This window comes from Mycobacterium sp. NGS69 (assembly GCF_059812165.1).
Genome location: NZ_JCALCD010000009.1, coordinates 53,841 through 109,694, shown reverse-complemented (window position 1 = coordinate 109,694; position 55,854 = coordinate 53,841). Strand labels below are relative to the sequence as shown.

Sequence of the window (55,854 nt, the reverse complement as noted above, 5' to 3'; positions counted from 1 at the left end):
TTCAGCGGTGATGCGCCGGCCGTGGGCGTCGGCGGTGGCCGCGGCGGTGGTGCTCCTCGTCATGGCCGTGCCGACCGCGTCGATGGTGCTGGGCAACAGCCTGCTGCGGCAGTTCGACTCCGCCCATGAGATTCGCGCCGGCGTCGGCGCCGCCGCCCAGGCGCTCGGGCCCGGCGCGCTCGGCCCGATCCGGGTGCTGGTCACGTTTCCCGACGGCGGCGCGGCGTCGCCCGAGCACAGCCAGACGGTCACCGCGATCCGTCAGCGAATGACGCAGGCCCCCAACATCGTTTCGGTGTCGCCGCCGCAGTTCGCCGAGGACAACGGCAGCGCGCTGCTGTCGGCGGTGCTGTCGGTCGATCCCGAGGACATGAAGGCCCGCGAGACCGTCGGCTGGATGCGCGCGCAGCTACCCAAGATCCCCGACGCGGGGACCGCGCGTGTGGACGTGGGCGGCCCGACCGCGCTGATCAAGGACTTCGACGACCGGGTATCGCAGACCGAGCCGCTGGTGCTGGCATTCGTCGCGCTGATCGCGTTCGTGATGCTGTTGATCTCGATCCACTCGATCTTCCTTGCGCTCAAGGGCGTGCTGATGACACTGCTGTCGGTCGCCGCCGCCTACGGCAGCCTCGTCGTGGTCTTCCAGTGGGGCTGGTTGAGCGACCTCGGCTTCACCCAGATCAGCTCGATCGACAGCACGGTGCCCCCGCTCGTGCTGGCGATGACCTTCGGGCTGTCGATGGACTACGAAATCTTCCTGCTCACCCGGATCCGGGAACGCTTCCTGCACTCCGGGAACACCCGCGACGCGGTCGCCTACGGCGTGAGCACCAGCGCCCGCACGATCACCAGCGCCGCCCTGATCATGATCGCCGTGTTCATCGGGTTCGCGTTCGCCGGCATGCCGCTGGTCGCCGAGATCGGGGTGGCGTGCGCCGTCGCGATCGCGGTCGACGCCACCGTGGTGCGCCTGGTCCTCGTCCCGGCGCTGATGGCGATGTTCGCGCAGTGGAACTGGTGGATGCCCCGGCTGCTGCGCCGCGTGCTGCCGTCGGTCGACTTCGACCGGCCGCTGCCCCAGGTCGACCTCGGTGACGTGGTCGTCATCCCCGACGACATCTCCGCGCTGGCCGCGCCCAGCGCCGACCTGCGGATGGTGCTCAAGTCGGCGGCCAAGCTCAAGCACCTGGCACCCGACGCCATCTGTGTGGCCGACCCGCTCGCGTTCACCGGTTGCGGGCGCAACGGCAAGGCGACGCCGTCGGTCGCCGCCGACAGCCGCGGCCTCGGGCCCGGACAGATCCCCCACCAGGTCGACATCGACGACGGCGGCGCGGGGGTCGGGGCGAGCCCGGCCACGAACGGCAGCAACGGTCACTCGCCCACCAAGAAGCTGGTCGGCGGCCTGGCGTCGCGCAACGGCATCGCCCGCGCGATCGCCGGGGACCGGCCCGTTCACCCGGTCACGCTGTGGCGCGGCCGGCTGTCCGTCGCGATCGACGCGCTTCAGACCGACGCCTCGAACGCCGCGGCCTATGAACGGCGCAGCCCGGTGGAGACCACCCACGTGCAGCTGCCCACGGGCGATCGCCTGCTCGTCCCGACCGGCGCGGAGGCGCTGCGCCTCAAGGGCTTCCTGATCATGTGCCGTAACAGCAGCCGCGATTACGCCGACTTTGCAGACATGGTTGACAACGTGGAACCGGAGACCGCCGCGGTGGTGCTGGCCGGGATGGACAGGTATTACTGTTGTCAAACACCCAGGCGGGAATGGATGGCCACCCAGTTGGTCCGCCGGCTCGCGGACCCACATCCCTCCGATATCAGCGACGAATGGTCGGATTCCGGCGCGAAAGCGGACTGGGACGACGTCAGGCAGCGCTGCCTGTCGGTGGCCGTCGCGATGTTAGAGGAGGCGAGGTGACGTTGGCATCCGAACGGCGCCCGGCACCGCCGCCCGAGCGGCCCGGCGGCGAACAGCGCACGGCCAATGGCCCTTTCGACTCCGATCAGCCCGTCGAGTTCTGGCCGACGTCCGCCGTCCGTTCGGCGCTGCAGGGCGGCGACATCACCACCTGGAAGCGCATCGCCGCGGCGCTGAAACGCGACCCGTACGGACGGACCGCTCGCCAGGTCGAAGAGGTGCTCGAGGGCACGCGGCCGTACGGCATCGCCAAGGCCCTGTGGGAGGTGCTGGAGCGGGCCCGCACCCACCTGGAGGCCAACGAGCGCGCCGAGGTCGCCCGGCACATCCGGCTGCTGATTGACCGGTCGGGCCTGGGCGAACAGGAATTCGCGTCGCGCATCGGGGTGTCCCCCGAGGACCTGGGCAGCTACCTCGACGGCAGCGTCAGCCCCACGTCCGCGCTGATGATCCGGATGCGCCGGCTGTCGGATCGGTTCGTCAAGGTGAAGTCCGGCCGGTCGGCCGAATCCAACTGACGCGTCAGCGGCCGTTCATCGGCGTCACGTTCGACACCAGCCAGGTGTCGCCCTTCTTGGCCAGCGTGACCCGCAGCGCGGGCGCGGCCTGACTGGGCGGCTGGCCCGGGGCGTTCTGGGTGACCCGCAGGATCACCGCCACGCTGGCCGCCGACGGCCCCAGCGCCTCGACCCCCGCCGACAGCGTCGCGGCCTGCGCCGTCACGTTGTGCTGGGCCAGTTCCGCGCTCGACTTCCGGTACTGCTCCCGAAACGCGTCCGCCTGGTCCGGCACCATCATCGCCGCGGCCCGGTCGATGGAACTGGTTGGGGCGCTCGGGGTGAACGAGGCCATCGCCTCGGCCATGCCCGTGGCGACCTGAACCACCTCGCGGGTGTCCTTCTTGAAGTTGCGGTCCGTCTTGGTCCAGTGCGTGTACCCGGTCAGCACCGCCGCGCACAGGGCGGCCGCGCACAGGAAGACGACGGCCAGCCGCAGCCCCGGGGCATCGTCGTCAGTGCCGACGCTGACCGAATCGCGGCGCAGCAGCCAGAAGTTGACCCCCACCCCCTCGACGATCAGCAGCACCAAGACCGAGCACGCCGACACCCACCACAGCGGCCAGCCGAGGACGAACCCGATCGCCAACAGCGCGGCGATCGCGGCCAGCGGGGCCGCGATGTCGAAGGCCAGCAGCCGCCAGATGTTTCTCATCGGATGGAACTCAGCCCGGAGATCATCAGCTTGCCGTCGACGTCGGCCACCTCGAGCCGCAGGTTCCAGTGCACGACCTGCGGCTTGGCGCCGACATTCTCGCTGACCGACGTCGCGACCAGCATCACCGAGTCCATCCGGCTGGCGAACGGCGGCAGCTTGGTCGTCACTATTTCTCTTGGCGGCCTTGGGCGCTCCGGCTGGGTGTCCAGGTCGCGGTGCACCGTCTCGATCGCCACCGCCTCGATCCGACCGGCGCTCTGCGACTGCAGCTTCTGGACGACCTGCCGATAGGGGTCCACGGCCGCGTCGAAGTCGGTGTTGAGTTCCCCGACCGTTCCGTCGTGCAGCTTTTGCAGGCTGGCGTCGATGTTTCCGCTGTTCATGTTGATCAGCACGCCCGTCCACTCGGCGGCGGTCTGCATGACGCGGGTCAGGTAGACGCGCTCCGCCAGCTCGTCGCGGTGTGCGGACCAGATGACGTAGCCGAGCACGACGGCGGCGACCGCCAGCACGCCGAGGACCGTCGACGCGATGCCGTAGGTGGAGAAGATCCGCCCGCCCGCGGGTTCGGCCTCGTCGTCGGAATCGGCCTCATCTTCCGACTCGACGTCGGCTACGGATTCCACGTCGGCTTCGGATTCCAGGTCGGACATGGGCCGATCGTCGCATCCAAAAGAAGATGGAAGGATGGCGGGGTGACAGTAGAGGCCATTCGATCGGGCGTCGACCTGAGCTTTGTCGACGCGAACGCCCGCCCCCAAGACGACCTTTTCGGCCACGTCAACGGCCGCTGGCTGGACGACTACGACATTCCGCCGGACCGGGCGACCGACGGCGCGTTCCGCGCGCTGTACGACCGCGCCGAAGAGCAGGTGCGCGACCTGATCACCGAGGCGGCCGAGCAGGGCGCCGCGACGGGGACCGACCCGCAACGCATCGGTGACCTCTACGCCAGCTTCCTCGACGAGGACGCCGTCGAGCGCCGGGGCGTGCAGCCGCTGCTCGACGAGTTCGCCGTCATCGACGACTGCGCCGACACCGCTGCCCTGGCCGCCGCGGTCGGCGCCCTGCAGCGCACCGGGGTCGGCGGGGGCGTGGCGATGTACGTCGACACCGACGCCAAGAACTCGGCCCGTTACCTGGTGCACTTCGCCCAGTCCGGCATCGGCCTGCCCGACGAGTCCTATTTCCGCGAGGAGCGGCACGCCGAGGTGCTGGCCGCCTACCCGGGACACATCGCGCGGATGTTCGGGCTCGTCTACGGCGGGGACCCCGGAACGCACGCGGACACCGCGGCCCGGATCGTGGCGCTGGAGGCCAAGCTCGCCGCCGCCCACTGGGACGTGGTCAAGCGCCGCGACGCCGACCTCACGTACAACCTGCGCACGTTCGCCGAGCTGCGGACCGACGCGGCCGGCTTCGACTGGGACGGCTGGGTGACCGCGCTGGGCGGCACGCCCGACGCGCTCGCGGAAGTGGTTGTGCGGCAACCGGATTACCTGGCCGCGTTCGCCGCACTGTGGGACAGCGAAGATTTCGATGATTGGAAGCGCTGGGCGCGTTGGCGTTTGATCCGCGCCCGCGCCGCCTGGCTGACCGATGACCTGGTCGCCGCGGACTTCGACTTCTACGGCCGGCTGCTGACCGGCACCGAGCAGATCCGGGAACGCTGGAAGCGCGCGGTGGCCCTGGTGGAGAGCCTGATGGGTGACGCCGTCGGAAAGCTCTACGTGCAGCGGCATTTCCCGCCGGACGCCAAGGTCCGGATCGACACCCTGGTGGACAACCTGAAGGCGGCGTACCGCCAGTCCATCGGCGAGCTGGACTGGATGACGCCGCAGACCCGCGAGCGGGCGCTGGCCAAGCTGGAGAAGTTCACCGCCAAGGTCGGCTACCCGGAGAAGTGGCGCGACTACTCGAAGCTGGTCATCGACCGCGACGACCTGTACGGCAACTACCGGCGCGGGTACGCGGTCAACCACGACCGCGAGCTGGCCAAGCTCGGCGGCCCGGTGGACCGTGACGAGTGGTTCATGACGCCGCAGACCGTCAACGCCTATTACAACCCGGGGATGAACGAAATCGTCTTCCCCGCAGCCATTTTGCAACCACCGTTCTTCGACGCCGAGGCCGACGACGCCGCCAACTACGGCGGGATCGGCGCGGTGATCGGCCACGAGATCGGGCACGGCTTCGACGACCAGGGCGCCAAGTACGACGGCGACGGCAACCTGGTCGACTGGTGGACCGACGACGACCGCACCGAGTTCGGCGCCCGCACCAACGCGCTGATCGAACAGTACGAGGCGTACGTGCCGCGGGCGCTCGGCGACGGCCACCACGTCAACGGCGCCTTCACGGTCGGCGAGAACATCGGCGACCTGGGCGGGTTGTCCATCGCGCTGCTGGCCTACCAGCTGTCGCTGAACGGCCAGGCCGCCCCGGTCATCAACGGCCTGAGCGGCGTGCAGCGCGTGTTCTACGGCTGGGCGCAGGTGTGGCGCACCAAATCACGTGACGCCGAAGCGATCCGGCGCCTCGCGGTGGATCCGCATTCCCCGCCGGAGTTCCGTTGCAACGGCGTCGTCCGCAACATGGACGCGTTTTACGAAGCCTTCGGCGTGGCCGAGGGAGACGCGCTGTACCTGGCCCCGGCGAGCCGGGTCCGGATCTGGAACTAGGCAACCGCCTCGATGCGCGCCGGCACGTGCTTGTGCCACGGTGTGCCCGCGTAGGGGTCGCGCCATTCGGTGGAGGTGAGCGCGTTCGGGGCGACGCCGGGAACGACGGTGCGCCCGTCCTCGTCGAGGTAGTCGAGACCGAAACCGTTGGGCAGGGCGGCATGCCCGGCGAGCATGGTCTCGGTGACTTCGACGGTCGCCTCGGCGCTGCCGGCCGCGGTGCTGACGCGCGCCCGGCCCCCGTCGACGAGCCCGAGCACCTGGGCGTCCTCGACGCTGACGCGCAGCGCCCCGTCGGCGTCGCGTTTGCGCCAGGACGGGTCGCGGATGATGTCGTTGGCGGTGTAGGCGCGCCGCTCGCCCACCGACAGCACGATGGGGAACTCCGACGTGGTCAGCTCGGTCGACGTCGCGGCCAAAGCCCTTAGGTCGAACAGCATTTCGGGGATTTCCAGCGCGATCTTGTGATCGGAGTGGCCGATCAGCGCGAAGTCATCCTCGTAGTTGTGCGCGGTGAACGTGACCCCGGACGGGTTGTCCAGGATCGCGTCGAACAGCGCGTTGCCGTCGGCATGGCCGGCCCGCCGGACCGCGTCCGGATAGGTCATGGCGGTCTTCTGGGCCAGCCCCCACAGGGCGGCCGCCCCCGCCATGCCCGCCGGCAGCGTGGGCCCCAGCGTCTCGTACAGGACGTAGGGCAGCAGCTTCGCCACGGTCGGGTTGCCGCCGACCGCGGTGAGGAATGCCTCGGTGTAGGCCTGGCGGCCCCGCTGCGCTGCCTCGCGCAGGGGTCGCAGGTCGGCGTCGCCGACCACCCCGAGCGCGCGTACCAGCCGGGCCCAGATCTCCGGTTCGGGCAGGGTGCCCGGCAGCGGCTCGAGAAGCGGGCGGCGCAGCTGAAAACCGTTGTGCGGGAATTCGAAGTTGAAGAACGTGGCTTCCGGCTTCTCGAACTGTGACGCCGCGGGGAGCACGTAGTGGGCCAACCTGGCCGTCTCGGTCATCGCGACGTCGACGACCACCATCAGCTCCAGCGATCCGAACGCCTCCCGGCACGCCGCCGAATTGGCCAGCGAGTGGGCGGGATTCGCGCTTTCGACGATCATCGCCCGGAACCGGTCCGGGTGGTCGGTCAGGATCTCCTCGGGCACGGCGTTGCTGGGGATCAGCCCTGCGATGATCGGCGCACCGGTGACGGGCGTGCGGCCCGTGACCGTGCTGAACAGCGGTGCGAGTGACGAATGCAGATGCTGGCCACCCTTTTTCGCGAAGTTGCCGGTGAGGATCCACAGCAACTTGTTCAGGTAGGAGCACAGCGTGCTGTTCGGCGCCTGCTGGATGCCGAGGTCTTCGAACACGGCGACGCTGGCGGCGCTGCCGATACGCCGCGCGGCCGCGCGCAGCAATTCCTCGTCGACGCCGCAGCGCTGCGCGTAGTCGCCGACCGGGACCGCGCGCAGCTCCGCGCGGACGGCGTCGGCGCCGTGCACGTGCTCGGCGAGAAACGCTTCGTTGCAGAGGTTTTCCTGAACCAGGACGGCGGCCAGCGCCGCCAGGCACCAGGCGTCGGTCCCGGGCCGGACCCGCAGATGGAAGTCGGACATCTTGGCGGTGTCGGTGAGGACGGGATCCATCACGATCATCGACCGGGCCGGATCCTTGGCGATCTCGTTGAGCACCACCCGGGCCCGGGGGAAGCTCTGCGACATCCACGGGTTCTTGCCGACGAACACCGACACCTCGGCGTGCTCGAACTCGCCGCGCGTGTGTCCGCCGTACAGGTGCGCATCCACCCACGCTTCGCCGGTCTTCTCCTGCGCCAACGCATTTGACCGGTAGCGCGCGCCCAGCGCCTTCAGGAACGCCCCGCTGTAGGCCCCGCCCAGGTGATTGCCCTGCCCGCCGCCGCCGTAGTAGAAGATCTTGTCGCCGCCGTAGGTGTCGCGGATGTGTTTGAAGCCCTCGGCGATCTCGACAACGGCGGTGTCCCAGTCGATCTCCTCGAAGGTTCCGTCGGCGCGGCGGCGCATCGGCGACGTCAGGCGGGCGCGGTTGTTCTGGTAGTGGTCCAGCCGCAGCGCCTTGTTGCAGGTGTAGCCCTGCGTTCCCGGATGCGCCTTGTCACCCCGGATGCGGGCCAGTTTGCGATCCTCGACCTGCACCACGATGCCGCAGTTGCATTCACACAGGATGCAGGCGGTGGGCTGCCAATCTGTGGTCGTCATTGCGAATTCCTCTCGGAGAGCTCGGCCGCCAGCAGCCGATGCAGCTGCCGGTGCACGACATCAAGGGGTGTCAGGTCGCGCCGCACCCGGGCCAGCACGATCGCGCCCTCGAGCGCGCTCGTCGCCAGCACCGCGAATTCGCCGGCACGGTCCGGGGCCACGCCGTCGGCGACGACGCGCGCAGCGATCAGGTCCGACCAGCGGTCGAACACCGCCGCCGCGCGCTCGACCACCGGCGCCATCCGGTCGCGGTCGGATTGCTCGCCGGCTTCGACGGAGACGGCGACGACGGGGCAGCCGGCGCGGAAGTCGCTGTCCAGCAGCTGGCGGCGGTACTTCTCGATCAGCGTGTCCAGCAGCTCGAGGCTGCCGCCGGCCTCGGCGATGACGGCGGCCACGTGCTCGCCGGCGTAGTCGACGGCCTCGCAGAGCAGCTGGGTCCGCCCTCCCGGGAAGTAGTGATAGGCCGACCCGCGCGGCGCGCCGCTGTGCTCGAGAACGTCCGAGATGGCGGTGGCGTGCGCCCCGCGCTCCCTGATCAGCAGGGCGGCGGAAACCACCATCCGCTCGCGGGGGCTACGCATATGTATGATGCTATACATAATCCGATGCCGCGCGAAAGTACCCGCGCGAGAAGACACAAAATCGCCCTATTCCGAGCAAGAATGGGCGATTTTGCGTCTGGTGGGGTTTAGTTCATCCAGTCGGCGGAGCCGTCGTTCTTCTTGTAGTCGCCGCCGGTGGAGTTCTTCACGATGATCGGATCGCCGGGCCCGAAGTTGTCGAAGAACCACCGCGCGTTGCTCGGGCTGATGTTGATGCAGCCGTGGCTGACGTCGCGCTTGCCCTGGTCGTCCACCGACCACGGCGCGCTGTGCACGAAGTCGCCGACGTTGTCGAAGCGGACGGCCAGCTCGACCGTCACCTTGTAGCCGTACGTCGAGTTGACCGGGACCCCGTAGGTCGAGGAATCCATCACCACCGAGGGCATCTTCTCCTGCACGTAGTAGGTGCCGTTGGGGGTCTGGTGGTTGCCGGACGTCATGCCCATCGACATCGGGATGGTCTTCTCCACGGTGCCGTTGCGGGTGACGGTCAGTTGGTGCGTGGAGTCGTCCGCCGTGGCCACCAGGGTGTCGCCGGTGTGGAAGCTCATCACGGTGCCGCCGGCGTCGACGGTCACGTCGGTGTGGGCGGGCCAGAAGCTCAGCGGGCGCCAGCGCAGCTGCGTCGGCGTCATCCAGTAGAACTTGCCCGGCACCGGCGGGGTCGACATCACGTGGACCGCGTCGATGGCCGCGCCCGCGTCGTCGACCCGGCCGGGGAAGTTGATGATGATCGGCTGGGCCACGCCCACCGTCGAGCCGTTCTTCGGGACGAACGAGGGCGGCCCGAACGGCGCCGTGCCCGTGAAGGGCGTCGGGTTCTGCCCGGCGGCGGGACCCGCGGCCGCGGGCAGGGCGCCGGGGAACTGGAACGGCGGCGGCGCGAGCGGGTCGGCGGGCGGCGGCGCCGCGACGGGCGGCGGCGCGGGAGCGGCGGGCGGGTCCGCGGGCGCCGCCACGGTCCCCGGGTCGCCCGGGGCCGGGTCGGGATCGGCGAGCGCGGGCACCGCGCTCAGCACCAGGACCCCGCTCAACACGGAAGCCAATCCGGCCGCCTTCAGAGCCGCGAACATATGCATCCCTCCAGTCGACTACTCCGAAATAGTGTGGCATAGCGCGCACCCCGGCTACCCGTTCCGCGACGGGCGGCGCACCGGTGTGCGGCCCGGTCGGCACCGCTGACCTGCGCAGCTATGAATTGCGTGAGCTTGCCGGGGCGGGCGCTGGAGCGGGGTCGAGCATCTGCCGATTGGCCGCCATCCCGGCCAGCGCGGCGCCCATCAGGCCGGCCGAGGCGGTCAGCATCAGCGCGACGCTGCGCTCGTAGAGCAGTCCCCCCGCCAGCGAGCCGGCCATGATGCCCACCTGAAAGGCCGTCACATACAACCCCGAGGCGCCGTCGGGGTCGTCGGCCCCATTGCGCATCGCGGCGGACTGCAGCATCGGCGAGACGGCGGTGGCCATGGCGCCCCACAACACGATCGCCCCGATTCCGACCAGCGCGACCGAATAGGGGGCGCCGGCGCGACCGCCGCCGAACGCGAGCGCGGTCAACACCACGAACGCGGCGGTCAACCCCGCCATGCAGACGAGCACGGCGCCCCGGGGCCGGCGGTCCAGGGGCCGCGCCACCAGACCCACGGCGATCACCCCGGCCGCGCCGTAGGCGGCCAGCACCCAGGCGAGGTTCGGTCCGCGCACGCCGACGACCTCCCGGATGATCACGACGATGTAGGTGTACGACACGAAATGGCCGGTGACGCCGACCATGGTGATGACGCTGACGACGATCAGGGCGCGGTTGCGGTGGTGGCGCGCCCGCGGGCCCACGCACTTGAGCTGGTCGGCGGACAACACCAGCTCGGGCAGCAACAGCCAGGCCGCCAGGGTCACGACGGCCGCGGCGACGGTGACGCACACCGCGGCCAGCCGCCAGCCCCACATCAGGCTCAGGGCGGCCGTGAGCGGGCTGCCGATCACCAGCGCCAGGCTGGTGCCGATGTAGATCGACATCGTGGCGCGTCCCGCATGGCTCGGCGGCACCAGCCGGGTGGCGAGCGGGGCGATGATCGACCACAGCAGCCCGTGGGTGAGCGCGCACAGCACCCGCCCGACGGCCAGCACGGCGAAGTTGGGCGCCAGCGCCGAGATGAGCTGCGAGACCGTCAGGCAGACGAGGCTGGCCACCAGCGCCCGGCGGCGCGGCCAATGCGCCGTCCAGCGCACCAGCGGAAACGTCGACAGGGCCGCCACCAGCGCGTACCAGGTCAGCAGGGTTCCCACCAGGACGACGCTGACCTGCAGGTTCCGCGCGATCGCCGAGAGCGCGCCCACCGGCAGGATCTCCGCCGTGACGTATGTGAAGGCGGCGGCGGCCAGCACCGACAGCTGCGCGGCGACCCGTGGCGTCCACGTTCGCGCGGCAGTGGTGGCGGCTTCGACAGTCATAGGATCGGGTACGCAATCGGCCGGGCAAGGCTGCTTGGCGAGATCACGCTGCACCTACCGTACGCACCGCAACAATAGGTTCCCCGGAGTTAGCGGTTCAACACGCCTACCGAGAGCGATCAGGAACGGACCAGGCGCGCGATGGCGGCCGAGGCTTCGGCCAGCTTGATGTCGGCCTCGTCGCCGCCCTCGGCCACTGCGTTGGTGACGCAGTGGTTCAGGTGCTCGTCGAGCAGGTTCAGCGCCACCGACCGCAATGCGCTGTTGACCGCGCTGATCTGGGTGAGGACGTCGATGCAGTACTTGTCTTCCTCGATCATGCGCGCGATGCCCCGCACCTGGCCCTCGATGCGCCGCAGCCGCTTGGCGTAGTTGTCCTTCTGCTGCGAGTATCCGTGCTCGGTCGTCATGTATCCATGCTACTTGGTACCCCGACGGGGTATGCCCGCAAATATTGGGTTGGTCGCGCCGCGCATACTTGCACGATGGCCCCTGACATCAAACCCCGCAGTCGCGAAGTCACCGACGGTCTGGAGAAGGCCGCCTCTCGTGGCATGCTGCGCGCGGTAGGCATGGGAGACGACGACTTCGCCAAGCCGCAGATCGGGGTGGCCTCGTCGTGGAACGAGATCACACCGTGCAACCTGTCCCTGGACCGGCTCGCCAAGGCGGTCAAGGAGGGGGTGTTCTCGGCCGGCGGCTACCCGCTCGAATTCGGCACGATCTCGGTGTCCGACGGCATCTCGATGGGCCACGAGGGCATGCACTTCTCGCTGGTGTCGCGTGAGGTGATCGCCGACAGCGTCGAGACCGTGATGCAGGCCGAGCGCTTGGATGGGTCCGTGCTATTGGCCGGCTGCGACAAGTCGCTGCCCGGCATGCTGATGGCCGCCGCCCGCCTGGACCTGGCCGCGGTGTTTCTCTACGCGGGCTCAATCTTGCCGGGCGTGGCCAAGCTCTCCGACGGCAGCGAGCGCGAGGTCACCATCATCGACGCGTTCGAGGCCGTCGGGGCGTGCGCGCGCGGGTTGATGCCGCGCGAGGACGTCGACGCGATCGAGCGCGCGATCTGTCCGGGCGAGGGCGCCTGCGGTGGCATGTTCACCGCCAACACCATGGCCAGCGCCGCCGAGGCGCTGGGTATGTCGCTGCCCGGCAGCGCGGCGCCCCCGGCCACCGACCGGCGCCGCGACGGGTTCGCCCGGCGCAGCGGCCAGGCCGTCATCGAGTTGCTGCGCCGCGGCATCACCGCACGCGACATCCTCACCAAGGAGGCGTTCGAGAACGCTATCGCGGTGGTGATGGCGTTCGGCGGCTCCACCAACGCGGTGCTGCACCTGCTGGCCATCGCGCACGAGGCCGACGTGGAGCTGTCGCTCGAGGACTTCAGCCGGATCGGGTCGAAGGTGCCGCACCTGGCCGACGTCAAACCTTTTGGTCGCCATGTGATGTTCGACGTCGACCACATCGGCGGGGTTCCCGTGATCATGAAGGCGCTACTGGACGCGGGCCTGCTGCACGGCGACTGCCTGACCGTCACCGGCCAGACCATGGCCGAAAACCTCTCGGCCATCGCCCCGCCTGATCCGGACGGCAAGGTGCTGCGGGCGCTCGACAACCCGATCCACCCGACCGGGGGGATCACGATCCTGCGCGGCTCCTTGGCGCCCGACGGCGCGGTGGTCAAGTCCGCGGGCTTCGACTCCAACGTGTTCGAAGGCACCGCAAGGGTTTTCGACGGCGAGCGCGCCGCGCTGAACGCCCTCGAGGACGGCACCATCACCAACGGTGACGCCGTGGTGATCCGCTACGAGGGCCCGAAGGGCGGGCCCGGGATGCGCGAAATGCTCGCCATCACCGGTGCGATCAAAGGCGCCGGGCTGGGTAAGGACGTGCTGCTGCTGACCGACGGCCGATTCTCCGGCGGCACCACCGGCCTGTGCGTCGGGCACATCGCCCCGGAGGCGGTCGACGGCGGACCGATCGCCTTCCTGCGCGACGGCGACCGAATCCGCCTCGACGTCGCCAACGCCACACTCGACGTCGTGGGCGATGAAGCCGAATTCGCTTCTCGTCGTGAGGGTTTCACTCCCCCGCCGCCGCGCTACAAGACCGGCGTGCTGGCCAAGTACGTCAAGCTGGTCGGCTCTGCGTCGGGTGGCGCAATCTGCGGCTAGGCCCGCGTGGCCGCCTGGCGGGTGCGCATGCCGAAGTAGGTGGCGTTGAGGCCCAGGAGGGTCAGCAACGCGCCCGCAACGACATTCGACCAGGTCATGCCGCCGGTCGCGGTGAAGCCGGGCAGCACCCACGGCGCGACGACGAGCCACAAGCCCAGCACCGGCAGCGTCCACGTCATGCCGTGGGCGCGATCCAGGGCCGTCGCGAAACCGTAGGCCAGGAACGCCACCGCGATCCCGACGATCAGGTCGGACGTGGCGAGCGATGCCGTTCCGCTGAATCCCACCAGCCACGGTGAGGCGGCCACGTACAGGCCGGTCAGCAGGGCCAGGCCGAAGGTGACATGCGCGCTCGTCGACTCGGCGACGCGCTCGTAATTCGCGCGCAGGGCCAATAAATCGGGGTGGTGATCGATTGATGAATGGACCGTACTCATTTTGTGACCTTTCTGTTATGCAGCAAGCCTTTTGAGCTTGGCTGCACCCATCCATCCGCTGTCAAGATTACGCTCGGACGTCGCGCAATTCGAGAGACCGCGTAGCGTCGGGGTCATGGACATCGCGGACCGGCTGCGGCTCGACGTTCCGGTGGCGCAGGCCGGAATGGGCGGTGGCATAGCTCAGGCGGCGCTGGCCACCGCGGTCGCCAAGGCCGGGGGCCTCGGCACCCTGGGCATCGCCACCGCTCGCCAGCTGCGGGCGTCGATCGATGAGGTGCGCGAGCGGGCACCCGGGCGCGCGGTAGCGGTAAACCTGTTGCTGCCCTTCGTCCATCGCAAGCACGTCGCGGTCTGTGTCGACACCCGCGTGGACGCCGTCGTGCTGGCGTTCGGCGAGAAGCGGGGGCTCGTCGAGCACCTGCGCAAGGCGGGGATCTTCGTGTTCGTGATGGTCGGCACCGAGGCGCAGGCACGCACCGCGATCGCCTGCGGCGCCGACGGTTTGATCGCCCAGGGACGCGAGGCCGGCGGCCACCTCGTCGGAACCATGCCCGCGCTGGATTTTCTGCCCCGGGCCCTGAGGGCGGCCGGGAAGCGTCCGGTGTTCCTGGCCGGCGGCATCGCCACCGCCGCCGACACGCGCGCCGCGCTGGACGCCGGGGCCGGCGGGGTCGTCGCCGGCACCCGGTTCCTGTTGACGCACGAGGCCAACGCGAGCCGCGAATACCAGCGGCGAGTCATCAACGCGGACAAGACCATTGAAACCAACCTGTTCGGCCTGAGCTGGCCGCTGCGCCACCGTGTCGTGCCCAACGCGGCGACCCGCCGCTGGTGCGGGGAGGACGGGAAGGCCAAGGCCCTGCCCACCGCCCTCAACGCGGCCAGCCGCCCGCTGTCGGTGCTCGGTTATTTCGACGCGGGCGCGCTGATGCGGCTGCAGTCGCCGGGCCGCCCGTTCTTCACCCCGCTGGTGCCGGTGGCCGGCACGCCCGATTCCTGGCTGGACGGCGCCGCCCTGTACGCCGGCGAAACCGCCTTGCGCATCGGCGAACTCACCTCCGCGGCACAGGCCGTCGCCGACCTCACCCCGCGGTGACGGGCTGCCGCACCAAGGCCAGCGCGAAGCCGTCCCAGTGCTTGGCCCCGACCGTCTGGATCACCGCGGTGTCCAGCCGCGGGTGCTCGCCCATCAGCTGCAGCGTCCGCCGCGTCGCCCGCACCCGCTCGTCGTCGCAGTCGGGATCGAGGATCCGGCCCTCGCGAATGACGTTGTCCAGCACGATGACCGAACCGGGGCGGGCCAGCCGCACCGCCCACTCGAGATACGCGGCGTAGTTCTCCTTGTCGGCGTCGATGAACACCAGGTCGAAGGGCCCACCGGTCAGCGTCGGCAACGTGTCGAGCGCGGCGCCCACGATCACCTCCACGCGGTCGGCCACTCCGGCGCGCTGCAGGTTGGCCCGCGCGACCTCGGCGTGCTTGGGCTCGTATTCCAGCGTCACCACCCGCCCCTGCGGGCCCGTACCACGCGCCAGCCAAATGGTGCTGAAGCCGCCCAGCGTGCCGATCTCGAGGACGCGGTGCGCCTGGGTGGCACCGGCCAGCAGGCACAGGAACTTGCCCTGCTGAGCCGACACGGCGATCTGGGGTAACCCGGCCACGTCGCTGGCCTCGAGGGCCGCGGCCAGGGCCGGGTCCTCGCCGACCACGGTGTTGTCCAAGAATGCGTCGACGTCTTGCGGGGTCGGTTTTTCGGTCATGACGCCACGCTAGGCGTGGGTATTTACCGGATACCCATAGGGGGTATAAAGTGGCGGTGTCCACGAAACACAGGAGGGCGATCGAAAATGGCCGAGTACGACGCGGGAACGTTGCTGAGCTGTGGTCACGAGGGCTGCGGATGTCGCGTTCGCATCGAGGTTCCCTGCCACTGCTCCGGCGCGGGTGAGCCGTACCGCTGCACCTGCGGCGACGAGCTGAGGCCGGTGGAGTAGCCCGCAGCGCCCGCGATCAGCGCCCGAACGCGCGACCGGCCAGCTCGACCCCGGCCCGCAGCCGAAGGGCGGTGGCCGACGCGCCGACGGCCACCGCGTGGCCCCCGGGTTCGATGCGCCAGGTTTGGGCGCCGCCGTCGTAGCGGGCGAGCAGGCGGGGATCGGCCTCGATGGTGACCCGGCGGCTTTCGCCCGGCTCGAGCTCCAGGCGCGCAAATCCCAGCAGCCGCAGGCATCGCCCGGCGGGCGCCGCGGTCAGGTACAGCTGCGGGACGTCGGCCCCGGCGCGATCACCGACGTTGGCCACGGTGAAACTCGCGGTGACGCTTTCGCCGCCGGCCACCACCAGGTCCCGGTATTCGAAGCTGGTGTAGGACAGGCCATGACCGAACGCGAACATCGGTGTCAGGCCGTTCCCGGCGAACCAGCGGTAGCCGACGTCGGCCCCTTCGAAGTAGTCGATCGTCGTCGGCGTCCCCCACGGGGCATCCGGGTCGGGCAGCTCCGGCCGCGGCGTCTGGCTCAGGTCCACCGGGAAGGTGATCGGCAACCGGCCCGACGGATTCACCCGCCCGGCAAGGACTTCCGCGATCGCCCGGCCGCCGGCCTGGCCCGGATACCAGGCCTGCACGATGGCGTTCACCGAATCTAGCCACGGCATGGCCACCGGGTTGCCGGTCTGAAGTACCACGACGGTATTCGGGCTGGCGGCCGACACCGCGGCGATCAGCGCGTCCTGGCCCCAGGGCAGCGAGAGGTCGGCGCCGTCGAAGCCCTCACCTTCGGCGCGGACGGCGAAGACGATCGCGATGTCGGCCCGCCGCGCGGCCCGCGCGGCCTCCGCGGGGCTGACGCCGGGATCGAAATCGATCTGCGCGCGCGGAAGTCGGCTGCGCAGCTCGTTCAGCGGGCTCGACGGGAGCAGGTAGAGGTTGCGTAACCCGGCCTCCAGGCCCGGGCCCCCGATCGGGATCACGCCGGCGTAGCCGCCCGGCGGCACGACGGCGCTCGAACCGTAGCCAGCCGCGACGCCCAGCTGCGAGTATCCGCCGATGACGGCGATGCGCGCGGTGGACTCGGGCGCGATGGGCAGCACGCCGCCGTTGGCCAGCAGCACGATCCCCTGCCGCGCGATCCGCAACGCGATGTCGTTGTGCGCGTTCATATCCGGCTCCGGCGCGGACCCGCGCCGCTCGATTCCGACCGCGAACATCGACCGCAGGATCCGCCGGACCATGTCCGACAGGCGCTCGGCAGGCAGCCTCCCGTCGGCGTGGGCGGCCCGCAACCCCTCCCCGAACGCCTCCGATTGCCACAGCAGCGCGTCGATCTGCGCGCCGCACTCCTGGTCGAGGCCGGCCAGCGCGCATTCCCAGGTGGGCGTGCCGCCCCAGTCGGACATGACCCAACCGCGGTATCCCCAGGCGCCTTTCAGCACCTGGTTGATCAGAGCGTCGTTGGCGGCGGCGTAGTCGCCGTTGACCTTGTTGTAGGCCGCCATCACGGCCCCGGGCGAGGAGCGCTCGACGGCGATCTCGAAGGCCAGCAGGTCGGATTCGCGGTGCGCGGCGGGATCGATGACCGCGTTCAGCCAGTGCCGGTTGGTCTCGTTGCAGTTCAGCGAGAAGTGCTTGACCGTCGAAATCACGCCCTGCTCCTGGATCCCGTTGACCGACTCGGCCGCGAGCGTCCCCGTCAAAAGTGGGTCCTCGGAAAGGTATTCGAAATTGCGGCCGTTGCGCGGGTCGCGCGCCAGGTTCATCGCGCCCGCCAGCTGCACGTTGAACCCGCGGCTGCGCGCCTCCCGGCCGATCACGGCGCCGGCGGCGCGGGCCTGCGCCGGGTCGAAGCCGGCGGCCAGCGCCAGGCCGGCCGGCAGCGCGGTGGCGGTGTCGCCGGGGCGGTAGCCGGGGTTGGTGACGCCGAGGCCGGCGTCGCTCATCAGCAGCGCGGGGACCCCGAGCCGCGGGACGCCGGGCGCGTACCCGGCGCTCATCGGGACGCCCGGCGGGATACGTTCGTCGCGCAGCGGCCACAGCTCGCCCGCGCCCATCACCCCGACGATCAGCGAGAACCGCTCGTCGTCGGTCATCTGGGCCTCGACCTCGCGCGCGCGAACGTCGGGATCGCTCACCGCACACCCTCTTTCGCGTAGACGACCCGCAGCACGTGCCCCAGCTCGGGTCCCATCACCAGCTCCGCCAACTCGCAGATGGTCGCGACAAATTCCGGGCCGTGCGCCGGCTCGGCCCGGCACAGGTGATGCGCGACCTCGTGCAGCACCACCAGCTCGCGCAGCGCCCAGTCGGCGGTGTCGCGGTCGGGAACCGCGATGGTGCCTGCGCCGTCACGGTTTTCGTAGTGCGCCGCGGTGGCGGCCCGCCGCGAGCGCACCCGCAGCGGCGACGCGTCGGGCCAGCGCCGCCGCACCGACGGCAGCGCGAGCACCTCGTCGACGTAGCGCTGGACGGAGGCGACCGACCCGAATCTCCCCTCGGGCGGCAGCGTCAGCCGGGTGCCGAAGAACTCGACGGAGGGCGACCCGTGCTCGGCGGCGCGGTCGAACAGCGTGCGGACGAAGTCCTCGGCCGCATAAACCTTGGCGCGCTGCGAATCGCGAGCCCCACGAGTCACTGGCGCAATGCGCTCCGGGCGCCGGGCAGTTCGGGGCTGTTGCCGAGCCGCGCCCGCCGGCCGGCCCGGTCCCCCGCCCGGCGCGCCGCCGACGAGTACCCCGCGGTCGCGCGGCTGACCTGATAGGTGCCGCGCGCCTTCGACGCGCCGCGGTAAAAGTCGCGCAGCTCGAGTTCCTTGTCGCGCAAGGCGATCGCGGTGCCGGGCGGCCGGCGGCGGTCCCTGGTGGCCTCGCGCGTGGCCTCCTCGCGGGCCTCGGCCAGGCGCTGGCCGACGCGCGCGCCGAACGCGAGCTGAAAGTTGAGGCGGGCAGTGATCGTCGGCGTGGGGCGGTGCGCGCCGGACGCCAGGTAGGCGTCCGACGCCCGCACCATCTGGACGACCAGGCTGGCGTAGAGGGCGTGGGTCGCGTCGATGTCCTCGGCGAACCCGTACGCGTAGACGAACGTCGAGTTCGACGCCACGTCGCAGCGCACGTCGTTGGCCAGGGCGATCACCACGAAAAGCTGCACATAAGTCCGCAGCCCCCGGGTGCCGGCCGCGCCGATGGTGATGGTCCGCTGCGTCGGGGCCTGCACCGGCGAGCGCTTGGCGGCGTGCGAGCGCGCCACCGCCAGGTCGATGGAGGCCGCCGTCGCCAGCCGTTGCGCGGCGGTCATGAAGGCGTCCGCCTCGTGCGCGTTGTCCGTGCCCTCGGCCTGACGCAGCAGCGCCGCGATGCGGGCCAGCATCTTGTCGTCTGTCATGTGCGCCAAACTAGCGCAGCGAGACGACACGTCGCCTACAGCCGTTTGGTGATCCAGGAGACCACGTCGCCGAGCACCTGGTCGCGCTCCGGCTCGTTGAAGACCTCGTGGTACAGGCCGGGGTAGACCTTCAACTCGACGTCGGTGGAGCCCACGCATTCGACCAGACGGCGGCTGCCGTCGACGGGGATCAGCCGGTCGTCGAAGCCGTGCACCACCAGCAGCGGCGCCGTCAACGCCGGTGCGCGCTGCGGCATGGTCTGACCGACCTCCAGCAGCGCGCGCCCGACGCCGGCCGGCACCTTGCCGTGGTACACCAGCGGGTCGGAGTTGTAGGCCGCCACCACCGCGGGATCCCGCGAAATCGCGTCGACGTCGAGTTCCTGGACGGGAAGGCCGGGCACGACGACGCCGAGCACCTTGGCGGCCAGGATCATCAACGGGGAAACCAGCTCCTGGGCCGCCACCGCCGGGGCCGACAGCACCATCATGTCGTAGTTGTCCGGGCGTTCGACGCCGTAGGCGAACACGATCCCGCCGCCCATGCTGTGACCGAGCACGATGCACTTGAGGCCGGGATGCTCCCGCGTGGCCATGCCGACCAGGGTGTCGAAATCGGTCGTGTACTCGGAAATGTCCCGCACCAGCATCCGCTTGCCGCCGGAGCGGCCGTGGCCCCGGTGGTCCAGGGCGTAGGTGACCAGGCCGGCGGCGCCGAAGCACTGCGCGACGTGGTCGTAGCGGCGGGCGTACTCGCCGAGGCCGTGGGACAGCACCACCACCGCCCGGGGCGCGGCCTCCGGCGTCCAGACGTCGTAGACGATGCGCACGCCGCCGAGGCCGTCGAAGGTCCGTTCAGCGCGAGTTGTCATTACCGGGCAGCGTAGTGGCTCGGGGTCGAGCCGGTGTCGGAGACACTGCGTAGGCTCGTTCAGTGTGAAGCTGCTCACCGAAAATTCTCAGGGCGGCCCCGGGGTCGGCGGGGACTTCTCGACCGACGCCGAGCCGTACCGTCGCGAACTGCTGGCGCACTGCTACCGGATGACCGGGTCGCTGCACGACGCCGAGGATCTGGTGCAGGAGACCCTGCTGCGGGCCTGGAAGGCCTATGACCGTTTCGAGGGCAAGTCGTCGATGCGGACCTGGCTGCATCGCATCGCCACCAACACCTGCCTGACCGCGCTGGAGGGCCGGCAGCGCCGGCCGTTGCCGACGGGGCTGGGGGCGCCCAGCTCGGACCCGACCGCGGAGCTGGTGGAACGCCAGGAGGTGCCGTGGCTGGAGCCGCTGCCGGAGCTGACGGAGGACCCGGCGGACCCGTCGGTCATCGTCGGGTCACGCGAGTCGGTGCGATTGGCGTTCGTCGCTGCGCTGCAACACCTTTCACCCCGGCAGCGCGCGGTGTTGCTGTTGCGCGACGTGCTGCAGTGGAAGGCCGCCGAGGTGGCCGAGGCGATCGGCACCACCACGACCGCCGTCAACAGCCTGCTGCAGCGGGCCCGCACCCAGCTCGAGGCCGTCGCGCCCAGCTCCACCGACCGGTTGACGCCGCCCGATTCGGCCGAGGCCCAGGACCTGCTGGACCGCTACATCGCGGCGTTCGAGGCCTACGACATCGACCGGCTGGTAGAGCTGTTCACCGCCGAGGCGATCTGGGAGATGCCGCCGTACGTCGGCTGGTACCGCGGCCCCCGGGACATCATCACGCTCATCCACCAGCAGTGCCCGGCCGAACATCCCGGCGACATGCGCCTGCTGCCCGTTGTCGCCAACGGCCAACCCGGCGCGGCGATGTACATGCGCGCGGGTGACGTGCACGTGCCGTTTCAACTGCATGTCCTCGACATCAGCGACGGCCGGGTGTCGCGGGTGGTGGCGTTCCTCGACGGCACCCTCTTCGAGAAATTCGGGCTGCCCGCTACCGTGTGACGATGCCGAATCCCCCGCTCGTCACACCCGCGCCCGGGCGGCCGCTGCTGTTGCTGGGCGGTTTCGACATCGCCGCCCTGGGCTACGCCGCCGAGGAATTGTTCGTCTCCGGAGCGGCCACCTCCTACGCGCCCACCACCGCGCTGGGCCCTGACGGCGGGTGGAGCGTAACGCCCAGGGACACCGCGGAATACACCACGCGCATCGTGGCGCTCACCCCAACCGACCCGGCCCGGTTCAACGGGACGGTGCTGGTGGAATGGCTCAACGTGAGCGGCGGCATCGACGCCCCGGCGGTGTGGATGATGGCGCATCGCGAGATCCTTCGCGCGGGCTACGCCTACGTCGCGGTCTCGGCCCAAAAGGTCGGGGTGGACGGCGGCGGCGCCAACCTGCTCGGCTTCGACATGTCGCTGAAGAGCCAGGACCCGGCGCGCTACGCCGCGCTGGGCCACCCGGGCGACGAGTATTCCTACGACATCTTTTCCCAGATGGGGGCACTCGTCCGTGACGGCATACTCGGCGATCTGCCGGTGCGCCACGTGGTCGCCGTGGGCGAGTCGCAGTCGGCGATGTTCCTGACGACCTACGTCAACGCCGTCGATCCGCTCGCCCAAAGCTACGACGGTTTTCTGGTGCATTCCCGGTTCGGGTCGGCCGCGCCGCTGGACGGCGTTTCCATCTTCGACGAATCACAACTCGACGTGCCCGACGCGGTCACGTTCCGCGCCGACCTACGCGTCCCGCTCATCACGATCATCACCGAGACCGACCTGTTCGGCGGCCCGCGGGAAGGCTACTACTTCGCCAGGCAGCCCGACGGCCACCGGCTGCGCGTCTGGGAGATCGCCGGCGCGGCGCACGCCGACAACTACACGATCCAGGTGGCGCCGATCGACGACGGCTCCGCGCCGCTCGATGCCATCGTGGCCGCCTACGCGCCGACGAACACGCTGATGGGCCAGCAGCTGGAGCACTACATCAACTTCGCCCCGCAGCACCACTACGTCGTGCAGGCAGCGCTCGCCGCGCTGCATACCTGGGTCAGCACCGGCGAACCGGCGCCCACCGCCCCACCGATCGAGGTCCACCACGGCGAGCTGCCCCGGCCCGTTCTCGATCACCACGGCCTGGCCCGGGGCGGCGTCCGGACCCCGTGGGTCGACGTGCCGATCGCCCGGACGTCCGGCCTGATCGGCTCGGGAGCCGAAGCCGAAAGCATCATGGCGGCGATCTTCGGCGCCGGCGAACCGTTCGACGCGGCGACCGTGGACCGGCTCTACCCGGGCGGCACCGAGCAGTACCTGGACGGCTTCACCGCGGCGCTCGACGCGGCGATCGCCTCGGGGTTCATCCTGCCCGCCGACCGCGCCGAGATTCTTGAGCTGGCCGCCGCCGTGTACCCCCAAAGCTAAAGGGCGCGTTCAGTTTTCGGCGGCCAGCACGTCGCGCACCGCGGCATCGGCGGCGCTGAGCAGGTCCGGGTCTATGCCGGCGCGGCCGCGTACCAGAACCGTGGCGCAGTTGGCCGGCGGCAGCCCCTCGGCCGGGCATAGGCCGTCGGGGAGCTTGCCGATCATCGGCAGCAACGCCAACCCGAGACCCGAGCGCACCGCCGCGTAAAGGCCCGACAGGTCACCGCATTCGGCGGCGATCTCGTAAGGGACGCCGTGTTTTTCGAGGATCGAGAAGGCCGGCTCGCGCAACGTGCAGGGCTCGGCGAAGATCACCAATGGCAGCGGGTCGCCCCGACGCGCGGCGAACGTCCGCGCCGAAACCCACCTCAGCTGTACGACTCCCGACGCATTGGCGCGATCCAGGCCCGACCCGTCGAGCATGATCGCCAGGTCCAGCAGCCCCCGGTCGAGGGCGTCCGCCAGGGAGACGTTGCGGTCGAGCCGGAACCGTGGCCGCCGGTCGGGAAGCCGCTCGCGCAGGACGCTGGTGAGGGCGGGCAGCATGACGTCCGCGCCGTGTTCGGTGGCCCCGACCGTCAGCAGCCGGTGTTCGGTGGCGCCGAGGTCGTCCAGCGCCGCGTCGTGCGCGGCCAGGATCGCGCGGGCGTGCCCCAGCACCTTCTGTCCGACTTCGGTGAACAAGACACCCCGGCCGGAGCGTTCGACCACCGGCCCGCCCACCACGCTCTCCACCTTGCGCAGATGCTGACTGACGGCGGACTGACTCAGGTGCAGCGCGGCGGCGGCCCGGTGAAATCCGCCACAGTCGGCGACCGCGACGAGGCTGCGCAGCGGTGCGATATCGAGGACCTGCGCCATGCGGCGAATGCTAGTCCGATCAGTAAGAATGATCAATCTATCGCGGTGATCCACCATAAATCGGTATGCCTGAAGGACATCCGATAAGTTTTCGTGATCGATTCCGATCGCTAATAATCGTTGGACGGCATGGGTCGGCGTCGACGACCATGGGGGCATGGACCTGCCGCGCATGCCGTTGACCACCGCCTCGGCGGTCACCCTCACCTACGCGATCGGTTATCCCATTGGAGCGCTCGCGGTCGGCGCGATGACCCCGATGGCCGTGTTGGTGCTGCGATTCGGTTCGGCCGCAATCATTCTGGCGTGCTGGGCCGCGCTGGCCAGGGCGGCATGGCCGCGGGGGGCGCAGTTCGGGCACGTCGTCGTCGCGGGTCTGCTGATCCAGGCCGTGCAGTTCTGCTGCCTGTATGAGGCGCTCCTGCTCGGCGCGCCGGCGGTGCTCTGTGCGGTGGTCGTCGCGATGAATCCGGTCACCACGACGATCCTGGCCGCGATGTTCCTGCGCGAACGGCTCGGCTCGCGGCGGGTGGTCGCCCTGGCGTTCGGGGTCGTCGCGGTGCTCGCCGCGTGCGCCAAGAGGTTGCTCGGCACGCACGGCGTCGACCCGGTCATCGCGCTGCTGGTGGTTGCGCTGCTTGGCCTTTCGGCCGGCGGCGTGTACCAGCAACGGTATTGCGCCGGCGTCGACTTCCGCGCGATGAGCGCGGTGCAGAACGCCGTGGCGCTGATTCCCGCGACGGCGCTGGCGCTCCTCACGCCCTTCGCGGTGCACGACGCGGCCCGGGCCGCCGTCGCGGTCACCGGCATGGTGCTGCTCAACGCCACGCTGGCGGTCAGCATCTACCTGCGGGCGATCAGCCTGCACGGGGCGGCAGCGGTGGCGATGCTGTTCGCCGTCATTCCCGCGGTCGCCGCGGTGCTGTCCTGGCTGATGCTCGGGCAGCGCCCGGACGTCGGTGTCGCGATCGGTCTGCTCGCCGGCGGCCTCGCGTGCTGGCTCAACAGCAAGACGTCCCGCCGGCGCGATGCGGCGCCCGCCGTGTTTGCGCGGCCGGTCCTAGAAGAGGCGGCTGTCCGGTGACGGGCCCGGCACCGGGCGAACCAGGCCGGCGCCGGTGATCAGCGGCAGGTCCAGCGCGGACAGCAGTCCGGGCCGGGCCGCACACACCGCGGGGATGGCGTTGACCATCCGCGACGCGCCTGCGACGCGCGCGCCGAGGTCGTGGTCGCCGTCCTCGGCCATCTCGAATTCGCAGCGCATGGCGGGGGAGCCCTCGATCTCGACGCGGTAGAGGCCGCGGCCGGACGCCGGCCCGTAGCCGAGGTCCTTCGGCGGGATGCGGATGTTCGGCTGCGGCCAGTCCGGGGCGACGTCGTCGCGCATCCGCGTCACGTGATCGACCACGAACGTCGCCGTCTCGCCGACGTATCCGGTCAGCGTGGAGCGCATCGCCGCGATGGTTCCCGCCGCGATGTGGCCGGTGGGCGTGTCGAACGACTCGGTCGCGGCGACGCGTTCGTTGTTCTCCTCGACGCGGTCGATCTTGACGCCGAGCCCCGCGGCCAGCTGGTGCAGCACCGGACCCCACCCGAAGGTGAAGACCCCCGGCGTCGCCGCGAGGGCCTGGTACTCCGGTGGCTTGCCGAACCCGAGGATCTCGTAGACCGCGGCCCGGTCCGGGTAGGTCGCGTAGTTGAACATCTCCGTCACCCGCACCGACTCGATCACCCGCGATACCCCCGAAAGCGCCAGCGGTAGGACGTCGTTGGCGAACCCGGTGTCGATCCCGGTGGTGAAGAACGACACACCGCCATCGAGCGCGGCCCGGCGCAACGGATCGGTGAACGCACGGTCCACGCCGTCGGGATACACCAGCGGCACCACCGAACACGACACCACGTTCTTCCCGGCCCGCAGGATCGACGCCATGTCCTCGACAGCCTCCAACGGCCGCAGGTTGGCGCCGGCGGCATACACCACCGCGTCCGCATCGCCGGCCAGCATCGGGGCCGGATCCCGGGTTGCGACCACCCCCACCGGCGCCGCGCCGCACAGCTCGCCGGCGTCGCGGCCAGCCTTGGCTTCGCTGTGCACGACGACGTCGACCAGCTCCAGCTCCGGGTGGTCGATCACCCCGCGCAGGGCGACGACGCCCATCGAACCCGGCCCCCAGACCCCCACCTTCAACACCAGATACCTCCTATTATTAGGACGCTTATTCTTAGATTTTGGACGGATGGTAAGGAGGCGCGCGTGGGTGAGTCAACCGCCAAATCGCCGCCCACCGCCCGCGTGATGGATGTGCTTGGCGCCCTGGCGGATTCCCCGAACGGGCGCACGTCGGCCGAGCTGGCGAAGGCGTGCCGGATCAGCACCTCGACCTGCGCCCTGGTGCTCGCCGAGCTGGAACGGCGCGCCTGGGTGGCGCGGCACCCGGACCGCCGCTACGTGCTGGGCAGCGGCCTGTTTGGCCTGGTGCACGGGCTGCGGACGCAGTTCCCCCTGCTGGACCGCGGGCGGGACGCGCTGCGCTACCTGCACGACGCGCTCGGGGCGGGCTGCTCGCTGTCGAGGATCGGTGAGCGCCACCTCACCACCGTCGACACTGTCGGCCACGGCACCGACGGCGAGCACGCCGTCGGGCAGCGCTTCCCCATCGACCCGCCCTTCGGGCTCGTCGCCATGGCCTGGCGCGACGACGATTTCGTCGACGCGTGGCTGCACCGAGTCACGCCCCGACTCACGCGCACCGAGGTGGCCCAGCATCGACGGGTGCTGGCCGACATCCGCGCCCGCGGCTACGGCGCGTGGCGGTTCGACGACACCCACCGGTCGCTGCACCACCGGCTGGCCGACGTGCTGGCCTCGCTGGAACCGACCGCGCAGGTGACGCGCCAGCTCACCACGCTGATGACCATGGTGACGCTGCGATCCGTCGCCGACACACTCGAAACCGACTTGGAGTCAACCGAATTCGTCGTGCTGCCGATCTTCGGCCGGGACCACCAGCCGGAGTACCAGATCGAGATCCACCTGGGCCGCCCGGCCGGGCTGACGCTGGAGGCGCTGGAGGCCGCGCTGCGGCGCGCGCAGGAAATCTTGGCCTAGGCTGGAGCCCATGCCCGCAACCGTCGACATCCGGCGCGCGGCCGACCGGGCCCTCACCGCGACACCCTGGCTGAAATCGCGGCATTCGTTCTCGTTCGGCGACCACTACGATCCCGACAACACGCACCACGGCCTGCTGCTGGTCAACAACGACGACATCGTCGAGCCGGGAACGGGATTCGACACCCACCCGCACCGGGACATGGAGATCGTTACGTGGGTGCTGAGCGGCGAGCTGACCCATCGGGATTCCGCGGGCAACCAGGGCATCATCTATCCCGGCCTGGCCCAACGCATGTCGGCGGGCAGTGGCATCCTGCACTCGGAGAAGAACGATTCCCGCACCGAGCCAGTGCATTTCGTGCAGATGTGGGTGGTTCCCGACGAGCCCGGCATCGACCCGAGCTACCAACAGCACGAGATCGATTCGGAGCTGTTGAGCGCCGGACTTGTGACCATCGCCTCAGGCATCCCCGGTAATGAGGCGGCCATCACTGTGCACAACCGCAACGCCGCGCTGCACTGCGCGCGGCTGGAACCGGGCGCCTCGGTGGACCTACCGCAGGCCCCCTACCTGCATCTATTCGTCGCGCGCGGCGGGGTCGCCGCTGCGGAAATCGGCGACCTCGAGCAGGGTGACGCGGTCCGGTTCACCGACGCCGAGGCGCCCCGGGTGACGGCGAGCGAGCCGGCCGAGCTGCTGATCTGGGAGATGCGCGCGGCGTTGGGAGTTTGAGGGCACCCGGGGACCACTTAGAGTGGGCACGACAGACAGGAGCCCGCATGTCTCAATCGCAGCCGCGGCACGCGGCGCCCAACCCCAAGCGGAACATCAAGGCAGTTCGGACGGTGCGGTTCTGGGCGCTACCCGTCGTCGTCACGCTGGCGCTGATGTCGGCGCTGTGTGCGTTGTACCTCGGGGGCATCCTGAACCCGATGACGAACCTGCGTCATTTCCCGATCGCCGTGGTGAACGAGGATGCCGGGCCGGTCGGCGCGCAGATCACCGACGGGCTGGTTGCGGGGTTGGACAAGAACAAGTTCGACGTCCGGGTGGTTTCCCACGACGAGGCGCAGCGACTGCTGGACACCGCCCAGGTCTACGGGGAGCTGGTCATTCCGCCGACCTTCTCGTCCAATCTTCATGAGTTCGGGGCCGGTGCGGTCGCGCCGGGCCGGGTGACGCGGCCCTCGGTCACCATCTCCACCAACCCGCGCGCCGGCACCCTCGGCGCCAGCATCGCCGGGCAGACGCTGACGCAGGCGGTGGCCGTCGCCAACGGCAAAGTGGGCCAACGACTTACCGCCGACGTCGCGGCCGAGACCGGGGGTGCGCCGCTGACCGGCGCGTCGGCGCTCGGACTCGCCAGCCCGATCGACGTCAAGACCGGCGTCTACAACGCGCTGCCGAACGGCACCGGCAACGGGCTGTCGGCGTTCTATTTCGCGCTGTTGCTGCTGCTGGCGGGCTTTACCGGCAGCGTCGTGGTCAGCACACTGGTGGACGCGCTGCTCGGGTACGTGCCGGCGGAATGGGGCCCGGTGTATCGCTTCGCCGAGCAGGTCAAGATCTCGCGATTCCAGACGCTGCAGCTCAAGTGGGCCATCATGACCCTGCTGGCGCTGCTCACGTCGGCGGCATACCTGGCCATCGCGCACGGGCTGGGCATGCCCATCCCGCTCGGCTGGGAACTGTGGGCTTACGGCGTGTTCGCGATCGTCGCGGTGGGCGTCACGTCGAGTTCCATACTGTCGGTGCTGGGTTCGATGGGCCTGCTGGTCAGCATGCTGATCTTCGTGATCCTGGGGCTGCCGTCGGCGGGCGCCACCGTCCCGCTGGAGGCCACGCCGCCGTTCTTCCGGTGGCTGGCCGAGTTCGAGCCGATGCACCAGGTGTTCCTCGGCGTCCGGTCGCTGGTCTATCTCAACGGGCGCGCCGATGCCGGTCTGTCCCAGGCGTTGTGGTTGACGGGCATCGGCCTGTTCATCGGCCTGCTGCTGGGCGGGATCGTCACGCACCTCTACGACCGCAAGGGCTTTCACCGGATCCAGGGGGCGGTCGAGATGGCCATCGCGGCCGAGCACCAGGCGCAGTACCAGGCGCGCGTGAACAAGCGCGAGAACCCCGGCGCGAACCCCGCCGAGACCCCGGCCGAGGAGCCGGCCGCCGAGATCGAAAGTCCAAGCGAACAAGCGTAATTCGAGTGCGTCCCAAGCGTCACGCGTTCGTTATCGAAATTGACAGTGTGACTGGTGTGACTGATGCTATTTATGTTGCATAGCCATCAGTGCCGAAAGGTCCATCGTGCTGACGCCCCTCGCCAGCTTGCGCCGGCTGGCGGCCTGCTGCACCGCCGTGGTGGCGTGCGCGGTGCTGGCCAGCACCACGGGGCAGCCCGTCGCCCGCGCCGCAGACGGCCGCGACCTGCTCGCCGGCGCCATCGAGACCACCAAGGGCTCGTACCTGGTCTACAACTTCGGCCCCGGCCACCCCACGCCGATGCTCAACGCCGGCGGCAGCTGGTACGAGATGAACAACGGCGGGCACCTGATGGTCATCAAGAACGCCTCGGGGCGGCTCGCGCCACACCTGCTGGTGGACAGCCACCAGGGTGATCAGGCCCGCTGCGAGAACAACCCCGGGGCGCGCACCGGCGAGGGATTGTGGCAGGCCTCGGAGGTGTACGCGCCGCTGCAGGCGTGGCAGCGGATGGGGCAGCCGACGATCGCGATCAACGCCAACTTCTTTGACATCCGACCGCAGAAGGGTGGCTCCTGGCGCCAGACCGGCTGCAGCTCACCGCTGGGCGCGTTCGTCGACAACACGCACGGCCAGGGCCGGGCGAACCAAGCGGTCACCGGCACCGTCGCGTACCCCGGCAAGCAGGGCCTCTCCGGGGGCGGCGAGAGCTGGAGCGCCCTGTCGACGATGATCCTGCCGTCGGGTGGCGCGCCGTATGTGTTGCGCGCCAAGAACCCCCAGGACTACGACGTCGCCACCCCGGTGGTCGCCGACCTGCTGAACCGCAACCAGCGGTTCGTCGCGGTGTCGGGAATCGGCCTGCTGTCCCCCGGCAAGACCGGGCAGCTGAACGACGGCGGGCCCAGCGCGGCGCGAACGGCCCTCGCCTACGTGAAGCAGCGGGACGAGATGTACATCTTCGAGGGCGGCAGCTACACGCCGGACAACATCCAGGACCTGTTCCGCGGTTTGGGCAGCGACACCGCGGTCCTGCTGGACGGCGGCGGCTCGTCGGCGATCGTGCTGCGCCGTGACACCGGCGGCATGTGGGCCGGCGCCGGGTCTCCGAGGGGATCGTGCGACACCCGCGAGGTGCTCTGTGACTCCCACGAGCGCGCGCTGCCCAGCTGGCTGGCCTTCAACTAACCGTCGCTGGGCTTCGGGCCGAAGCGGAAGATCAGCAGGCTGGTCGCCACCACCGCGGCGGTGACCGCGAACACCGGGGCGACGACGAATCGCGACATCGTCGCGCCCAGCAGGGCGCCCGCGCACATCGTGAAAACGACACTGAAGCGCAGCTTTTCGCGCTCACCCGTCCCGCCGGCCAGATGGCTGTCCAAGCCGAGGCTGACGATGGTGGACGTCAGCACCGTGGTGGAGAGTTCCTGGATCCCGAACTGGCGCGCGCTCGAGTGCTGCAGACCGAAGGTGACCGCGAGCAGGCCGATCATGATCAGCTTGGTGTTGTCGTGGTAGTGCAGCACGCCGGCGCCGGCCAGAATCGACAAGGCCACCAACAACACGATTTCGGTTGCCAGCACCGTGCTGATCCACGACCGCGTCCGCCGATCGAAATGCCTTGCCAGCCGGCCGCTGACGATCGTGGTGCAGACGAAGGTGGGCAACGCCACCACGACCGCCGTCAGGTCGATGCTGGTTCTCGGGGCCAGCCAGAAGCCGAGGAAGATCACGTTGCCGGTCATGTTCGCCACGAAGACGTGACCGAGTACCAGGATGCTGATCGCGTCCGCGAGGCCGGTGGCGAACGTCAGCAACAACAGCGCCGCGACGGTCGAGCGCTCGGAGACCGGCGACGCAACGGCCATGGGTGACTTGGGATCCGCGCTATACGTGCGGCGTCAGGTCCAGCGAGGTGATGGTCGTCATCCTCGTCACGAGCCAGCGGCCGTTGGTGCGTTTCATGAACAACCGATAGGAGAGGTATTTCAGCGACGGGATGTTCTTGGTCAGCGGGCTGGTGGACGTGGTGTTGGTGTACACGATGACGACGGCGTTCGGGTCGTCCAGCGACTCGACCGCGGCGCCGGTCACTTCGGTGTTGTTGGTCACCTTGGCCTGCTTGTTCGGCCCCACGATCGCGTCGACGAACTTGCGGTACTGGGCCTCGAAGTCGCCGCTGAGGTAGGCCGCCGCGCGATCGGCGAGGCCGTCCATGTTCTCCGGGGTGTAGGTCCACAGCGCCGTGATCGCGTTGGCCGCGGTGCCGGCCACCTTCAACTTCGTTGCGGCAGTGGCGCGATCGGTCAGGTATGGCTGCACCGCCGCACCCGCGAACGCGGCGGAGCCGACGAACAGCACCGCGGCCACCGCGATGGCGATGGCGAGCCGCTTGCCGGCCAAAATCTTGCGCCGTGGGCGCTTTGCCTTGGCGCCCGTCGCGCCGTCGCCGGCCTCGTCGGCCTCTTCGGCAGCTGCGGTCTCGGCGAATTCGGTTGTCGCATCGGCGGTTTCGTCGGCCTCGCCCGTGGCGTCTTCCGTCGTTGCCGCGTCGGCGGTCAGATCACCTGTATCAGGCTGCTGATCTTCCACTGATTCCCTTCCTGCGTGACGGTTGCCATCCAACGATTGGTGTTGTCGAATACCTGCTTTTCATCCGGCGACTTGGAGGTCACGTCGGTGGCCACCATCACGGTGGCGGTGCCGTCGTCGTTCCACCGCTCCAGGCCCGCACCGAGGACGGTCCCGGTTGCGGGCTCGGCCCGGGCCACCTGAAGCAGGATTTCGTTCGCCTTCTCGTGGTACTGCTTGGCGAAATCACCGGTGGCTTGGGCCATTACCCGGGTCACGTAATCGTTGGCGTGATACGGATCGATGGAGGTGAACTGCGCCATGAACCCCGACACGTAGCTGAGCACCTGGCGCTCCTTGGCGGCCGCGCGCACGCGCGCCTGATGCGCGATCAGCATCAGGCTGCATGCGGCGATCGCCGCGACCATCAGCACCGCGGCGACCGCGCCCGCAGCCGGCTGCCACCACGGCCGCCCCGGCGGCACCGGGCGCGCGATCAGCAGCGATTCCTCGCCGGGCTCAAACTTGCGGCGGGGGCTCATTTTCCGTTCCCCGGCGGTTTCGGCCTGGTCAGTACGGTGAGATCGTCGACGAGCCAATGTTGGTCCGCGCCTTTGGCGAATTCCACCCGAACGGTTGCGCTGATCGGGCGTTCCTCGGGTCCCACCCCCCGCCTGCCCTGCAGGAACAACAGCATCGTCGCCCGGTCCGGCGTGGCGGATTGGACCGACCCGTCGGTGGACCAGTACTCGTTGATGACGGGATTGCCCTTCTGGACCACGTCCTGCTGCGCCGCCAGCTGACTCCGGTATTTGTCGGTCGCCAGCGACCTAGCGCGAGCGAAGTCGTCGCGCAACGACTTTGGGTCGTACGTCAACATCTGTGCCACGATCTTGGGCCCTTGCGTTGCGATCTCGGCCCTGGTTTGATCGCTCGCCCGGTCGCGGGAGTACACCACCAGGTAGCTGACGGCGGTGCCGCCGACACACACCAGCACCGCGGTCAGCACCGCCGCCGCGGTCCAGCGCCGCAACTTGGGCTGAACCTCGTCGTATTCGACCCGGCGCGCTTCGGTGCCCAGCAGCATGTCGGCGAACGTACGGCGCCGCGAATCCCATAGCGGCCAAAGCCATCCCACCACCGACACCGTGTCAAGCAGGTGGGCCAGCTCTCGCAGCAGCAGTCCCCACGGCCCGATGGCGGCGCCGTCGCGGCGCACCACCCCGACGCCGAACAGGCCGCGTCCCAGGCTCCAGCCCGTGATGGTCGGCAGCAGCAACCGGTTGACCAACATCGCCAGGATGGCGAGCCCGGCGACCGAGACGCAGACCCACCACCAAACCGCATGCTGATCCACGGTCCAGGCGACCAATGCCATGGTCACCGCCACGGCGACGCACGGAACGACGTCCACGACGAACGCGCCCGCACGAAGCTGCCAGGGGGCCAAGGCATCCCGCGGTGACTCCGGTAGCGCCGCAGTGGTCGGGTTCTTTTCGACCACCACCGTCACTTCGTCACCTGGTCGAGCTTGGAAATCCGGTACTGCCCTTCGGCGAATGCCATCTTCACCCGCAGCCGGTACCCGGTTTCCTTTTGCGACTGATCGCTGGCCACCTTGACGCGCATCGCGACGAGCACGTCGACCGAACCGTCGTCGTTGTTGCGCTCCACCGCCGCCCGCACATCGGCCACCTGAACGTGGACGTTCGCGGCCTGGTAGGCCTGCACGATCATGTTGGTGTACAGCAGCGCCTGGGAGCGGAATGCATCCGTGCCGCACTCGATGATCTTCTGTTCACTCTGGGCCATGGCGTTGGTGTCGGGCGCCTGGGTCGCCGACACACAATCCACCGCCGCCTTGAGCGCGGCCGCGTCGTTGCGCGCGATGACCTGGCTCTCGTGGTGATAGCGCAGCGCGAAGTAGCCACCGGCCCCGAGGCCGGCGGCGAGCAGCACGAGCGCGGCGGCGATGCCGGACAGCCATCCGCGCCCAAGGCGCGAGGGACGGCGCTCGGCGTCCGGGGTGACGGCCTCGGTTTCGGCTTCCGTTTCGGCGACGGGCTCGGCCTCGGGCTCGGGTTCGGCCTCGGGTGCCGCGGGGCCGATCGCCTCGGCTTCGGTTTCGGGCGATTCCTCGTCCGTCAGCTGTGTCGTCGTCTCGTCCTCAGCAGCCGCCGGCTCCTGATGGCTCTTCGGACTTGATCTCTGGGAGGGCTTGCGCAGTCGACGAAACCTCGGCATGGGTGGGGGGTTCAGCCGGCCGGAGCCAGCATCTCCTTCCATCCGTCGTCTCCTGTTTTGCTCGAGTTCTCGACGGAGTATTTCACCCCATCCGGCCCCACCAGCTCACCGCTCTGCGGACTGTACATGGCAACGGGGGGCCCGCTCGGAGTGTAGACACATGGGTTGGGCTGTTGGCCGTTGCACTGCACCGTGCCGCTTCCCGGCCGCGACAACGGGTCGCTGGTCGGTGGCGGCGTCCCAGCAACCCGATCCGACGGGGCCGGGTTCTGGCCGGTGTCGACCGTGGGCGCCGGGATCACCATGCCCGGCCGCACCGATTGGTCGCAGCGCGCCGCGGGCGCCGGGCAGGTCAGGATCTGGTTGGGGTCGCCATACCAGGGGTTGGTACCCGCCGGAACGTATGGCCTGGGGTCGCGGCACTCCCGCGGCGTGGCCGCCCGCTTGCCGGGGATGTCGGTACACGGAATGTTGCGTGATCCGCGCACGCTGTTGGCCGGTTGGTCCATCGGGATCTTGCAGTACGTGCCGGACGGCAAAGGCACCAGGCTGGTGTCCGCCGGGGATCGCCACTCCGATGCCGGGACGAAGCCGGTCAGGCACGGCGGCGGTTGGTTGATCGACGGCGCGAGGTCGAGTGCGGCCTGGTTCGGGAACGGCGCGGCGACCGTCTGCGCGATCGAGGCGCCCTGCGGCAGGAAGACCAGCACCTGCTCCACGCCGGTGTGGTAACGCTTGAGCAGGTCGAACACAACCTCCAGGTTCGCCAGCGTCTGCGGCAGGGAGTCGCGGACGTCGTTGAACACCTCATTGACCTGATCGGCGGTCGGCGCCGCCTGGCGCAGCACGCTGCGCACGTGACTGTCCTCCCGCGCGGCCTGCGCGGACAGGTTGTTCAGGTTGCGGGCCCAGCGCTCGATGGCGGCGTTGGAATTGACCTGGCTGTCCAGGATCGGCCCGGAGTTCTGGATGATGTCGTTGACGTTGGTGATGTTCGTCTTGAAGTCGCCGACGATCGCCTGGGTGGAGTCGACCAACCGCTGCAGGGCGGGGCCCAACCCGCCGACGGATTGCGCCGTCTCGTCAAGCAGCTGGCCGATCTTTTCCTTCGGCAACACCGCCAGGCCTCGGTTCGCGGTGTCCAGCGCGGGGCCGATCTCGGCCGGCACCGTGCCCTTGGTGATGGTCTGGCCGTCGGCGAAGTCCTTGCCGGGATTCCCGGTCGACACCAGGTCGAGGTACTGCTCACCGACCGCGGACACCGAGTGCACGTTGGCGACCGCGTCGACCGGGATCTTGTAGCGGCTGTCGATGCTCATCGTCGCCTTGGCACCCGTTTCGGTGGGCTCGACGTCGGTGACCTTGCCGATGGTGATGCCGCGGTAGGTCACGTTGGCCGTCGGGTATAGCCCGCCCGACGCGGGCAGGTCGGCCTTGAGCGTGTACCGCCCGACGCCCACCAGGCTCGGAATCTGCAGGTAGTAGATGCCCAGCACCAGGATTGAGATCACGGTCAGGATCCCGAAGGCGATCAGCTGGCGTCTGATGAAGGGGGTCAGCATTGGCTAGTGTCCGCCCTCTCCACGAGCGGTCCGCCCGGCGCGTTGTTGGGGTTCGGCGTGTAGCGGACGTCCGGGATCATCGTCTCGGGGTCACGCCCGTACGACTGCTCGAGCGCCCGCAACGCTCCCGACAATCCGGTACCGGTGAGGAACGCGTTATCGATCGAGCTGTAGGTCACGTCGAGCGTCAGCGAGACGTTCTGGTAGTCGCCGCGCATCAGCTTCGGAATGGTGTCGATGTCGTAGGGCTGCGTCAGGATCAACTTCAGCGCCCCGATCAGGTACGGCGACGCCTGGCCGAGCTCTCTCAACGGGCATTGCAGGTATTGCAAGTCCTGGTGCAGGGGCCCGCGCGCCTCCGACAGGTACTGGTCGGCGGCCTGGCTGAGCCGTCCCACCGAGTCGACGGCGTTGATCAGCAACTGCTTGGTGTCGGCGAAATGCTTGATCAACGGCGGGATGTCGGTCAACGCCCGATCCAGCACGTCCGCCCGGCCGCCGACGTACACCAACAGCCGGTTGGTGGAGTCGATGGCGTGGGTGATGTCATCGCGCTGCTGGTTGACCTGGGTGACGAAGGTGTCCAGCTTGCCCAAGAAGGCCCGTATCTGGTTCCCCCGCCCGTTGAAGATGTTGAAGACCTCGTTCTGCAGCACCTCGAGGTTGGGGATGCCGCCACCGCGCAGGATCAGCGACAGGCTGGCCAGCGTCTGCTCAGTGGTCGGAAACGCCGTCGAGTTCTTCAGCGGGATGGTGTCGCCGTCCTTGAGCAGCTCCGGCGACGGGTTGGGCGGGGCGGCCAGCTCCACGTGCTGCGAACCCAGCAGCGAGGTCTGGCCGATCTTGGCGGTGGCGTTCTTCGGCAGCTTGACGCCCTTGTCGACGCCAAGCGTCAGCGTCGCCACCCAGTTCTTCAGGTTGATGGCCCTGATCGAGCCTACGAAGACGTCGGCGACCATCACCTTGCTGTTGCCATTGATGGCGAGCGTGTCCGGCATCTGGACGTAGAGGGTGTAGGACCCGCCGCCAGTGCCCGGGCCGCCCGGGATCGCCACGTTGGAGATGCCGCGCCAACCGCACGAGCTCAGCACCAGCGCGGCCACCAGGAACACCAGCGCCTGCCAGGCCCGATGGCGAATCAGGCGGATTAGCCGCGTCGCAGTCACTGGCCACCCCCGAAGTTAGCCGGAATTGGCGGCCCGCCCGCGTTGGGCGCAGGCGCCCCCACCGGCGCGGGCGTCGGAGCTACCGGGCCCGGTGCCACGTCCGGCCCCGGCGGCGGCGGCTGGATCGGCACCGGAGCATTCAGACCGATCGGCGGCAGGATCGGGTTTTGGTCGTAGGCGTTCGGCGGACCCGGCGGGGTCTGCAGGGTCGACTGCACGGGCTCGATGTTCGGGCCACCCATCAGCTCGGCCAGCGAGTCGGGGGTCATCAGGCCCGACGTGATCGGCCCCACCTGCTGGCCCTGCATGCCCGGCGCGACGATCCAGCCGTGCTGGGTGTTGCGGTGCGACAACGGCCCATCCGGCACCCAGATCCCCGGGACGGTGGTGTCCTTGTACCCGTTGGGCGGCTGCAGCCGCGGCTCGGAATAGGCGATGTCCTTGGGCAGCGTCTCGGCGGTGTTGCCCGTGTTCAAGCCGAAGGGCAGGTAGTTGAACTTGATCGCGTCGAGGATCGGCGCCAGGTATTGCGCGCAGAGTTCGGCGGACTCCTGGTATCCCAGCCGGCTGCCGGCCTGAATCGAGCTGCAGATGAACTGCATCGGGTTGGCGAAGGTGATCGACGGGATGGCGACAACAGATCCGTGCGTCGGGTGATAGATCTGGTTGATGTTCGCCGCGGCCGTCGGCAGGACGTGCAGGGCGGTCTCCAGCCCGTTCAGCGGATCGGGTTGCAGCAGTGCATTCGTCGCGGTCGCCAGGTTGTTGACGTCGTGGGTCAGCACCTCGCGGTTCTGGTCGAGCCAGGGCCGCAGGGTGGAAAGCAGGCTGTCGAACTGCTGTGTCGCGTCGGCCAGGGCGCCGTCGGAGCTGGCGAGCCGACCGGTGACATCCGCCAGGTTCTGGTTCAGCGCGACGAACTGCTGATCGTCGGCATGCAGCGCGTTGACGAACAGCGCCAGGCTGCGCACCACCGCGAAGAAGTCGCCGCGCCCCTCATTGAGCGCGGTCAGCGCCTGCGACAGGCTGTTCAGCGTGTTGTTGATCTGCTTGCCCTTGCCGGCCAGCCCGTTCGCGTAGGACTCGATGACCTCACCGAACGGGCCCTTCGGCTGCTCGGGCGTTGGGCCGAGCTTGGAGATGATGTTGGTGATGCTGTTGCGCAGGGTGTCCCACTCCACCGGCACCTGAGTGCGGTCCTCGGGGATCACCGCGTTGTCGGCGAGCACCGGGCCGCCCTTGTAGGGCGGCTCCAGCTGGATGGCGCGCGAGGCCACCAGGGTGGGGTTGAGGATCACCGCCGACGCGCTGGCCGGCACCTTGTACTTGTTCTGGTAGTGGAAGGTGACCTTCATCTTGTCGCCGGCCGGCTCGATCTTGTCGATCGCGCCGACCCGCAGCCCCATGATCTGCACCTTGTCGCCGGGGTAGAGCGCGTTCGCCGCCGGGAAGTAGGCGACGACGGTGTTGTTGGTCAGCTTCTGGTAGAGCCGCCAGCCGGCGTACCCGAGGACCAGGGCCAGCACGATCACCAGCGATCCGATGATCACCGATGTCCGGGACAGCTTCGGCACCCGGATGTTGCGGACATCAAAGATGGTGCTCAATTCTGGCTACCTCCAGTGACGCCGCTACCTCCCGTGCCGCCGGGGTTGATGAACGGCGCCGGCAGCTGGTTGCCCGGCCCGGGCGGCGCCGGCGGACCTGGCGGCAGGCCCGGCGCGAACGTCGACGGGGGCGGCGTCGGGCCGGCCGGTCCCAGGTTCTCGGTGCGGGCACCCGGCGGAGCCTGAGTCGGCAGGGGCACCGGCGTGCCCGGAACGTTCGGCGGCGGGTCGCCCGGCCGCCCCGCGATGTTGATGCCCGGGGTGGGCGGCAGGCCGTCGGGGTTCGGCGGCGACGTCGCGACGTCGACGGGCGCCGGGAAGCCGGGGCCGCCGAACGGGCCGACGGTCGCGCCCGCGCAGGGCAACGGGTTCCACGGCCGCGGCAGGCCCTCGTCGCCGACGGTGACGTTGCCACCGGGGTTTGCCGGCGTGTACGAGCACGGCGACCCGGGCGGGACGGCCGGTCCCGGATGATCCGGCGTGCCCTCCAGCACCGGCGGCGCCGGCGGCGGCGCGCCGTTGGGCAGCCGCGTGCCGTTGGGGTCGGGCCACCGGAATTCCGGCAGACCCGCGCTGCGCCAGAAGTTCTCCGGGTCGATGCCCCGCTTCTTGAACGCCGCGTCTACCCATGGCTGGAGAATCTGAGGCAGCGCCAGGTTGTGCAGGACGACTTTGAAGTACGGTCCCGACGCGATCGCCTCGTTCAACGACGGGAGGAACTTGCCGACCTCGGTGAAACCGGCGGCCAGGTCGTCCTTGCGCTGGACCAGGATGTCGCTGACGGTGCGCAACTGTTCCAGCACGTGGTTCAGGTTGGGGTTGTCGTTAATGAAGCCCTTGATCTGTTGAGAGAACGCGGCGATGTTGCTCAGCAACGCGTTGATGGCCTGGCCGCGCTCGTTGAAGGCGGCCAGCAGCACCTTCGCGTTGACCAGCAGCCGGTCGACCTGGTCGCTGCGGTCACCGAGGATGCTGGCCACCTGATTGGCCTGCGCAAGAAGGTGTTTGACCTCCTCGTCGCGCTTGCCGATTGTGTCGGAGAACTTGGCCACGCCATCGAGCGCGGAGCTCAGGTGCGGATAGGTCTGATCGATCGTCTCCGACAGCACGTGCAGCGACTGCTTGACCGTGTCGATGTCCCAACCCTGGGCGGCCTTGGTCACGTCGAAGAACGCGTCGTAGATCTGATACGGCGTGGTGCTCTGGCCGATCGGCAACGCGGCGCCGGGCCGCAACCGCTGGTTGCCCCGGTTCTCGATCTCGAGGACCTTCTTGCCCAGGATGGTGTCGGTCTTGACGGCCAGCCGGCTCTCGGTGCCGATGCTTTCGGTGCCGATGTTGAACTTGACGAGGACGTGGTCGCCCTCGATGTCGAGGCCCTCGATCTTGCCGACGTCCATGCCGGCGATGCGCACCTTGTCGCCCTTGCTGATGCCGCCGGTGTCACTGAACTGCCCGAAGTAGTGCGGCTTGGCCATCAGCATGGGCACACTCGTGAAGCTTTGACCGACCCCGATGACGAGCAGCGTCACGAGGATGCCCATCAGGCCGATGCGCACTCGGTTGGGGGGTTCCAGCGTTCTCATTGCGGCGTGCACCTACCCGTCGGCTGTTGGAAGAGCCGGACCGTGCGGACCGGGCCACCGCCCTGCAGCCCGTTGAGCTTGAGGGTGATGTCGCAGGCGTAGAAGTTGACGAAGTCGCCGTAGGAACCGATGGTTCGCCCGATCATGTTCAACGCGGTCGGCACCTTGTGGATGAAGTCGTTCAGCTGCTCGCGCTGATCGATGAGCGGCTGCTGGACGGCGTCGAGGTAGTTGATGGTGCCGTGAAGCAGCCCGCGGTCCTCGGCCAGCAGGTCGGCCACCGTCCCGGCGGCGTTGCTGATGTGCGCGGTCCCGCCGGCCAGCTGGTCGGCGTGGCCCTTCAGCCCGGTGATCAGGACCTCCAGGTTGTTGACCGTCTGATCGAACTGCTGGCGATGCCGAACCGTGGTGTCCAGCACGATGTTGAGGTTCTTGATCACCTCGCCGATCGCCTGGTCGCGCTCGCCGAGCTGGTTGGTCAGCTGCGCGGTCTGATCCAGGATGTCGTTGATGGTGCCGCCCTGACCCTGAAACACGGTGACCAGCGCGGTGGCGATTGTGTTGACCTTTTGCGGGTCCAACGCCCGGAACAGCGGCTTGAAGCCACCGATGAGCGCGTCGAGGTCAAGGGCCGGCGACGTCCGCGACACGGGGATGAAGCCGCCCGGCGGCAGAACCTTGTCGGCGCCCTCGCCCTCGCCGCGCTTGAGCTCCAGGTACCGGTTACCGATCAGGTCGAGGTAGCGGATCTGCGCGGTGGTCGACTGATACAGCGGGATCGAGCGGTCGACGTTGAATTTCACCCGGGCCCGCCGGCCGCCGTCGACCAGCTCTACCGAGTCGACCTTGCCGATCTCCACGCCCGAGGCGCGGACGAATTGGCCCTGCCGCAGTCCGCTGACGTTGGTGAATTCCGCCGAGTACCCATTCGTGCGGTCGAAGCGCATCTGGCCGAACACCACGACGATCATGACAGTGAACAGCAGCAGCACCAGTGAGAAGATGCCGAGTCGGACGAGGGTACCGGTGATTTTCATGGGTTGATCGTGTTATCCCCTACCTGACGGCCCCACACGTACTCGATCGCGTAGGGCGAACCGACCTCGAGGTGGTTATACGGCGCGAGGCTGTTGCCGCTATCCATCACCAACTCGGGGGCGGGCCACAGGTCATGGGTGATGTGCTGCCAGCAACCCGGTGCGCCGCCCGGTCCGCCGCGCGCGTTCACCCGCGGCAGGTTTTCCGGATAGATGTAGGGATTGGGCGCCCCGCCGGCCAGCCCGGCCAGCGCGGCCACGTTTCCGACTCCCATGGTGGCCGCCCCGAGCACGAGGGTGGTTGCCAACGAGAGGGGGTTCAGCGTGAGCCCCAGGCCCGACAGCAGCTCGGTGTGAGCGTTCAGCGAGTAGCCGTTGCCGCCGAGGAACGTCCGGGCCGTGGGTTCGATGTCGTGGTAGTTGCGGACGGTGCAGAACAGCTCGGGGCTGTAGGTGTCCAGCAGCTGGGCCGTGGGCACCAGGTCCTGGGCGCCGCGCGCCAGGTACGGCCCGCCCCTCTCGAAGAGGTCGGCGCCGGTGTTGCCGAACCCGGCCGCCGACAACAACGCCTGGTCCAGATCCTTCTGCTGCGCGTTGATCGTGCGCGAGGTGACGACCGCGTTGTTGAGGAAGTCGATGAGGTCCGGTGCGGCGTTGGCGTATGTGTCACCCAGGGCCGCCAGCGCCTGGATGTCGTGCCGGACCTGAGGCTGCTGCGGGTTGACGTCGTCGAGGACCGCGTTGGCATTGACGATCGACTGCCCGAACCGGTCGCCCAGCCCGGTCAGTGATTGGGCCGCGGCGCTCAGCGTCAGGTTCAGCTTCACCGGGTCGACCTGCTGCGCGATCTCAGTGATGGTCTGGAACAGCGTGTTGATCTCCGTCGTCACAGTCCGGGCGTCGATCACGGTCTGCGGTGAGATGCGTTGCGCCGACGGGTTTTTCGGCGTCGTCAGCGACACGTACTTACCGCCGAACACCGTGGTGGCCTTGATGTCGGCGTTGACGTTGGCCGGGATCAGGTTCAGGTATCTCGGGTACACGTCGAGGCTGAACTTGGCCGCCGGCTTGCCGTCCTTGACGATCTCGGAGATCTTGGCCACCCGGCCGATCTCCACCCCGTTGTAGGTGACCTTGGAGCCGGGATCCATGACCAGGCCGGCCCGGGCGGCCACCATCGTCAGGTGTTCCTTCTTGGTGAAGTCGCCACGGAACTGCCCGTACACCAGGACGAGTGCCACGGCCGCGGCGACGAGCAGCGCGACCCCGGCCAACTTGTATGGCGGGTTGCGGGGCGCGTTGATCTTTCCGGCGGGTGACGTCATGGCTACACCGTTAACGCGAAGTTGGGGTTGACGCCGTAGAGCGCCAACGCGGCGGCCAGAACCACAACCTGCACCGACACCAGCGAGAAGCGCATCGACCGGCCGACGGCCTCACCGACGCCGACGGGCCCGCCGCCGGCGTTGTACCCGTAAAAGCAGTGGGTGATCATCACGACGGCCGTGATGAGGATGGCCTCCACGAACGACCAGAACACGTCGTCGGGGCGCAGAAACGTCCGGAAGTAGTGCTCGTAGGTGCCGTGGGACTGCCCGTACAGCACCGTCGTGGTGATCTGCGGGGACAGGAAAGACATGATCATCGCCAGCGAGTAGAGCGGGATGATCACCACCAGCCCGGCCATGATCCGCGTGGTCGCCAGGAACGAGATCGACTTGATGCCCATCACTTCCAGGGCGTCGATCTCCTCGCTGATCCGCATGGCACCCAGCTCCGCGGTGGCACCGGCGCCGACCGTGGCGGCCATCGAGATGCCGGTGACGACGGGCGCGGCGATGCGCACGTTGATCAGCGCGGCGAAGAAGCCGGTGAACGCCTCGACGCCGATGTTGCCCAGGGAGGCGAACCCCTGGATGGCCACCAGCGAGCTGCCGGACAGGGTCACGAAACCGACGATCGCGACGGTGCCGCCGACGACGGCCATCGCGCCGGTGCCCATGCCGATCTGGGCGATCAGCCGTAGGGTCTCCTTGCGGTAGTTGCGCAGCGCGTGCGGGATGTGCCCGAGGGCCACCGCCCCGAACCAGGCCATCTGCCCGGCGTCGTCGAGCCCGCGGCCCAGGGCACCGCCGTAGCGGCTGAGATTCTCGACGAACCGGGGATGGACGCCGCGCGTCACGGTGCCGATCGACATGTCAGTGCCCCGTTCCGAATCGCACGCCGATGGTGGTCAGCACCACGTTGACCGCGTACAGGGCGACCACGCAGAGCACCACGGTTTCGTTGACGGCGGTGCCCAGGCCCTTGGAGCCGCCGCGCACGGTCAGCCCGCGGAAGCAGCCGACCAGTCCGGCGATGAGCCCGAACATCGCGGCCTTGACCGTCGCGATAACCACCTCCGGCAGGCCGGTGATGGTGGTCAATGTGGCGAGGTAGGCCCCGCCCGACACGTTCTGCAGGTACACCCCGAACAGGTACCCGCCCACCAGGCCGACGGTGATCACCAGGCCGTTGAGCAGCGTGGCGACCAGGGTCGCGGCGATCACCCGGGGCACCACCAGCCGGTGGATCGGGTCGATGCCGAGCACCTCCATCGCGTCGATCTCCTCGCGGATGGTGCGCGCACCGAGGTCCGCGCAGATCGCGGTGGACCCGGCGCCGGCCACCACCAGCACCGTGGTCAGCGGGCCGAGCTGGGTGACCGCGCCGATGGCGGCGCCGGCTCCGGACAGGTCCGCGGCGCCGAACTGGGCGAGCAGCACGTTGAGGGTGAAGATCAGCAGCACGGTCAGCGGGATCGAGACCATGATGGTCGGCAGGAACGCCACCCGCATGATGAACCAGCACTGCAGGACGAATTCGCGCCATTGGAAGGGCCAGCGGAACAGCGCCCGGCCGGTCAGCACACACATCCGGAAGAACCCACCGATGAGCGTCAGCGGCGTCTCCAACTGGTCGCGCAGGTAGCCGACCAGGTGTGGACGATCCGTCGTCGAAGTCACCGGTTCCCCCTCACCTCGACATCGTGTGCCCCGGGGGTCCGCAGCGAAACGAGTCGCACGCGTCGCCCCCTCTCCGTCCCGCGGTCGGGGGAAACCCCACCTCTCCCCGACCATGTGTCTGTGACCATCGGCTCCCTACCCGCAAGTAGTAACGGAGACCACAGGAATGTACCCGATGGTCGTGAGCGTGTGAACTGCATCCGCACAATTAACCCTTCGTCAACAGCGGGCAAACGTTACAGTTTCCGTCAGCCCTCCCCTTGTGTGGTCAAATCCCTTGCCGCAGAACCGCTTTCAGTTATATTGACGGCTGCGTAGCGAACCCGCAGCTCGGTCTTGAGCACCTTCCCGGCCGGATTGCGGGGCAGTGCGTCGACGATTTCGAGCGCCTTCGGATGCTTGTACCGCGCGAGCCGCTCGGCGAGGAACTCGAGCAGGTCGTCCAGCCGCAACTCCTCGCCGGCGACGGCGGCGACCGCGATCGGCACCTCGCCCCACTTCTCATGGGCCCGGCCGATGACGGCGACTTCGACGATCTGGGGATGGCCGGCGAGAACGTTCTCCACCTCGGCGCAGTAGATGTTCTCGCCGCCGGAGATGATCATGTCCTTCTTGCGGTCGACCACCCAGACGTAGCCGTCCTCGTCCATCCGGACCAGGTCCCCGGAATGGAACCAGCCACCGGCGAAGGCCTCCGCGGTGGCCTGCGGGTTGTTCCAGTAGCCGCTCATCAATGTCGGTGCGCGGTAGACGATCTCGCCCACCTCGCCGACGGGGACGTCGTTCATGTTTTCGTCGACCACGCGGGCGGCCACCGTGGGGATCACCTTGCCCACCGAGCCGCGCTTCCGGATCGCGTCGTCGCCGAGCAGCATGCAGGTGACCGGCGACATCTCGGTCTGGCCGAACGCGGCGAGGATCTGGGTCCCCGGGAACGTTGCCGACATCTCCCGCAGCAACGCGTCCGTCGCCGGGGCGGCCCCCCATGACATCACCCGCAACCTCAGATCGCGGGGCCGCGCCTGCTGTTCGGCGCACACCGCCTGCCACTGCGCCGGAACCAGAAAGAGCCCGGTGACCTTCTCCGCCGCCAGCACGTCGAGCAGCTGGCCGGGGTCGAAGGCGCCCAGCGGGTAGATCACCGTGGGGATGCCGAGCAGCATCGACGTCAGCATGTTGCCGATGCCGGCGATGTGGAAGAACGGGACGCCGACGAAACCGACGTCGTTATTTATGTCGGCGCCCATGGTGTACAGCCCGGTCATCGTCTGGCCGGTCAGGTTGGCGTGGGTCAGCACCGCGCCCTTGGGCCGGCCGGTGGTGCCCGAGGTGTACATGATCAGCGCGGGCGAATCGTTCGGGATGTCGACCGGCCCATGCGTCTCGCCCGGCTCGTCAATGAGGTCTTCGTAGCCGAACACACCTTCGTCCGTCGACGCGCCGGCGACGACGATGGTGTCCAGCATCGGCTGGATGTCGCGCACGCCGGTCGCCACCGGGGCGAGCACCGATTCGGTGATCAGCACCCGCGCCTCGCAGTCCTCGACCAGGAAGACGATCTCGGCCGAGGTGAGCCGGAAGTTGAGCGGGACCGCGATGGCGCCCAGCGCGTTGACGGCCAGCACCGACTCGACGAACTCGGTGCGGTTGAGCATCAGGATCATGACCCGATCGCCGAAGCCGACGCCCCGGCGACTCAACGCATCGGCCAGGGCCATGACCCGGCGGTGCAGGCCCTGCCAGGTGACCGTGTTGCCCAGGAACCGCAGCGCCGTCGCGCCGGGTTGCATCAGCGCGTGCCGCTCGAGTTGGTTGACCCAATTCTGCCGCCGGGCCAGGTACGGCTGCTCGGTGGCTTGGGTCAGATGGCTGGCCAATTGCGCGGTCAACTGGTTGTCTCCCCTTTACCTCGCGCACCGCTCGCGTCAGGTTGATATTTGATAAAACATGGTGTTACGTGGGTCACATTATGGCTTTAGTGCCGCTCTGACAAGACCAGACAAGACCCGCCCAGCCCGCTAAACCCCTGGCAGCCCGCGTGAACGCACCGATGTCGACCCAACCGAGGACCCGCCGGCCCCTGCGCCGGGCGCAGTTGTCCGACGAGGTCGCGGGTCACCTGCGGGCGGCGATTATGTCCGGGGCGCTGCGCCCGGGCACGTTCATCCGACTCGACGAGACCGCGGCCGAGCTCGGGGTCAGCGTCACGCCGGTGCGGGAGGCGCTGCTGAAGCTGCGCGGTGAGGGCATGGTGCAGCTGGAGCCGCACCGCGGCCACGTCGTGCTGCCGCTGAGCCGCCAAGACATCCGGGACATCTTCTGGCTGCAGGAGACGATCGCCAAGGAGCTGGCCGCCGCGGCCACCGACCACATCACCGACGCCCAGATCGACGAGCTGGACCGCATCAACAAATCGCTTGAAGCGGCGGTCGGCTCCAGCGAGCCCACCACCATCGCCGGCCTCGAGCACGCGTTTCACCGCGTCTTCAACCAGGCCAGCGGGCGGATCAAGCTGGCCTGGTTCCTGCTGAACGCCGCGCGCTACATGCCGGCGGAGGTGTACGCGGCCGACCCCGAATGGGGCGCGGCCACCGTCGCCCACCACCGGGAGTTGATCGCGGCTCTGCGCCGGCGCGACGCGCACGCGGTGGTCGAGCACACCGTCTGGCAGTTCACCGACGCGGCGGCCCGGCTCACCGTGATGCTGAACCGGGCCGGAAGCTTCGACTGAGCCGGCGCCTGCTCAGCCGCCGAGCTGCTCGGCGCGCTGCTTGAGGTTCTCGGCGAGATGGTCGAGCACGTTGCCGGCGAGCGACTTCACCATCGGCGCGGGGACCGGCAGGGTGGTCTCGACGTCCATGTCCACCGTCAGCAGGCTCGCCAACCCGGTCTCCACGACGCTGAACAACTGCTCCTGCTTGGAGAACAGGTCGCCCTGCTGCAGGACGGTCTGGATCTGGTTTTCCCCCGGGTAGTAGATCGCCTGGATGAAGGTGGCCTGCATGCCTTGGTAATCGGCGTCGAGCCGCACCTGGCTGGGGCGCCCGTCGTCGTAGCGGGCGAGCACCCAAAGGCCCTTGATCTCCTCGTTCCACTCCGGGTAGCGCTCGAAATCGGCGACGATGCCCATGATCGACGCGGCGTTGGCGCTGACCTCGACGGTCTTGCTCAAAACTGGCATGGCGCAAGCATATCGGGCGACCGGCCGCGCTATTGATCCACGCGGGCCGTCGACAGCAGCGCGCGGATGGCGTCGGGAATCGGCACCGGTTTGCGGCTGGCCCGGTCGACGTAGACGTGCACCCAGTGTCCCAGAGCGGTGATCGGTTGCGGTCCCTCGCCCGACCGGAACACCCCGAGCCGGTAGGTGACGCTGCTGCGGCCGAGGCGCGTGACGGCGAGGCCCACCGTCAGGCCCTCCGGGAAATGCAGTTCGGAGAAGTAGCGGCAGCCCGACTCGGCGACGATGCCCAGCGCGGGCGTGGCGAGGGGGTCGATCCCGACGCTGGTGTTGATCCAGGCGTTGATCGCGGTGTCGAAGAGTTGGTAGTAGACCGCATTGTTGAGGTGGCCGAACATGTCGTTGTCGGCCCACCGGGTTCCCACCGGCCACAGCACGGGGAAGTCGGCGCTGGTCGGGTTGTCCGACGGGGTTGAACTCATGGTCTACCAGTACCGCATGGCCTGCCGAAACAGGTCCCCCAGAACCGGTTTGGTCATCTCTCGCGGGGCGTTCTGCAACAGGCGCTGCTGGGGGTAGGCGCCCTCGGTCAGGGCCGCCGCGTCGTCTTCGGTGTAGCCCACCCCGCTCAGCCCGTTCGGCATGCCCACCGCCCGCATGATCCGGATGAGCTCGCCGGCGAGCACCTCGCCCGCGTCCCGCACGCCGGCGCCCGCGGTGTCGGCGCCGAGCAGCCGCGCCCCCTCCAGGTGCCGTTCCGGATTCGCCGACGCGGTGAAGCGGAACGACGCCGGCGCGTTGAGGATGACGGCCATGCCGTGCGGCACGAGCGGCTCGTCGGGCGGGTAACCACCGGGCCGGAAGTCGCGCACCAGCCCCGCGACCGCGTAGGCCATGCCATGCGGCGCGTGCACGCCCGCGTTGCCGAACGCGATGCCCGCAAGCGCTGCGGCCCACATCATTTGCTCGCGGGCCTCGCCGTCGGTGGCGTCCTTCGTCGCGCGCTCCAAAAACTGCCCCAGCAGGCGCAGCGCCTCGCGGCAGCCCAGATCGCTCCACGGATTGGCGCCCTGGCTCATCGGCCGCTGGCTGGGTCGCTCGGGCGCGCGCCGCCGCAGGTAGGGCCGCGCGGTGTAGGACTCCAGCGCGTGGGACAGCACGTCGAGGCCCGCCGAGGCGACCACCTCGGGCGGCAGGCTCGCGGTGCAGTCGGGGTCGACGAGGGCCTCGGTGGGACGCAGCGCGGGAGAAGCGATGCCCGTCTTGGCCTTCAGCGACACCAGGTCGAAGATCGCGATGCCGGTCACCTCGCTGCCGGTGCCCGCCGTGCTGGGGCAGGCGATGTGCGGCCTGAGCGGGCCGGGCACGGATTTGCCCTCGCCGATCGGCGCGTTGACGTAGGCGAGAAAGTCGGCGGGATGGGTGGCGTACAGGTTCGCGGCCTTGCAGGTGTCGATCACGGAGCCCCCACCCAGCGACACGTAGCCGTCGGGCTGGCACTCCTGCGCGAAGCGCGCCGCGTCCCGAAACGACGCGTCGGTGGGCTCGACGTGGACCTCGGTGTAGGCGACGACGTCCAGGCCGGCCGCGACGAGCGAGTCGCGGGTTTTGGCGAAGACGGGGAGCGCGGCGACGACGGCGTCGGTGAACAACGCCACCCGCCGCAGCCCGAGGGCGCGCGCTCGATCACCGACCTCCGCGAGGCAGCCGCGCCCGAAGGTCACCCGTGACGCATCGACGGTGAAGGCCCCGTCGCAGTCCTCAGTGGGAATCGGGACATCGCAGCACGCCATCCCGTCATTATCTCGGATGCAGCGGCGCGATCGGTTCCGCCGTCGGGTCGGGAAGCCGGTGGCTTTCGATGTAGTCCCACCGGATTTGGTAGCCGAGCCCGGGGCCCGACGGCAGGTCGACGAATCCGTCCGGGCCGAGCGGATCGCAGGACGCCTCGAGGTAGGGCGGGGCGGCGTCGTAGCGGGCGCCGGGCCCGAGCAGGCCGCGCTCGTAGTATTCGCAGACGTCTTCGCTCGTGGCGCCGAGGACCGCCAGGTTGCCGAAGCCGCTCATGTGCAGCTCGCAGCGCATGCCGACGGCCTCGCACATCCCGGCCAGCTTCATGACGCCGGTGATGCCGCCGCGCAGCACGTCGATGCGGCTGATGTCGGACGCGTTGCGCAGGATCCAGTCCGCCCGGGTGTAGATGCCGCCCTCCGCGATCTCGGGTGAGCAGATGGGGATGTCGAGCGCACCGGCCAGCTTGGCGTAGGACTCGACCCGGTACTCCGGCATCGGATGCTCGTACCAGTAGAAGCCCAGCCGTTCGAGCTCCCGGCCGACGCGCAGCGCGTCCTCGTAGGTGTGATAGGTCCCCCACGGGTCGAACATCAACACCATCTCGTCGCCGACGGCCGCCCGAACCTCCCGGCACACCCGGATGTCCCAGTCCACGTACGACGGCCGGGGCAGCGCGAACTCCCCCGTCGCCGGGTTCCAGTAGTGGTACGGATGGATCTTGTAGGCGCGATAGCCCTGGCGCCGGCAATCCGCGGCATGGGCGGCGTACTGCTCGGGCGAACCCAGGTTGTTGAAGCTGCTCGCATACGCCTTCACCCGGTCGCGGGCGCCGCCCAGCAGCTTGCGCACCGGCAGCCCCGCCACCCGGCCCGCCAGATCCCACAATGCCAGATCGATGACGCTGCAGACGTTTTCGGGAAGCTTGGCCGCCCACAGCTGACGCCATATTTCCGCCCGGTCGAGCGGGTCCCGGCCGGCGAGCAGCGGGCTCAGGAACTGGGCGATCAGCGCCTGGTCCCCGGGCAGCAGGCCATCCTGGTCGCCGTGGAAATGACCGCCGAAGTAGTAGCCCTCGGCCCCCTCGTCGGTGAGCACCTTGGTCACCGTCTGGACCACCCGGTAGTCGGTGACCAACTGGCCGAAGGAAATTCGGTCGACGACCGTCTCGAACGGGATGACCTGAAGGCCGACGATCTTCATGGCAGCCGATTGTTCCGGGGGATCGGGCGTTCAAGTAGAGCCGAAGGTCCTCGCCAGGGCCTGGCCCTGCAGGGCGAACAACCGCTCGGAGTCCGACCAGTCCGGCAGCAGCGAATCGAACCCGTGACAGGCCCGGGGAAACACGTGCAGCTCGGCGGAGACCCCGGCGCGGAGCAGCGCCAGCGCGTAGTCGACCGCCTCGTCGCGAAACGGGTCGATCTCGGCGCAGGTGATCAAAGCCGGTGGCAGGCCACCCAATTGGACTCGTCGGGCGGGCACAGAGCCCGGCAGTCTCGCGTGGGGACCCAGGTAGTGGCGCCACATCAGCTCGGCCGCCTCGCCGTCGAAGGCCGGGCTGGTGCAGAACTCGGCCTTGGACGCGGTTTCCCGGTCGTCCAGCACCGGCTGGTGCAGCAGCTGGAACACGACCGCGGGCAGCGAGGCGTCGGCCGCGCCGTGCGCCAGGCACGCCGCCAGGGTCGCGCCGGCGCTGCTGCCCCCGACGGCCAGGCGCGCCGGGTCCACGCCCAGCTCGGCCGCGGTGGCCCTCACCCAGCGCAGCACCGCGATCGCGTCGTCGAGCGCGGCCGGGTAAGGGTGCTCCGGCGCCAGCCGGTAATCGACCGACACCACCGTGCACTGGCCCCGGCTTGCCAGCTCGACGCACTGCCGGTGATCGGTGTCGAGGTTGCCCAGCGCGAAGCCGCCGGCGTGACAGTAGATCATCGCCGGCGCCGGGTTCCCCTCGCCGCCACGGTAGATGCGCACCGGCACGCCACCGGATTCGGTCGCCACCGTGTCGTCGACGATCCGCACGCCCCGCGGGTCGGTGCGTGCGGCGGCCTCCCGGCGGCGCTGGTTGAACGGTTCGCGAATGAGCCCGATCGACTCCTCCGAAAAGTCGGTTCGCGTCGTCGCGACGGCCTGCAATGCGGGATCGAGCCGAGTGAAGCCGTCCAATCCGGCGGGTTCGGTCATCCGCCCGGGGCCTGGAAAGCGAAGTCGGCGGGCTTGAATCGGCGCGTCATTCCCCAGAAGGTACGCGCGCTGCGCGGCCACTGCGTCACCACCCGCCCGTTGGGGGCGCGGAAGTAGTTGCTGCACTGGGTGGTCCACACCGTGCCGACCATCCAGCGGTCGACCTTGGCGACGAACTCCGCCAGCGCGGCGGGCCGCACGACCACGTACGTCTTGCCCCGGCGCCGCATGTGTTTCAGCGCCCGCACGATGTAGCGGGCCTGGGCCTCGAGCATGAAGATCACGCTGTTCGAACCGACATTGGTGTTCGGCCCGTACAGCATGAAGAAGTTCGGGAATCCCGGAACGGCCATGCCGAAATACGCGTGGGCCCCGTCGCGCCACACCTCCCGCAGCGTCGTCCCGCCCTCGCCGGACACGTCCAGCCCGGCCAGGTAATCGGCCGCGGCGTAGCCCGTCGCACACACCACGACGTCGACGTCCCGTTCGGTGCCGTCCTCGGTGACCAGGCTGCGCGCGCGCAGGCAGCGCGCGGGGCTGTTCAGCACCTCGACGTTGGGGCGGACCAACGCGGGCAGGTAGTCCGAGGAGAACACCAGCCGCTTGCAGCCCATCGGATGGTCCGGGGTCAGCTTGCGGCGCAATTCCTCGTCGGCGACCGTGTTTTCGAGCATGCCCAGCGCGACCGTCTCGAACTCCTCGGTTTTCTCGCTGCCGTGCTCGATCACCGAGATGTTGGATTCGCTGCGCAGCCACAGCCGCGTGCGATACAGCTTCTTGGCGAACGGTATGTGCGCGAAGATCCAGCGCTCCCGTTCGGTGTAGGGCCGGTCGGGCTTGGGCAGGATCCAGGTCGGTGACCGCTGCACCGAATACACCTTGTCGGCCACCTTCGCCAACTCCGGCACCAGTTGCGAGGCCGTCGAGCCGGTGCCCAGCACGGCGACCCGCGCGCCCTCGAGCGAGACCGAATGGTCCCAACGCGCGGTGTGCATCAGCGTGCCGGTGAACGGCTCCTCTTCCACCAGGCCCGGGAGCAGGGGGCGGCTGAACAGGCCCACCGCGGACACCACGACGTCGAAGTGGTGCGTCTCGCCGGTCGCCGCGGTCAGACACCAACGCTGGGCGTCTTCCTCCCAACGCGCGGAGACGATTTCGGTGCGCAGTCTCAGGTGTGGGCGCAGGCCGTACTTGTCGGCGCAGCGCTGGAAGTACGCCAGGATCTCGGGCTGCGCGGGCCACAGCCGCGACCAGTCCGAGTTCAGGTCGAACGAGTACGAGTACAGGTGCGACTTGACGTCACAGGCCAGCCCCGGATAGGTGTTGATCAGCCAGGTGCCCCCGACGTCGTCCTCACGGTCGAAGATGGCGAAGTCGTGGAAGCCGGCCCGAGCCAACAGGATTCCCAGGGCCATGCCTCCGGGCCCGGCACCGATGATGCCGACCGACAGGTGCCCGCTCATCGGATCTGCAGGCATTGCCCACCGTCGACGACCAGTTCCGCGCCGGTGATGAACGACGCCTCCTCGGAGACCAGAAAGGCCACCGCGTCGGCGATCTCGGCCGGTTGGCCGATCCGCCCGAACGCCGACGACGCGGCCAGCCGCAGCTGGGTGGCGTCATCGAGCATCGGGGTCGCGATGGGTCCGGGAAACACCGCGTTGACGCGGATGCCGAAGGGGGCCAGCTCGGCGGCCGCGTTCTGGGTCAGTCCGCGCAGCGCCCACTTCGACGAACCGTAGGCGCTGTGCCGCGGAAAGGGCCGGATCGCGCCGGTGCTGCAGATGTTGACAATGGCCGCGTTCATGGCCGCGTTGCCGGCCGCGCGCAGGTGCGGCAGCGTCGCCTGGATGCCGAGGAAGGCGCCGAAACAGTTGACCCGCCAGGCATTTTCGAAGCGCTCGGCGGTCTCGTCGGCCAGCGAGGCGCGGTGCAGCGCGCCGGCGTTGTTGACGAGCGCGCTCAGCGAGCCGAAGCGCCGCACGACCGTGTGCACGGCCGCCTCCCATTGCGCCTGCGAGGTGACGTCGAGCGGGATCCCGATCACCCCGTCGTCACCCAATTCGTCGACCGCGGCGGCCAGTTCGTCGCCGCGCCGATCGCAGGCGGCCACCGAATGGCCGGCCGAGCGCAGCCGTTTGGCCATGGCCCAGCCCTGTCCGCCGGCGGCGCCGGTCACCAGTGCGACGCGTTGATTCACGAGGACGGCACCTCGGGGCTGTCGGACAGGCCGCGGCTGGTGACGAACTGGCACCGCCGGCGCGCAAAGCGCCAGCGGCCGTTGGCGCGGACCAGCTCGTCGTCGTACAGCGCGGGCCGCAGGTGCAGATCACCGGCCCTGACGAACAGCACCTGCGACCGGGCCGTCGCGGTGTCACCATGCACGTCGATTCGCGAGACCCCGGTCAGGTGCAGGCCGCGTGGCGCGTGCTGAAACATTGTGCGGATCGCATCACGCCCGTCGAAAGACTTTCCATAGACCAAGAATTGGGCATCCGCAGTGAAGAGTTGCACGCATTCATCCGTATTGCCGGCGTCCAGTGCCAGCGCGTAGGCGGCGATCAGTTCGCGTATTGCGGTCTCGGTCACTGTTCGCGAGCCTCGCGTAGGTGTTCGGCCGCTCCGCGGCGCAGGGCCTGCGATTCGGCGGCCAGGGTGATCATCCGGATGCCCAGCCCCGCCATGGCGCGGCCCGTCTTGCCGTCCCCCGCGTGGATGCCGGTGATCAGGCCCGCCTCGGTGGCGGCGCGCTGGATCCGGGCGATCGCGTCCAGCACCGCCGGATGTTTGGTCGCGCCAACGACTTCCACGCCCAGTGAGAGGGCCAGGTCGGCGGGCCCGATGTACAGCCCGGCCAGCCCCGCGACGGCACAGATCTCGTCGAGGCCCGATAGCGCCGCCGCGGTCTCGATCATCGCGAACACGCTCACCCGGGACTCCAGCGCGGCCGTGTCGTGGCCCAGGCTGGCACGCAGCGGGCCGAAGCTCCGGACGCCCGCCGGCGGGTAGCGGGTCGCGGCCACCGCGGCGGCGGCCTGGTCCGCCGACTCGATCATCGCGATGATCACGGCGTCGGCGCCGGCGTCGGCCACCCGCCCGATCGGCGCGGCGTCGGCGTTCGGCAGCCGCACCGCCGTGCCGATCGGCACGTGCTCGCTGTGCCGCAGCATCCCGGCGATGTCCGCGTCGTCGATGTAGCCGTGCTGGGCGTCGAAACCGACGTAATCGTAACCGGCCCGGGCGAATTCCTCGGGCCCCAGCAGCGTGGGTCCGGTGATCCAGCCGCCCCAGAGGGGGGTGCGGTCGCCGCCGAAGACGCTCATCCGGCGATCGCGATCTTGATACGCTCGGGCGCCGGCCGGCAGGCCAGCTCGAACGCGCCCTGCACGTCGTCCACGCCGAAAGTGTGGGTGAGATAGGTGCCGAGCAGCTCGGGATGCTCGTCGGCGAACTTGGCGGCGACGTCGAGGACCCGCCGCCGGTCAAGCGTCACACCGGATTTCAAGGTCAGGTTGTTGCGCAGCATGAGGCGCATGCTGATCGGGTAGGCCTCGTCGTCGGCCACGCCGAAATAGAAGACCGTGCCGCCGGGCGCGGCGGCCTCGACGGCGTGCCCCAGGGTGGCCACCTGGTGCCCGACGGCTTCGATGACGACGTCGGCGCGTTCGTCGGGAGCCAGTTGGCTCACCCAGCGGTCGCTGGTGGCGCGCACCGGGTCATCGACCCCGAATGCCGTTGCGTGGCTGGTGCGGTCGACGGGGTCGACCCCTGTGACGCGCCGCGCGCCGGCGGCCTTGGCGACGTAGGAGAACAGCAGGCCGATCGAGCCCTGGCCGATGATCGCGACGTGCCGGCCGGCGAGGTCCGGCAGCTGTTCGCAGGCGTAGAGGACGCACGCCAGCGGTTGCAGGCCGATCGCCTCCGCCGGGCTCAGCGCCGGGTCGTAGGGCGCCAGCATGCCGCCGTCGCTGATCACGCGCTCCATCAGGCCGTCGAACCCGGATGCCCAGCCCACCACGCGATCGCCGGCGCGGTGATCCGGGTGGCGGCTGGCGATCACTTCGCCGGCCACCTCGTGGATCGGGAACCCGTCCTTTTCGGCGGCGCTGCGCCCGTCGTCGCCCGGTAGCCGGCCCCTGTTGCCGCGGAAGGCCGGCAGATCGCTGCCGCAGACGCCGGCGGCCGAAAACCGCAGCAGGACTTGGCCGTCGGTCAGCTGCTCGGGCGTCTTGTCGGGGATCGACGTCCGCTCGAACTGGTATGGGGCGGTGATCCGGTAGGACCACACGTCAGACCTCCACCGGGATCTTGTTCCATCCCCACTGGAAGCTGGACGGCAGCCGGGTGGCGGCGTCGCCGTGGATCGCGAAGTCCGGCACGCGGCGCAGCCATTCGCCCAGCAGCACATCGATTTCCAGCCGGGCCAGGTGGTAGCCGATGCAGAAGTGCTGGCCGCGGCCGAAGGCCAGCGAGCGGCGGATCGGGCGGTTCCAGACGAATTCGTCGGGGCTTTCGTACTCGCGTTCGTCGCGGTTGGCCGACGCGAGCAGCGTGATGATGCGCTGGCCCGGCTCGATGGTCTGGTCGTGAATTGTGTACGGCCTGCGCGCCGTTCGGGCGAACCACTGCGCCGGGGCGCAATAGCGGATCATCTCCTCGCGCGCGACCGGCACGTTGGCGGCGGGGTCGGCGCGGACCGCGGCCATCTGGTCGGGCCGCTGGCCGAGTTCCCACAGGCCGTGGGCCACGATCTTGGGCACCGTTTCGGTCCCACCGATGAAGATGCAGAGCATCTGGGTGGCGGCTTCGACGTCGGACAGGGCGCTGCCGTCGGGCAGGCGGTAGCCGAGCAGGCCGTCGACCACCGGCAGCGCGTCGCCCGACGAGTCCGCTCGGCGGCGCCGCACCGACGGGATCAGGTATTCGAGGTAGTTCGGCCTGGCTTCGGCGACCTCGACGCCCACGCCGGGTTCGGCGAGGCTGCCGGCGTTGACCGCGGCCAGCACCTTCGAAGCGAGATCCGTTGGGATGCCGAGCAAATCGCACACGACGGACGCCACCACGATGCCGCCGTAGTCCTGCGTCAGGTCGAACGAGCCTTGCGGCAGCAGCGCGTCGAGGCGCTCGTTGGCCAGCGTGCGGATCCGGGCTTCCAGCCCGGCGACCGCCCGCGGCCGCAGCGGGGCCGAATGCGCGCGACGGATCGCGCCGTAGAGGTCGGTGTCGAACACCGCGTGGAAGGGCAGCGGATGCAGGGGCGGGTCGTCGACCGGCCCGGTGTTGTGGGTGGCCAACACCGATGCCGCGGGCAGGG

The 55,854-nt window shown here is 69.2% G+C and carries 53 protein-coding genes and 1 pseudogene (2 of these 54 running past the window's edge); 14 read left to right on the top strand and 40 right to left on the bottom strand.

Features of this window, described 5'->3' with window-relative positions; all coding sequences use genetic code 11:
• Positions 1–1,927, top strand: the 3' portion of a protein-coding gene (locus AC5Y2S_RS24330; RefSeq protein ID WP_499958868.1) for an MMPL family transporter. It extends 1,085 nt beyond the left edge of the window; 1,927 of the gene's 3,012 nt are visible here — the last part of the coding sequence; the start codon falls outside the window, past its left edge; its stop codon occupies positions 1,925–1,927.
• On the top strand, positions 1,924–2,445 hold the full coding sequence (locus tag AC5Y2S_RS24325; RefSeq protein WP_499958867.1) for an XRE family transcriptional regulator: 522 nt from the start codon (positions 1,924–1,926) through the stop codon (positions 2,443–2,445). Before AC5Y2S_RS24330 ends, AC5Y2S_RS24325 begins: the two co-directional genes overlap by 4 nt.
• Positions 2,446–2,449: 4 nt before the next feature.
• Here the strand turns inward: AC5Y2S_RS24325 and AC5Y2S_RS24320 are convergent, their stop codons facing one another.
• Positions 2,450–3,139: a hypothetical protein gene (locus AC5Y2S_RS24320; RefSeq protein ID WP_499958866.1), complete on the bottom strand. Its 690-nt coding sequence runs from the start codon at positions 3,137–3,139 to the stop codon at positions 2,450–2,452.
• Complete coding sequence (locus AC5Y2S_RS24315; RefSeq protein WP_499958865.1) at positions 3,136–3,795, bottom strand: hypothetical protein; 660 nt, start codon at positions 3,793–3,795, stop codon at positions 3,136–3,138. The genes AC5Y2S_RS24320 and AC5Y2S_RS24315 overlap by 4 nt, the downstream gene beginning before the upstream one ends.
• A 42-nt stretch (positions 3,796–3,837) precedes the next feature.
• Here AC5Y2S_RS24315 and AC5Y2S_RS24310 point away from each other — a divergent pair, with 42 nt between their 5' ends.
• Positions 3,838–5,823 carry a M13 family metallopeptidase gene (locus AC5Y2S_RS24310; RefSeq protein WP_499958864.1) on the top strand — a complete coding sequence of 662 codons (1,986 nt, stop codon included), beginning with the start codon at positions 3,838–3,840 and terminating at the stop codon, positions 5,821–5,823.
• Here the strand turns inward: AC5Y2S_RS24310 and AC5Y2S_RS24305 are convergent.
• The 5 genes from AC5Y2S_RS24305 to ricR all read right to left on the bottom strand — a co-directional run bounded on the left by AC5Y2S_RS24305 (position 5,820) and on the right by ricR (position 11,511).
• On the bottom strand, positions 5,820–8,048 hold the full coding sequence (locus AC5Y2S_RS24305) for a molybdopterin-dependent oxidoreductase (protein WP_499958863.1): 2,229 nt from the start codon (positions 8,046–8,048) through the stop codon (positions 5,820–5,822). The genes AC5Y2S_RS24310 and AC5Y2S_RS24305 overlap by 4 nt on opposite strands.
• Positions 8,045–8,632: a TetR/AcrR family transcriptional regulator gene (locus tag AC5Y2S_RS24300; protein WP_499958861.1), complete on the bottom strand. Its 588-nt coding sequence runs from the start codon at positions 8,630–8,632 to the stop codon at positions 8,045–8,047. Before AC5Y2S_RS24300 ends, AC5Y2S_RS24305 begins: the two co-directional genes overlap by 4 nt.
• A gap of 107 nt (positions 8,633–8,739) precedes the next feature.
• On the bottom strand, positions 8,740–9,726 hold the full coding sequence (locus AC5Y2S_RS24295; RefSeq protein WP_499958859.1) for a L,D-transpeptidase: 987 nt from the start codon (positions 9,724–9,726) through the stop codon (positions 8,740–8,742).
• Between the two features lie 118 nt (positions 9,727–9,844).
• The gene (locus AC5Y2S_RS24290) at positions 9,845–11,101 is read right to left on the bottom strand and encodes an MFS transporter (RefSeq protein WP_499958857.1); all 1,257 of its coding nucleotides are present in this window, start codon (positions 11,099–11,101) and stop codon (positions 9,845–9,847) included.
• A gap of 119 nt (positions 11,102–11,220) precedes the next feature.
• Positions 11,221–11,511 (bottom strand): copper-sensing transcriptional repressor RicR, encoded by a 291-nt coding sequence (gene ricR / locus AC5Y2S_RS24285; RefSeq protein WP_499958856.1) that lies wholly within the window; start codon positions 11,509–11,511, stop codon positions 11,221–11,223.
• Between the two features lie 75 nt (positions 11,512–11,586).
• On the opposite strand from ricR, the gene ilvD reads away from it, so the two are divergent.
• Positions 11,587–13,278 (top strand): dihydroxy-acid dehydratase, encoded by a 1,692-nt coding sequence (gene ilvD / locus AC5Y2S_RS24280; protein WP_499958855.1) that lies wholly within the window; start codon positions 11,587–11,589, stop codon positions 13,276–13,278.
• Here the strand turns inward: ilvD and AC5Y2S_RS24275 are convergent.
• Complete coding sequence (locus tag AC5Y2S_RS24275; protein ID WP_499958854.1) at positions 13,275–13,715, bottom strand: SPW repeat protein; 441 nt, start codon at positions 13,713–13,715, stop codon at positions 13,275–13,277. The two genes, ilvD and AC5Y2S_RS24275, sit on opposite strands and share 4 nt — an antisense overlap.
• A gap of 115 nt (positions 13,716–13,830) precedes the next feature.
• Between AC5Y2S_RS24275 and AC5Y2S_RS24270 the strand changes: the two genes are divergently transcribed.
• Positions 13,831–14,814 carry a nitronate monooxygenase gene (locus AC5Y2S_RS24270; RefSeq protein WP_499958853.1) on the top strand — a complete coding sequence of 328 codons (984 nt, stop codon included), beginning with the start codon at positions 13,831–13,833 and terminating at the stop codon, positions 14,812–14,814.
• Here AC5Y2S_RS24270 and AC5Y2S_RS24265 read toward each other — a convergent pair.
• Positions 14,801–15,478 (bottom strand): O-methyltransferase, encoded by a 678-nt coding sequence (locus tag AC5Y2S_RS24265; protein ID WP_499958852.1) that lies wholly within the window; start codon positions 15,476–15,478, stop codon positions 14,801–14,803. The two genes, AC5Y2S_RS24270 and AC5Y2S_RS24265, sit on opposite strands and share 14 nt — an antisense overlap.
• An 87-nt stretch (positions 15,479–15,565) precedes the next feature.
• On the opposite strand from AC5Y2S_RS24265, the gene mymT reads away from it, so the two are divergent.
• The gene (gene mymT / locus AC5Y2S_RS24260; protein WP_081665563.1) at positions 15,566–15,712 is read left to right on the top strand and encodes a copper-binding metallothionein MymT; all 147 of its coding nucleotides are present in this window, start codon (positions 15,566–15,568) and stop codon (positions 15,710–15,712) included.
• Positions 15,713–15,728: 16 nt separating this feature from the next.
• Here mymT and AC5Y2S_RS24255 read toward each other — a convergent pair whose 3' ends face one another.
• Genes AC5Y2S_RS24255 through AC5Y2S_RS24240 form a run of 4 tightly spaced genes read right to left on the bottom strand, consistent with a single transcriptional unit; the run spans position 15,729 to position 19,964 of the window.
• Positions 15,729–17,846: a glycoside hydrolase family 3 protein gene (locus AC5Y2S_RS24255; protein WP_499958851.1), complete on the bottom strand. Its 2,118-nt coding sequence runs from the start codon at positions 17,844–17,846 to the stop codon at positions 15,729–15,731.
• The gene (locus AC5Y2S_RS24250) at positions 17,843–18,346 is read right to left on the bottom strand and encodes a TIGR04338 family metallohydrolase (RefSeq protein ID WP_499958849.1); all 504 of its coding nucleotides are present in this window, start codon (positions 18,344–18,346) and stop codon (positions 17,843–17,845) included. The genes AC5Y2S_RS24255 and AC5Y2S_RS24250 overlap by 4 nt, the downstream gene beginning before the upstream one ends.
• Positions 18,343–19,092, bottom strand: coding sequence for a DUF2786 domain-containing protein (locus AC5Y2S_RS24245; protein WP_499958848.1), 750 nt, complete (start codon positions 19,090–19,092; stop codon positions 18,343–18,345). Before AC5Y2S_RS24245 ends, AC5Y2S_RS24250 begins: the two co-directional genes overlap by 4 nt.
• A gap of 35 nt (positions 19,093–19,127) precedes the next feature.
• The gene (locus tag AC5Y2S_RS24240) at positions 19,128–19,964 is read right to left on the bottom strand and encodes an alpha/beta hydrolase (RefSeq protein WP_499958847.1); all 837 of its coding nucleotides are present in this window, start codon (positions 19,962–19,964) and stop codon (positions 19,128–19,130) included.
• Between AC5Y2S_RS24240 and AC5Y2S_RS24235 the strand changes: the two are divergent.
• Together AC5Y2S_RS24235 and AC5Y2S_RS24230 are read left to right on the top strand one after the other, a co-directional pair.
• Positions 19,915–21,021 (top strand): annotated as a pseudogene (locus tag AC5Y2S_RS24235) (sigma-70 family RNA polymerase sigma factor). The gene AC5Y2S_RS24240 and the pseudogene AC5Y2S_RS24235 sit on opposite strands and share 50 nt — an antisense overlap.
• A 2-nt stretch (positions 21,022–21,023) precedes the next feature.
• A complete protein-coding gene (locus AC5Y2S_RS24230) occupies positions 21,024–22,436 on the top strand; it encodes an alpha/beta hydrolase domain-containing protein (protein WP_499958845.1) in 1,413 nt (470 codons plus the stop codon).
• Between the two features lie 9 nt (positions 22,437–22,445).
• On the opposite strand, the gene AC5Y2S_RS24225 is transcribed toward AC5Y2S_RS24230, so the two are convergent.
• Positions 22,446–23,297 (bottom strand): LysR family transcriptional regulator, encoded by an 852-nt coding sequence (locus tag AC5Y2S_RS24225; RefSeq protein ID WP_499958843.1) that lies wholly within the window; start codon positions 23,295–23,297, stop codon positions 22,446–22,448.
• A 172-nt stretch (positions 23,298–23,469) separates the two neighbouring features.
• On the opposite strand from AC5Y2S_RS24225, the gene AC5Y2S_RS24220 reads away from it, so the two are divergent.
• A complete protein-coding gene (locus AC5Y2S_RS24220; RefSeq protein WP_499958999.1) occupies positions 23,470–24,381 on the top strand; it encodes a DMT family transporter in 912 nt (303 codons plus the stop codon).
• Here the strand turns inward: AC5Y2S_RS24220 and AC5Y2S_RS24215 are convergent.
• Positions 24,358–25,491, bottom strand: a complete 1,134-nt coding sequence (locus tag AC5Y2S_RS24215; protein WP_499958841.1) for an NAD(P)H-dependent amine dehydrogenase family protein — start codon at positions 25,489–25,491, stop codon at positions 24,358–24,360. The two genes, AC5Y2S_RS24220 and AC5Y2S_RS24215, sit on opposite strands and share 24 nt — an antisense overlap.
• 105 nt (positions 25,492–25,596) lie before the next feature.
• Between AC5Y2S_RS24215 and AC5Y2S_RS24210 the strand changes: the two genes are divergently transcribed.
• The 4 genes from AC5Y2S_RS24210 to AC5Y2S_RS24195 all read left to right on the top strand — a co-directional run bounded on the left by AC5Y2S_RS24210 (position 25,597) and on the right by AC5Y2S_RS24195 (position 29,797).
• A complete protein-coding gene (locus AC5Y2S_RS24210; protein ID WP_499958997.1) occupies positions 25,597–26,409 on the top strand; it encodes a MarR family transcriptional regulator in 813 nt (270 codons plus the stop codon).
• Between the two features lie 10 nt (positions 26,410–26,419).
• On the top strand, positions 26,420–27,145 hold the full coding sequence (locus tag AC5Y2S_RS24205; protein WP_499958840.1) for a pirin family protein: 726 nt from the start codon (positions 26,420–26,422) through the stop codon (positions 27,143–27,145).
• A 47-nt stretch (positions 27,146–27,192) separates the two neighbouring features.
• On the top strand, positions 27,193–28,608 hold the full coding sequence (locus AC5Y2S_RS24200) for a YhgE/Pip domain-containing protein (RefSeq protein ID WP_499958839.1): 1,416 nt from the start codon (positions 27,193–27,195) through the stop codon (positions 28,606–28,608).
• 79 nt (positions 28,609–28,687) lie between these two features.
• Entirely contained in the window at positions 28,688–29,797 is a 1,110-nt protein-coding gene (locus tag AC5Y2S_RS24195; RefSeq protein WP_499958995.1) for a phosphodiester glycosidase family protein, read from the top strand.
• Here the strand turns inward: AC5Y2S_RS24195 and AC5Y2S_RS24190 are convergent.
• From AC5Y2S_RS24190 to fadD5, 14 genes are all read right to left on the bottom strand, one after another.
• Positions 29,794–30,477, bottom strand: a complete 684-nt coding sequence (locus tag AC5Y2S_RS24190) for a YoaK family protein (protein WP_499958837.1) — start codon at positions 30,475–30,477, stop codon at positions 29,794–29,796. The genes AC5Y2S_RS24195 and AC5Y2S_RS24190 overlap by 4 nt on opposite strands.
• Before the next feature lie 19 nt (positions 30,478–30,496).
• Positions 30,497–31,201 (bottom strand): hypothetical protein, encoded by a 705-nt coding sequence (locus AC5Y2S_RS24185; RefSeq protein ID WP_499958836.1) that lies wholly within the window; start codon positions 31,199–31,201, stop codon positions 30,497–30,499.
• Entirely contained in the window at positions 31,168–31,722 is a 555-nt protein-coding gene (locus AC5Y2S_RS24180; RefSeq protein ID WP_499958834.1) for an Rv1363c family protein, read from the bottom strand. Before AC5Y2S_RS24180 ends, AC5Y2S_RS24185 begins: the two co-directional genes overlap by 34 nt.
• The gene (locus tag AC5Y2S_RS24175) at positions 31,719–32,693 is read right to left on the bottom strand and encodes an RDD family protein (RefSeq protein WP_499958833.1); all 975 of its coding nucleotides are present in this window, start codon (positions 32,691–32,693) and stop codon (positions 31,719–31,721) included. Before AC5Y2S_RS24175 ends, AC5Y2S_RS24180 begins: the two co-directional genes overlap by 4 nt.
• A complete protein-coding gene (locus AC5Y2S_RS24170) occupies positions 32,690–33,466 on the bottom strand; it encodes an Rv1363c family protein (RefSeq protein WP_499958832.1) in 777 nt (258 codons plus the stop codon). The genes AC5Y2S_RS24175 and AC5Y2S_RS24170 overlap by 4 nt, the downstream gene beginning before the upstream one ends.
• Positions 33,436–34,986, bottom strand: coding sequence for a virulence factor Mce family protein (locus tag AC5Y2S_RS24165; protein ID WP_499958830.1), 1,551 nt, complete (start codon positions 34,984–34,986; stop codon positions 33,436–33,438). Before AC5Y2S_RS24165 ends, AC5Y2S_RS24170 begins: the two co-directional genes overlap by 31 nt.
• Positions 34,980–36,152 (bottom strand): virulence factor Mce family protein, encoded by a 1,173-nt coding sequence (locus tag AC5Y2S_RS24160; RefSeq protein ID WP_499958828.1) that lies wholly within the window; start codon positions 36,150–36,152, stop codon positions 34,980–34,982. The genes AC5Y2S_RS24165 and AC5Y2S_RS24160 overlap by 7 nt, the downstream gene beginning before the upstream one ends.
• The gene (locus tag AC5Y2S_RS24155) at positions 36,149–37,759 is read right to left on the bottom strand and encodes a virulence factor Mce family protein (RefSeq protein ID WP_499958826.1); all 1,611 of its coding nucleotides are present in this window, start codon (positions 37,757–37,759) and stop codon (positions 36,149–36,151) included. Before AC5Y2S_RS24155 ends, AC5Y2S_RS24160 begins: the two co-directional genes overlap by 4 nt.
• Positions 37,756–39,345 (bottom strand): virulence factor Mce family protein, encoded by a 1,590-nt coding sequence (locus tag AC5Y2S_RS24150; protein ID WP_499958824.1) that lies wholly within the window; start codon positions 39,343–39,345, stop codon positions 37,756–37,758. Before AC5Y2S_RS24150 ends, AC5Y2S_RS24155 begins: the two co-directional genes overlap by 4 nt.
• A complete protein-coding gene (locus tag AC5Y2S_RS24145) occupies positions 39,342–40,382 on the bottom strand; it encodes a virulence factor Mce family protein (protein ID WP_499958822.1) in 1,041 nt (346 codons plus the stop codon). Before AC5Y2S_RS24145 ends, AC5Y2S_RS24150 begins: the two co-directional genes overlap by 4 nt.
• Positions 40,379–41,707, bottom strand: coding sequence for an MCE family protein (locus AC5Y2S_RS24140; protein WP_499958820.1), 1,329 nt, complete (start codon positions 41,705–41,707; stop codon positions 40,379–40,381). The genes AC5Y2S_RS24145 and AC5Y2S_RS24140 overlap by 4 nt, the downstream gene beginning before the upstream one ends.
• Positions 41,708–41,709: 2 nt before the next feature.
• Positions 41,710–42,579, bottom strand: a complete 870-nt coding sequence (locus AC5Y2S_RS24135; protein ID WP_499958819.1) for an MlaE family ABC transporter permease — start codon at positions 42,577–42,579, stop codon at positions 41,710–41,712.
• 1 nt (position 42,580) lies between these two features.
• Complete coding sequence (locus AC5Y2S_RS24130) at positions 42,581–43,387, bottom strand: MlaE family ABC transporter permease (protein WP_499958818.1); 807 nt, start codon at positions 43,385–43,387, stop codon at positions 42,581–42,583.
• Between the two features lie 248 nt (positions 43,388–43,635).
• Positions 43,636–45,276: a fatty-acid--CoA ligase FadD5 gene (gene fadD5, locus AC5Y2S_RS24125; RefSeq protein WP_499958817.1), complete on the bottom strand. Its 1,641-nt coding sequence runs from the start codon at positions 45,274–45,276 to the stop codon at positions 43,636–43,638.
• 161 nt (positions 45,277–45,437) lie between these two features.
• On the opposite strand from fadD5, the gene AC5Y2S_RS24120 reads away from it, so the two are divergent.
• The gene (locus AC5Y2S_RS24120; protein WP_499958994.1) at positions 45,438–46,118 is read left to right on the top strand and encodes a GntR family transcriptional regulator; all 681 of its coding nucleotides are present in this window, start codon (positions 45,438–45,440) and stop codon (positions 46,116–46,118) included.
• A 12-nt stretch (positions 46,119–46,130) separates the two neighbouring features.
• Here the strand turns inward: AC5Y2S_RS24120 and AC5Y2S_RS24115 are convergent, their stop codons facing one another.
• The 11 genes in view from AC5Y2S_RS24115 to AC5Y2S_RS24065 are tightly spaced (at most 30 nt apart) and all read right to left on the bottom strand, a layout consistent with a single transcriptional unit that may run on beyond the window.
• Positions 46,131–46,568 carry an SRPBCC family protein gene (locus tag AC5Y2S_RS24115; RefSeq protein ID WP_499958815.1) on the bottom strand — a complete coding sequence of 146 codons (438 nt, stop codon included), beginning with the start codon at positions 46,566–46,568 and terminating at the stop codon, positions 46,131–46,133.
• 29 nt (positions 46,569–46,597) lie between these two features.
• Positions 46,598–47,050: an acyl-CoA thioesterase gene (locus tag AC5Y2S_RS24110; protein WP_499958813.1), complete on the bottom strand. Its 453-nt coding sequence runs from the start codon at positions 47,048–47,050 to the stop codon at positions 46,598–46,600.
• A gap of 3 nt (positions 47,051–47,053) precedes the next feature.
• Positions 47,054–48,361: a hydroxyacid-oxoacid transhydrogenase gene (locus AC5Y2S_RS24105; protein WP_499958811.1), complete on the bottom strand. Its 1,308-nt coding sequence runs from the start codon at positions 48,359–48,361 to the stop codon at positions 47,054–47,056.
• 7 nt (positions 48,362–48,368) lie between these two features.
• Positions 48,369–49,562 (bottom strand): enolase C-terminal domain-like protein, encoded by a 1,194-nt coding sequence (locus AC5Y2S_RS24100; RefSeq protein WP_499958810.1) that lies wholly within the window; start codon positions 49,560–49,562, stop codon positions 48,369–48,371.
• Between the two features lie 30 nt (positions 49,563–49,592).
• Positions 49,593–50,540 (bottom strand): alpha/beta hydrolase, encoded by a 948-nt coding sequence (locus AC5Y2S_RS24095; RefSeq protein ID WP_499958808.1) that lies wholly within the window; start codon positions 50,538–50,540, stop codon positions 49,593–49,595.
• Positions 50,537–52,018 (bottom strand): flavin-containing monooxygenase, encoded by a 1,482-nt coding sequence (locus AC5Y2S_RS24090; protein ID WP_499958807.1) that lies wholly within the window; start codon positions 52,016–52,018, stop codon positions 50,537–50,539. Before AC5Y2S_RS24090 ends, AC5Y2S_RS24095 begins: the two co-directional genes overlap by 4 nt.
• Positions 52,000–52,740: an SDR family NAD(P)-dependent oxidoreductase gene (locus tag AC5Y2S_RS24085; RefSeq protein WP_499958806.1), complete on the bottom strand. Its 741-nt coding sequence runs from the start codon at positions 52,738–52,740 to the stop codon at positions 52,000–52,002. Before AC5Y2S_RS24085 ends, AC5Y2S_RS24090 begins: the two co-directional genes overlap by 19 nt.
• On the bottom strand, positions 52,737–53,129 hold the full coding sequence (locus AC5Y2S_RS24080; protein WP_499958805.1) for a nuclear transport factor 2 family protein: 393 nt from the start codon (positions 53,127–53,129) through the stop codon (positions 52,737–52,739). The genes AC5Y2S_RS24085 and AC5Y2S_RS24080 overlap by 4 nt, the downstream gene beginning before the upstream one ends.
• Positions 53,126–53,863, bottom strand: a complete 738-nt coding sequence (locus AC5Y2S_RS24075; protein ID WP_499958804.1) for an HpcH/HpaI aldolase family protein — start codon at positions 53,861–53,863, stop codon at positions 53,126–53,128. Before AC5Y2S_RS24075 ends, AC5Y2S_RS24080 begins: the two co-directional genes overlap by 4 nt.
• Positions 53,860–54,828, bottom strand: a complete 969-nt coding sequence (locus AC5Y2S_RS24070; protein ID WP_499958803.1) for a zinc-binding dehydrogenase — start codon at positions 54,826–54,828, stop codon at positions 53,860–53,862. The genes AC5Y2S_RS24075 and AC5Y2S_RS24070 overlap by 4 nt, the downstream gene beginning before the upstream one ends.
• A 1-nt stretch (position 54,829) precedes the next feature.
• On the bottom strand, positions 54,830–55,854 hold the 3' portion of the coding sequence (locus AC5Y2S_RS24065; protein ID WP_499958802.1) for a cytochrome P450. 187 nt of this gene lie beyond the right edge of the window; only the last 1,025 of its 1,212 coding nucleotides appear in the window; its start codon lies beyond the right edge, outside the window; the stop codon is at positions 54,830–54,832.

Excerpts from the sequence above, each read along its gene's own strand:
- AC5Y2S_RS24205 (WP_499958840.1), top strand. The coding sequence starts at position 26,420 with ATGCCCGCAACCGTCGACATCCGGCGCGCGGCCGACCGGGCCCTCACC.
- AC5Y2S_RS24265 (WP_499958852.1), bottom strand. The coding sequence starts at position 15,478 with ATGACCGAAAAACCGACCCCGCAAGACGTCGACGCATTCTTGGACAAC.
- AC5Y2S_RS24320 (WP_499958866.1), bottom strand. The coding sequence starts at position 3,139 with ATGAGAAACATCTGGCGGCTGCTGGCCTTCGACATCGCGGCCCCGCTG.
- AC5Y2S_RS24075 (WP_499958804.1), bottom strand. The coding sequence starts at position 53,863 with ATGAGCGTCTTCGGCGGCGACCGCACCCCCCTCTGGGGCGGCTGGATC.
- ricR (WP_499958856.1), bottom strand. The coding sequence starts at position 11,511 with ATGACGACCGAGCACGGATACTCGCAGCAGAAGGACAACTACGCCAAG.
- AC5Y2S_RS24305 (WP_499958863.1), bottom strand. The coding sequence starts at position 8,048 with ATGACGACCACAGATTGGCAGCCCACCGCCTGCATCCTGTGTGAATGC.
- AC5Y2S_RS24115 (WP_499958815.1), bottom strand. The coding sequence starts at position 46,568 with ATGCCAGTTTTGAGCAAGACCGTCGAGGTCAGCGCCAACGCCGCGTCG.
- ilvD (WP_499958855.1), top strand. The coding sequence starts at position 11,587 with ATGGCCCCTGACATCAAACCCCGCAGTCGCGAAGTCACCGACGGTCTG.
- AC5Y2S_RS24300 (WP_499958861.1), bottom strand. The coding sequence starts at position 8,632 with ATGCGTAGCCCCCGCGAGCGGATGGTGGTTTCCGCCGCCCTGCTGATC.
- AC5Y2S_RS24225 (WP_499958843.1), bottom strand. The coding sequence starts at position 23,297 with ATGGCGCAGGTCCTCGATATCGCACCGCTGCGCAGCCTCGTCGCGGTC.
- AC5Y2S_RS24240 (WP_499958847.1), bottom strand. The coding sequence starts at position 19,964 with ATGACAACTCGCGCTGAACGGACCTTCGACGGCCTCGGCGGCGTGCGC.
- AC5Y2S_RS24090 (WP_499958807.1), bottom strand. The coding sequence starts at position 52,018 with ATGCCTGCAGATCCGATGAGCGGGCACCTGTCGGTCGGCATCATCGGT.
- AC5Y2S_RS24295 (WP_499958859.1), bottom strand. The coding sequence starts at position 9,726 with ATGTTCGCGGCTCTGAAGGCGGCCGGATTGGCTTCCGTGTTGAGCGGG.
- AC5Y2S_RS24190 (WP_499958837.1), bottom strand. The coding sequence starts at position 30,477 with ATGGCCGTTGCGTCGCCGGTCTCCGAGCGCTCGACCGTCGCGGCGCTG.
- AC5Y2S_RS24270 (WP_499958853.1), top strand. The coding sequence starts at position 13,831 with ATGGACATCGCGGACCGGCTGCGGCTCGACGTTCCGGTGGCGCAGGCC.
- AC5Y2S_RS24275 (WP_499958854.1), bottom strand. The coding sequence starts at position 13,715 with ATGAGTACGGTCCATTCATCAATCGATCACCACCCCGATTTATTGGCC.
- AC5Y2S_RS24180 (WP_499958834.1), bottom strand. The coding sequence starts at position 31,722 with ATGAGCCCCCGCCGCAAGTTTGAGCCCGGCGAGGAATCGCTGCTGATC.
- AC5Y2S_RS24220 (WP_499958999.1), top strand. The coding sequence starts at position 23,470 with ATGCCGTTGACCACCGCCTCGGCGGTCACCCTCACCTACGCGATCGGT.
- AC5Y2S_RS24105 (WP_499958811.1), bottom strand. The coding sequence starts at position 48,361 with ATGGCGTGCTGCGATGTCCCGATTCCCACTGAGGACTGCGACGGGGCC.
- AC5Y2S_RS24245 (WP_499958848.1), bottom strand. The coding sequence starts at position 19,092 with ATGACAGACGACAAGATGCTGGCCCGCATCGCGGCGCTGCTGCGTCAG.
- AC5Y2S_RS24165 (WP_499958830.1), bottom strand. The coding sequence starts at position 34,986 with ATGCTGACCCCCTTCATCAGACGCCAGCTGATCGCCTTCGGGATCCTG.
- AC5Y2S_RS24290 (WP_499958857.1), bottom strand. The coding sequence starts at position 11,101 with ATGACTGTCGAAGCCGCCACCACTGCCGCGCGAACGTGGACGCCACGG.
- AC5Y2S_RS24200 (WP_499958839.1), top strand. The coding sequence starts at position 27,193 with ATGTCTCAATCGCAGCCGCGGCACGCGGCGCCCAACCCCAAGCGGAAC.
- AC5Y2S_RS24230 (WP_499958845.1), top strand. The coding sequence starts at position 21,024 with ATGCCGAATCCCCCGCTCGTCACACCCGCGCCCGGGCGGCCGCTGCTG.
- mymT (WP_081665563.1), top strand. The coding sequence starts at position 15,566 with ATGGCCGAGTACGACGCGGGAACGTTGCTGAGCTGTGGTCACGAGGGC.
- AC5Y2S_RS24150 (WP_499958824.1), bottom strand. The coding sequence starts at position 39,345 with ATGAGAACGCTGGAACCCCCCAACCGAGTGCGCATCGGCCTGATGGGC.
- AC5Y2S_RS24095 (WP_499958808.1), bottom strand. The coding sequence starts at position 50,540 with ATGACCGAACCCGCCGGATTGGACGGCTTCACTCGGCTCGATCCCGCA.
- AC5Y2S_RS24110 (WP_499958813.1), bottom strand. The coding sequence starts at position 47,050 with ATGAGTTCAACCCCGTCGGACAACCCGACCAGCGCCGACTTCCCCGTG.
- AC5Y2S_RS24315 (WP_499958865.1), bottom strand. The coding sequence starts at position 3,795 with ATGTCCGACCTGGAATCCGAAGCCGACGTGGAATCCGTAGCCGACGTC.
- AC5Y2S_RS24140 (WP_499958820.1), bottom strand. The coding sequence starts at position 41,707 with ATGACGTCACCCGCCGGAAAGATCAACGCGCCCCGCAACCCGCCATAC.
- AC5Y2S_RS24145 (WP_499958822.1), bottom strand. The coding sequence starts at position 40,382 with ATGAAAATCACCGGTACCCTCGTCCGACTCGGCATCTTCTCACTGGTG.
- AC5Y2S_RS24100 (WP_499958810.1), bottom strand. The coding sequence starts at position 49,562 with ATGAAGATCGTCGGCCTTCAGGTCATCCCGTTCGAGACGGTCGTCGAC.
- AC5Y2S_RS24120 (WP_499958994.1), top strand. The coding sequence starts at position 45,438 with ATGTCGACCCAACCGAGGACCCGCCGGCCCCTGCGCCGGGCGCAGTTG.
- AC5Y2S_RS24135 (WP_499958819.1), bottom strand. The coding sequence starts at position 42,579 with ATGTCGATCGGCACCGTGACGCGCGGCGTCCATCCCCGGTTCGTCGAG.
- AC5Y2S_RS24210 (WP_499958997.1), top strand. The coding sequence starts at position 25,597 with ATGGATGTGCTTGGCGCCCTGGCGGATTCCCCGAACGGGCGCACGTCG.
- AC5Y2S_RS24170 (WP_499958832.1), bottom strand. The coding sequence starts at position 33,466 with ATGGAAGGAGATGCTGGCTCCGGCCGGCTGAACCCCCCACCCATGCCG.